General features: G+C 60.6%; 58 protein-coding genes and 1 pseudogene (2 of these 59 cut by a window edge). 28 read left to right on the top strand and 31 right to left on the bottom strand.

Annotation, left to right across the window (positions count from 1 at the left end; all coding sequences use genetic code 11):
- From choV to ade, 6 genes are all read left to right on the top strand, one after another.
- On the top strand, positions 1-834 hold the 3' portion of the coding sequence (gene choV / locus FHT77_RS08000) for a choline ABC transporter ATP-binding protein (RefSeq protein WP_183754102.1). 219 nt of this gene lie to the left of the window's left edge; the window shows 834 of its 1,053 coding nt (coding positions 220-1,053); its start codon lies off the left edge, out of view; the stop codon is at positions 832-834.
- Positions 835-866: 32 nt separating this feature from the next.
- Positions 867-1,619: a HugZ family protein gene (locus FHT77_RS07995; RefSeq protein WP_183754100.1), complete on the top strand. Its 753-nt coding sequence runs from the start codon at positions 867-869 to the stop codon at positions 1,617-1,619.
- 96 nt (positions 1,620-1,715) lie between these two features.
- Positions 1,716-2,033, top strand: a complete 318-nt coding sequence (locus FHT77_RS07990; RefSeq protein WP_016554762.1) for an ArsR/SmtB family transcription factor — start codon at positions 1,716-1,718, stop codon at positions 2,031-2,033.
- 267 nt (positions 2,034-2,300) lie between these two features.
- On the top strand, positions 2,301-3,629 hold the full coding sequence (locus FHT77_RS07985) for an aspartate aminotransferase family protein (RefSeq protein ID WP_183754098.1): 1,329 nt from the start codon (positions 2,301-2,303) through the stop codon (positions 3,627-3,629).
- Positions 3,630-3,883: 254 nt separating this feature from the next.
- On the top strand, positions 3,884-4,987 hold the full coding sequence (locus tag FHT77_RS07980; RefSeq protein WP_183754096.1) for a branched-chain amino acid ABC transporter substrate-binding protein: 1,104 nt from the start codon (positions 3,884-3,886) through the stop codon (positions 4,985-4,987).
- A 137-nt stretch (positions 4,988-5,124) separates the two neighbouring features.
- Positions 5,125-6,822 (top strand): adenine deaminase, encoded by a 1,698-nt coding sequence (gene ade / locus FHT77_RS07975; RefSeq protein ID WP_183754094.1) that lies wholly within the window; start codon positions 5,125-5,127, stop codon positions 6,820-6,822.
- A 3-nt stretch (positions 6,823-6,825) separates the two neighbouring features.
- On the opposite strand, the gene FHT77_RS07970 is transcribed toward ade, so the two are convergent.
- A complete protein-coding gene (locus tag FHT77_RS07970) occupies positions 6,826-8,475 on the bottom strand; it encodes an alpha-glucosidase (protein ID WP_183754092.1) in 1,650 nt (549 codons plus the stop codon).
- 454 nt (positions 8,476-8,929) lie between these two features.
- On the opposite strand from FHT77_RS07970, the gene FHT77_RS07965 reads away from it, so the two are divergent.
- Together FHT77_RS07965 and FHT77_RS07960 are read left to right on the top strand one after the other, a co-directional pair.
- A complete protein-coding gene (locus FHT77_RS07965) occupies positions 8,930-9,850 on the top strand; it encodes a sugar kinase (RefSeq protein ID WP_183754090.1) in 921 nt (306 codons plus the stop codon).
- A gap of 156 nt (positions 9,851-10,006) precedes the next feature.
- Positions 10,007-11,173, top strand: coding sequence for a glycosyltransferase family 1 protein (locus FHT77_RS07960; RefSeq protein ID WP_183754759.1), 1,167 nt, complete (start codon positions 10,007-10,009; stop codon positions 11,171-11,173).
- Positions 11,174-11,178: 5 nt separating this feature from the next.
- On the opposite strand, the gene FHT77_RS07955 is transcribed toward FHT77_RS07960, so the two are convergent.
- Positions 11,179-12,192, bottom strand: a complete 1,014-nt coding sequence (locus FHT77_RS07955; RefSeq protein ID WP_183754088.1) for an alpha/beta hydrolase — start codon at positions 12,190-12,192, stop codon at positions 11,179-11,181.
- Between the two features lie 159 nt (positions 12,193-12,351).
- Here FHT77_RS07955 and FHT77_RS07950 point away from each other — a divergent pair, with 159 nt between their 5' ends.
- A complete protein-coding gene (locus FHT77_RS07950) occupies positions 12,352-12,789 on the top strand; it encodes a MarR family winged helix-turn-helix transcriptional regulator (protein WP_183754086.1) in 438 nt (145 codons plus the stop codon).
- A gap of 15 nt (positions 12,790-12,804) precedes the next feature.
- Here the strand turns inward: FHT77_RS07950 and der are convergent, their stop codons facing one another.
- From der to FHT77_RS32035, 4 genes are all read right to left on the bottom strand, one after another.
- A complete protein-coding gene (gene der, locus FHT77_RS07945) occupies positions 12,805-14,229 on the bottom strand; it encodes a ribosome biogenesis GTPase Der (protein WP_183754084.1) in 1,425 nt (474 codons plus the stop codon).
- A 15-nt stretch (positions 14,230-14,244) separates the two neighbouring features.
- Positions 14,245-14,928, bottom strand: coding sequence for a tetratricopeptide repeat protein (locus FHT77_RS07940; protein ID WP_183754082.1), 684 nt, complete (start codon positions 14,926-14,928; stop codon positions 14,245-14,247).
- Between the two features lie 104 nt (positions 14,929-15,032).
- On the bottom strand, positions 15,033-15,617 hold the full coding sequence (locus FHT77_RS07935) for an NnrU family protein (RefSeq protein WP_183754080.1): 585 nt from the start codon (positions 15,615-15,617) through the stop codon (positions 15,033-15,035).
- A gap of 27 nt (positions 15,618-15,644) precedes the next feature.
- Complete coding sequence (locus tag FHT77_RS32035) at positions 15,645-15,902, bottom strand: hypothetical protein (protein WP_312859738.1); 258 nt, start codon at positions 15,900-15,902, stop codon at positions 15,645-15,647.
- Here FHT77_RS32035 and FHT77_RS07930 point away from each other — a divergent pair.
- Together FHT77_RS07930 and FHT77_RS07925 are read left to right on the top strand one after the other, a co-directional pair.
- Positions 15,789-16,733 (top strand): polysaccharide deacetylase, encoded by a 945-nt coding sequence (locus FHT77_RS07930; protein ID WP_312859735.1) that lies wholly within the window; start codon positions 15,789-15,791, stop codon positions 16,731-16,733. The two genes, FHT77_RS32035 and FHT77_RS07930, sit on opposite strands and share 114 nt — an antisense overlap.
- A 227-nt stretch (positions 16,734-16,960) precedes the next feature.
- Positions 16,961-17,227, top strand: coding sequence for a DUF2277 domain-containing protein (locus FHT77_RS07925; RefSeq protein WP_114713413.1), 267 nt, complete (start codon positions 16,961-16,963; stop codon positions 17,225-17,227).
- A 132-nt stretch (positions 17,228-17,359) separates the two neighbouring features.
- On the opposite strand, the gene sbmA is transcribed toward FHT77_RS07925, so the two are convergent.
- Positions 17,360-18,625, bottom strand: coding sequence for a peptide antibiotic transporter SbmA (gene sbmA, locus FHT77_RS07920; RefSeq protein WP_183754076.1), 1,266 nt, complete (start codon positions 18,623-18,625; stop codon positions 17,360-17,362).
- Positions 18,626-18,749: 124 nt separating this feature from the next.
- On the bottom strand, positions 18,750-19,958 hold the full coding sequence (locus FHT77_RS07915) for a YbfB/YjiJ family MFS transporter (protein ID WP_183754074.1): 1,209 nt from the start codon (positions 19,956-19,958) through the stop codon (positions 18,750-18,752).
- 127 nt (positions 19,959-20,085) lie between these two features.
- Here FHT77_RS07915 and FHT77_RS07910 point away from each other — a divergent pair, with 127 nt between their 5' ends.
- Complete coding sequence (locus FHT77_RS07910; protein WP_183754072.1) at positions 20,086-20,655, top strand: PadR family transcriptional regulator; 570 nt, start codon at positions 20,086-20,088, stop codon at positions 20,653-20,655.
- Between the two features lie 4 nt (positions 20,656-20,659).
- On the opposite strand, the gene map is transcribed toward FHT77_RS07910, so the two are convergent.
- From map to FHT77_RS07870, 8 genes are all read right to left on the bottom strand, one after another.
- Positions 20,660-21,418 (bottom strand): type I methionyl aminopeptidase, encoded by a 759-nt coding sequence (gene map / locus FHT77_RS07905; RefSeq protein ID WP_183754070.1) that lies wholly within the window; start codon positions 21,416-21,418, stop codon positions 20,660-20,662.
- Positions 21,419-21,524: 106 nt separating this feature from the next.
- Entirely contained in the window at positions 21,525-22,586 is a 1,062-nt protein-coding gene (locus FHT77_RS07900) for an LLM class flavin-dependent oxidoreductase (protein ID WP_183754068.1), read from the bottom strand.
- Between the two features lie 151 nt (positions 22,587-22,737).
- The gene (locus FHT77_RS07895; RefSeq protein WP_183754066.1) at positions 22,738-23,154 is read right to left on the bottom strand and encodes a DoxX family protein; all 417 of its coding nucleotides are present in this window, start codon (positions 23,152-23,154) and stop codon (positions 22,738-22,740) included.
- A 29-nt stretch (positions 23,155-23,183) separates the two neighbouring features.
- Positions 23,184-23,651: an SRPBCC family protein gene (locus FHT77_RS07890; RefSeq protein WP_114713417.1), complete on the bottom strand. Its 468-nt coding sequence runs from the start codon at positions 23,649-23,651 to the stop codon at positions 23,184-23,186.
- Positions 23,652-23,752: 101 nt separating this feature from the next.
- On the bottom strand, positions 23,753-25,012 hold the full coding sequence (locus tag FHT77_RS07885; RefSeq protein WP_183754064.1) for an RNA polymerase sigma factor: 1,260 nt from the start codon (positions 25,010-25,012) through the stop codon (positions 23,753-23,755).
- Positions 25,009-25,383: a YciI family protein gene (locus FHT77_RS07880; protein WP_037132574.1), complete on the bottom strand. Its 375-nt coding sequence runs from the start codon at positions 25,381-25,383 to the stop codon at positions 25,009-25,011. The genes FHT77_RS07885 and FHT77_RS07880 overlap by 4 nt, the downstream gene beginning before the upstream one ends.
- 199 nt (positions 25,384-25,582) lie before the next feature.
- Positions 25,583-26,512: an MYG1 family protein gene (locus tag FHT77_RS07875; RefSeq protein WP_183754062.1), complete on the bottom strand. Its 930-nt coding sequence runs from the start codon at positions 26,510-26,512 to the stop codon at positions 25,583-25,585.
- A gap of 247 nt (positions 26,513-26,759) precedes the next feature.
- Positions 26,760-27,530: an SDR family NAD(P)-dependent oxidoreductase gene (locus tag FHT77_RS07870; RefSeq protein ID WP_183754060.1), complete on the bottom strand. Its 771-nt coding sequence runs from the start codon at positions 27,528-27,530 to the stop codon at positions 26,760-26,762.
- A gap of 219 nt (positions 27,531-27,749) precedes the next feature.
- Here FHT77_RS07870 and FHT77_RS07865 point away from each other — a divergent pair, with 219 nt between their 5' ends.
- Together FHT77_RS07865 and FHT77_RS07860 are read left to right on the top strand one after the other, a co-directional pair.
- Entirely contained in the window at positions 27,750-28,712 is a 963-nt protein-coding gene (locus FHT77_RS07865) for a hypothetical protein (RefSeq protein WP_183754058.1), read from the top strand.
- Between the two features lie 129 nt (positions 28,713-28,841).
- Positions 28,842-29,864 carry an acyltransferase family protein gene (locus tag FHT77_RS07860; protein ID WP_183754056.1) on the top strand — a complete coding sequence of 341 codons (1,023 nt, stop codon included), beginning with the start codon at positions 28,842-28,844 and terminating at the stop codon, positions 29,862-29,864.
- A 66-nt stretch (positions 29,865-29,930) separates the two neighbouring features.
- Here the strand turns inward: FHT77_RS07860 and FHT77_RS07855 are convergent.
- A pseudogene (locus FHT77_RS07855) lies at positions 29,931-30,077 on the bottom strand (OsmC family peroxiredoxin); the annotation flags it as partial.
- A 78-nt stretch (positions 30,078-30,155) separates the two neighbouring features.
- Here FHT77_RS07855 and FHT77_RS07850 point away from each other — a divergent pair.
- Complete coding sequence (locus FHT77_RS07850) at positions 30,156-31,238, top strand: hypothetical protein (protein WP_312859734.1); 1,083 nt, start codon at positions 30,156-30,158, stop codon at positions 31,236-31,238.
- Positions 31,239-31,274: 36 nt separating this feature from the next.
- On the opposite strand, the gene glpK is transcribed toward FHT77_RS07850, so the two are convergent.
- Positions 31,275-32,768, bottom strand: coding sequence for a glycerol kinase GlpK (gene glpK, locus FHT77_RS07845; RefSeq protein WP_183754054.1), 1,494 nt, complete (start codon positions 32,766-32,768; stop codon positions 31,275-31,277).
- Between the two features lie 179 nt (positions 32,769-32,947).
- On the opposite strand from glpK, the gene FHT77_RS07840 reads away from it, so the two are divergent.
- From FHT77_RS07840 to xdhB, 3 genes are read left to right on the top strand one after another with little or no spacing between them, the layout of a single operon-like run.
- Complete coding sequence (locus tag FHT77_RS07840) at positions 32,948-33,724, top strand: 3-hydroxybutyrate dehydrogenase (protein ID WP_183754052.1); 777 nt, start codon at positions 32,948-32,950, stop codon at positions 33,722-33,724.
- Between the two features lie 34 nt (positions 33,725-33,758).
- The gene (xdhA, locus tag FHT77_RS07835) at positions 33,759-35,225 is read left to right on the top strand and encodes a xanthine dehydrogenase small subunit (protein WP_183754050.1); all 1,467 of its coding nucleotides are present in this window, start codon (positions 33,759-33,761) and stop codon (positions 35,223-35,225) included.
- Positions 35,225-37,564 carry a xanthine dehydrogenase molybdopterin binding subunit gene (gene xdhB, locus FHT77_RS07830; protein WP_183754753.1) on the top strand — a complete coding sequence of 780 codons (2,340 nt, stop codon included), beginning with the start codon at positions 35,225-35,227 and terminating at the stop codon, positions 37,562-37,564. The genes xdhA and xdhB overlap by 1 nt, the downstream gene beginning before the upstream one ends.
- Positions 37,565-37,605: 41 nt before the next feature.
- Here xdhB and FHT77_RS07825 read toward each other — a convergent pair whose 3' ends face one another.
- On the bottom strand, positions 37,606-37,809 hold the full coding sequence (locus tag FHT77_RS07825; protein WP_183754048.1) for a hypothetical protein: 204 nt from the start codon (positions 37,807-37,809) through the stop codon (positions 37,606-37,608).
- 101 nt (positions 37,810-37,910) lie between these two features.
- Between FHT77_RS07825 and FHT77_RS07820 the strand changes: the two genes are divergently transcribed.
- Complete coding sequence (locus FHT77_RS07820) at positions 37,911-38,816, top strand: LysR substrate-binding domain-containing protein (RefSeq protein WP_183754046.1); 906 nt, start codon at positions 37,911-37,913, stop codon at positions 38,814-38,816.
- On the opposite strand, the gene FHT77_RS07815 is transcribed toward FHT77_RS07820, so the two are convergent.
- Complete coding sequence (locus FHT77_RS07815; RefSeq protein WP_016554797.1) at positions 38,813-39,145, bottom strand: hypothetical protein; 333 nt, start codon at positions 39,143-39,145, stop codon at positions 38,813-38,815. The two genes, FHT77_RS07820 and FHT77_RS07815, sit on opposite strands and share 4 nt — an antisense overlap.
- Before the next feature lie 748 nt (positions 39,146-39,893).
- On the opposite strand from FHT77_RS07815, the gene puuD reads away from it, so the two are divergent.
- Genes puuD through guaD form a run of 3 tightly spaced genes read left to right on the top strand, consistent with a single transcriptional unit; the run spans position 39,894 to position 42,890 of the window.
- The gene (gene puuD, locus FHT77_RS07810) at positions 39,894-41,132 is read left to right on the top strand and encodes a urate hydroxylase PuuD (protein WP_183754044.1); all 1,239 of its coding nucleotides are present in this window, start codon (positions 39,894-39,896) and stop codon (positions 41,130-41,132) included.
- Positions 41,129-41,560 (top strand): COG3650 family protein, encoded by a 432-nt coding sequence (locus FHT77_RS07805; RefSeq protein WP_183754037.1) that lies wholly within the window; start codon positions 41,129-41,131, stop codon positions 41,558-41,560. Before puuD ends, FHT77_RS07805 begins: the two co-directional genes overlap by 4 nt.
- 22 nt (positions 41,561-41,582) lie before the next feature.
- Positions 41,583-42,890, top strand: a complete 1,308-nt coding sequence (guaD, locus tag FHT77_RS07800; protein ID WP_183754036.1) for a guanine deaminase — start codon at positions 41,583-41,585, stop codon at positions 42,888-42,890.
- Positions 42,891-42,945: 55 nt separating this feature from the next.
- Here the strand turns inward: guaD and FHT77_RS07795 are convergent, their stop codons facing one another.
- Positions 42,946-43,839 carry a LysR family transcriptional regulator gene (locus tag FHT77_RS07795; RefSeq protein WP_183754035.1) on the bottom strand — a complete coding sequence of 298 codons (894 nt, stop codon included), beginning with the start codon at positions 43,837-43,839 and terminating at the stop codon, positions 42,946-42,948.
- Positions 43,840-43,962: 123 nt separating this feature from the next.
- Here FHT77_RS07795 and FHT77_RS07790 point away from each other — a divergent pair, with 123 nt between their 5' ends.
- The 3 genes from FHT77_RS07790 to FHT77_RS07780 are packed head-to-tail and all read left to right on the top strand — an operon-like array spanning position 43,963 to position 46,130.
- On the top strand, positions 43,963-44,358 hold the full coding sequence (locus tag FHT77_RS07790; RefSeq protein WP_183754034.1) for a cupin domain-containing protein: 396 nt from the start codon (positions 43,963-43,965) through the stop codon (positions 44,356-44,358).
- Between the two features lie 13 nt (positions 44,359-44,371).
- On the top strand, positions 44,372-45,361 hold the full coding sequence (locus FHT77_RS07785; protein ID WP_183754033.1) for an aldo/keto reductase: 990 nt from the start codon (positions 44,372-44,374) through the stop codon (positions 45,359-45,361).
- A gap of 31 nt (positions 45,362-45,392) precedes the next feature.
- Complete coding sequence (locus FHT77_RS07780) at positions 45,393-46,130, top strand: SDR family oxidoreductase (protein ID WP_183754032.1); 738 nt, start codon at positions 45,393-45,395, stop codon at positions 46,128-46,130.
- Positions 46,131-46,199: 69 nt separating this feature from the next.
- Here FHT77_RS07780 and FHT77_RS07775 read toward each other — a convergent pair whose 3' ends face one another.
- Positions 46,200-47,051, bottom strand: a complete 852-nt coding sequence (locus FHT77_RS07775; protein WP_183754031.1) for a LysR family transcriptional regulator — start codon at positions 47,049-47,051, stop codon at positions 46,200-46,202.
- Between the two features lie 94 nt (positions 47,052-47,145).
- Between FHT77_RS07775 and FHT77_RS07770 the strand changes: the two genes are divergently transcribed.
- The gene (locus FHT77_RS07770; protein ID WP_183754030.1) at positions 47,146-48,114 is read left to right on the top strand and encodes a quinone oxidoreductase; all 969 of its coding nucleotides are present in this window, start codon (positions 47,146-47,148) and stop codon (positions 48,112-48,114) included.
- Positions 48,115-48,190: 76 nt separating this feature from the next.
- A complete protein-coding gene (locus FHT77_RS07765) occupies positions 48,191-49,333 on the top strand; it encodes an alpha-hydroxy acid oxidase (RefSeq protein WP_183754029.1) in 1,143 nt (380 codons plus the stop codon).
- A 112-nt stretch (positions 49,334-49,445) separates the two neighbouring features.
- On the opposite strand, the gene uraH is transcribed toward FHT77_RS07765, so the two are convergent.
- From uraH to FHT77_RS07725, 8 genes are all read right to left on the bottom strand, one after another.
- On the bottom strand, positions 49,446-49,802 hold the full coding sequence (gene uraH, locus FHT77_RS07760) for a hydroxyisourate hydrolase (RefSeq protein ID WP_183754028.1): 357 nt from the start codon (positions 49,800-49,802) through the stop codon (positions 49,446-49,448).
- Positions 49,799-50,299 carry an ureidoglycolate lyase gene (locus FHT77_RS07755; RefSeq protein WP_183754024.1) on the bottom strand — a complete coding sequence of 167 codons (501 nt, stop codon included), beginning with the start codon at positions 50,297-50,299 and terminating at the stop codon, positions 49,799-49,801. Before FHT77_RS07755 ends, uraH begins: the two co-directional genes overlap by 4 nt.
- Positions 50,300-50,303: 4 nt before the next feature.
- Complete coding sequence (locus FHT77_RS07750) at positions 50,304-50,666, bottom strand: DUF86 domain-containing protein (protein WP_183754022.1); 363 nt, start codon at positions 50,664-50,666, stop codon at positions 50,304-50,306.
- The gene (locus FHT77_RS07745) at positions 50,663-50,956 is read right to left on the bottom strand and encodes a nucleotidyltransferase family protein (protein WP_183754020.1); all 294 of its coding nucleotides are present in this window, start codon (positions 50,954-50,956) and stop codon (positions 50,663-50,665) included. Before FHT77_RS07745 ends, FHT77_RS07750 begins: the two co-directional genes overlap by 4 nt.
- A gap of 52 nt (positions 50,957-51,008) precedes the next feature.
- The gene (uraD, locus tag FHT77_RS07740; protein WP_183754017.1) at positions 51,009-51,506 is read right to left on the bottom strand and encodes a 2-oxo-4-hydroxy-4-carboxy-5-ureidoimidazoline decarboxylase; all 498 of its coding nucleotides are present in this window, start codon (positions 51,504-51,506) and stop codon (positions 51,009-51,011) included.
- A complete protein-coding gene (gene puuE, locus FHT77_RS07735) occupies positions 51,506-52,429 on the bottom strand; it encodes an allantoinase PuuE (RefSeq protein ID WP_183754016.1) in 924 nt (307 codons plus the stop codon). The genes uraD and puuE overlap by 1 nt, the downstream gene beginning before the upstream one ends.
- A 99-nt stretch (positions 52,430-52,528) precedes the next feature.
- Complete coding sequence (locus FHT77_RS07730; RefSeq protein WP_183754014.1) at positions 52,529-53,251, bottom strand: DUF1045 domain-containing protein; 723 nt, start codon at positions 53,249-53,251, stop codon at positions 52,529-52,531.
- An 89-nt stretch (positions 53,252-53,340) separates the two neighbouring features.
- Positions 53,341-54,519, bottom strand: a complete 1,179-nt coding sequence (locus tag FHT77_RS07725; protein ID WP_183754012.1) for an FAD-binding oxidoreductase — start codon at positions 54,517-54,519, stop codon at positions 53,341-53,343.
- Here FHT77_RS07725 and mnmD point away from each other — a divergent pair.
- Complete coding sequence (mnmD, locus tag FHT77_RS07720) at positions 54,518-55,234, top strand: tRNA (5-methylaminomethyl-2-thiouridine)(34)-methyltransferase MnmD (protein ID WP_183754010.1); 717 nt, start codon at positions 54,518-54,520, stop codon at positions 55,232-55,234. The two genes, FHT77_RS07725 and mnmD, sit on opposite strands and share 2 nt — an antisense overlap.
- On the opposite strand, the gene FHT77_RS07715 is transcribed toward mnmD, so the two are convergent.
- Positions 55,224-55,241 carry the final stretch of a response regulator gene (locus FHT77_RS07715; RefSeq protein WP_183754008.1) on the bottom strand. The gene runs 2,838 nt beyond the window's last position, so the window shows 18 of its 2,856 coding nt (coding positions 2,839-2,856); its start codon lies off the right edge, out of view — the gene reads right to left on this strand; its stop codon occupies positions 55,224-55,226. The genes mnmD and FHT77_RS07715 overlap by 11 nt on opposite strands.

Genomic DNA, 55,241 nt, shown 5'->3' with positions numbered 1-55,241 from the left:
AACGGGTTGGCGCCCGTCGTGCGCGGCGAGGTGTCGGTCGCAACGCCGAATGGCCCCTGCAGCCCTTACAAAACGACGGCCAAAGGTCTGCGTGACCTGCGCATGCACACCGTTTCCATGGTCTTCCAGCAGTTCGCGCTGCTGCCATGGCGAACGGTCGCGGAAAACGTCGGCTTTGGCCTTGAACTCGCGGGTATGCCGGACGCCGAACGCAAGAAGCGCGTCGGCGAGCAACTCGAACTCGTCAACCTGACCAAATGGGCTGACCGCAAGGTCAATGAGCTGTCCGGCGGCATGCAACAGCGCGTCGGCCTTGCCCGCGCCTTTGCCACCGGTGCGCCTATCCTGCTGATGGATGAGCCGTTCTCGGCGCTCGATCCGCTGATCCGCACACGCCTGCAGGACGAGCTGCTCGAATTCCAGCGGCGGCTGAAGAAGACCATTCTGTTCGTGAGCCACGATCTCGACGAAGCATTCCGTATCGGCAACCGTATCGCCATCATGGAAGGCGGGCGCATCATCCAGTGCGGCACCCCGCAGGAGATCGTGAAGAACCCCGCGGACCAGTACGTCGCCGATTTCGTCCAGCACATGAACCCGATCAGCATGCTGACGGCGCAGGACGTGATGCAACGCGGTCTCGGCCACGCGGCCGCCGGTGCAAGCGTCAGCGGCACGGCGCGTGCGGAAACGCCGCTCATCGACATCCTTGATGCGCTGTCGCGCCAGCCCGGCAGTATTGGCGTCGTGGAAAACGGCGCGATCATTGGGACCATCTCGGCGCAGGATATCGTCGAAGGCCTCACGCAGCATCGGCGCAAAGAACAGGCTTGATCCGTGCGTCCGCTTCCGCCAAGAAAGTGGACATGAAAGATCAAGCTTCCGTTCTCAGGGAAACGGACGGAGAAGCCCGCAAGCTCGCTCGCGCGCTTCTCCGCTCCGCCCGTTATGCCGCAATTGCCGTTCTCGATCCCGGGACCGGCTTTCCCTTTGCCAGCCGGGTTCTCCTCGGCACGGACATTGAGGGCGTACCCGTCATTCTCGTCTCAGGCCTGTCGACGCATACTCGTGCGCTTGACGCCGACCGCCGCGCGTCGCTTCTGACAGGCGAGCCCGGCAAGGGCGATCCGCTCGCCTATGCCCGCCTGACGACCCAATGCCTAGCCGAACCGGTCGAGCGCGACAGCGAGATCCACGCGCGCATCCGCAGCCGCTTCCTCAATCGCCATGCCAAGGCCAAGCTCTACATCGATTTTCCGGATTTCCGTTTTTTCCGGCTCATGCCGCAGTCGGCCAGCCTCAATGGCGGCTTTGGTCGCGCCTATGTCTTGGAAGGCGAGGACCTGACGATTCGATCCCCCGGCAATGAAGCCGTGGCAGCTCAGTCAGACACGATAGTGCAAAAATTGCTAGCTGAGCGCCCAGATCTGGCAGCGACAGCCGCAGCGGGCCTCAAGGCTGGCAACGGCGATTGGCGCATTTGTGGAGTGGATTGCGCCGGTTTCGATCTCATTTCGGGTGATTTGCTTCTGCGCTGCGAGTTCGAGACCGTCGCACAGGGGGTCGATGATATTTATTCACATATATCTAACATGAAATACGCAATACCTGAAATTTAGCTATATACAATCTTGAAGCGGTATTGATAGTTTTCGCCGTCCGGCATTGAGCGGGAACACGCGTTTTTGAAATTAGTTTCACACCAGGAAGAAAATATGGACACAATCGATTTAACCGCCAATGCAAACGTTGCAGCTGCCCTTTTGTCGGCAATGGCAAACCCCAAGAGACTTCTGATTCTCTGCAACCTGGTCAAGGGCGAGATCCCCGTCGGCGCGCTAGCACAAGAAGTCGGTTTGAGCCAGTCCGCGCTGTCGCAGCACCTATCCAAGCTGCGCGCCCAGAAGCTGGTCAAGACGCGACGCGACGCACAGACGATCTACTATTCAAGCAATTCCGAGCCGGTCCTCAAGATCCTCGAAGCCCTCACCGACATCTATGCTGTTCAAAGCCGCGCAAAGTCTGCGGCGTAAGGACGCGCTGACATAACGTCAGCCTATAAGCCCCACTGCCGAGGGATGCATCCGGAATAGTGCGGCACCTTATTTCAGTACGTGTTCATACTCTTAGACCGGCAGCAATGCCGGTCTATTTTTTTGCACCGCGCCAGCCGGCGCGAGCGCCCGCCGGCAACGGCAGCCGCTTGACGCCCGGACAAGCGCTGATAATTTGACCGGGCAGTAAAAAAACCGCCTCAGCCAATAACGGGAACGGCCTCCGAAACGGCCATGGAGAACAGCATGTCCAACCGCCTCAATACCACGCCAAACGACCTCCGGGCCTTTTGGATGCCCTTCACCGCGAACCGACAGTTCAAGAAGGAGCCGCGTCTCTTTGTCGGCGCGAAGGACATGTACTACCAGACCCACGACGGCCGCCAGGTGCTCGACGGCACCGCAGGCCTCTGGTGCGTCAATGCCGGCCACTGCCGGCCGAAGATCACCGAGGCGATCCGCGAACAGGCTGGCGAACTCGATTACGCGCCGGCCTTCCAGCTCGGTCATCCGAAGGCCTTCGAGCTGGCGAACCGCCTCGTCGACATTGCGCCCGAAGGGATGGATCACGTTCTCTACACCAATTCGGGATCTGAATCAGTCGAAACGGCTCTTAAGGTCGCCCTCGCCTACCATCGGGTGAAGGGTAACGGTTCCCGGTTCCGTCTCATCGGCCGCGAGCGCGGCTATCACGGCGTCAACTTCGGCGGCATCTCCGTCGGCGGCATCGTTTCCAACCGCAAGATGTTCGGTACCCTGCTGACCGGTGTCGATCACCTGCCCCACACGCATCAGCCGGGCAAGAACGCCTTTACCCGCGGCCAGCCGGAGCATGGCGGCGACCTCGCGACGGAACTCGAGCGCATCGTCACCCTGCACGATGCGTCGACGATCGCTGCCGTCATCGTCGAACCGATCGCCGGCTCGACCGGCGTCCTGATCCCGCCGAAGGGCTACCTGCAGAAGCTTCGCGAAATCTGCACCAAGCACGGCATCCTGTTGATCTTCGACGAAGTCATCACCGGCTTCGGCCGCCTCGGTGCCCCGTTCGCCGCCCAATACTACGACGTCAAGCCTGACATGATCACCACCGCAAAGGGCCTGACTAACGGCGTCATCCCGATGGGCGCGGTTTTCGTGACGTCGGAGATCCATGACGCGTTCATGAGTGGTCCAGAACACATGATCGAGTTCTTCCACGGCTACACTTATTCCGGCAACCCGATCGCCTGCGCGGCAGCTCTCGGCACGCTCGACACCTACAAGGAAGAAGGGCTGCTGACCCGCGCCGCGGAGCTCGCGGACTACTGGGCCGACGGACTGCACTCCTTGAAGGATTGCCCGAATGTCATCGACATCCGGAACACCGGCCTGATCGGCGCCATCGAACTTGATCCGATCGCCGGCGAGCCCACCAAGCGCGCCTTCACCGCCTTCCTGAAGGCCTATGAGAAGGGCCTGTTGATCCGCACCACCGGTGACATCATCGCGCTCTCGCCGCCACTGATCATCGAAAAGCACCACATCGACGAACTCTTCGGAAAGCTCCGCGAAATTCTTCAAAACAACATCTGATCGATGCGCTTTGGGGCCCGTTTTTGCCAGATCAGGCAAAAACGGGCCCCATTTCTTTATCTTCTTGCGAAATCCGCGGTAAATTCCTAAGAAACTTGCTGTGCACTCGCCGAAGCCAAACATGGCAGGCGGATGCTTCGGCCGTGCGGCTGCTCATCGTCTCTTGGCGCAACCCGCAAGGGCTGTTGTACGATCTGGGCACACTGCTGCGGTACTTAATCGCGGGTTTGAAAACCCACCCAAGGAGAAAGAAAATGAGTCTGAAGACTTTGTCGGCGGCCCTTGTCGCCTCGCTTGCCTTTGCGCCGCTCGCCCATGCAGATATCACCATTGGCCTCATCGCGCCGCTGACCGGTCCGGTTGCCGCCTATGGCGACCAGGTGAAGAATGGCGCGCAGGCTGCTGTTGACGAGATCAACAAGAAGGGCGGCATCCTCGGCGAAAAAGTCATCCTCAAATACGCCGACGATGCCGGCGAACCGAAGCAGGGCGTTTCCGCCGCAAACCAGCTCGTCGGCGACGGCATCCGCTTCGTCGTTGGCCCGGTCACCTCGGGCGTCGCCATCCCGGCTTCTGACGTTCTCGCCGAAAACGGCGTGCTGATGGTGACCCCGACGGCAACGGCTCCCGATCTCACCAAGCGTGGTCTCGCCAACGTTCTGCGCACCTGCGGTCGCGACGACCAGCAGGCTGAAGTCGCCGCCAATTACGTTCTGAAGAACTTCAAGGACAAGCGCGTCGCGATCATCAACGACAAGGGCGCTTACGGTAAGGGTCTGGCAGACTCGTTCAAGGCAACCCTGAACGCCGGTGGTATCAAGGAAGTGCTCGACGACTCGCTGAGCCCTGGCGACAAGGACTTCAGCGCTCTGACCACCCGTCTGAAGGCCGAGAACGTCGATGTTGTCTATTTCGGCGGCTATCACCCGGAAGGCGGCCTGCTGGCCCGTCAGCTGCATGACCTCTCCGTCAAGGCCGTCATCATCGGCGGCGACGGCCTCTCGAACAGCGAGTTCTGGAACATCGGCACCGAAGCAGCCGGCGGCACGGTCTTCACCAATGCCATGGACGCAACGAAGAGCCCGGACTCGCAGGCAGCTGCGGACGCACTTAAGGCCAAGGGCATCCCGGCCGAAGCCTTCACGCTCAACGCCTACGCCGCAGTCGAAGTCCTGAAGGCGGGTATCGAGAAGGCCGGTAGCGCTGAAGATTCGGAAGCAGTCGCCAAGGCGCTGAAGGGCGGCGAAGCGATCCCGACGGCAATCGGCAAGCTGACCTACGGCGAAACCGGCGACCTGACCTCGCAGAGCTTCGCGCTCTACAAGTGGGAAGCTGGCAAGATCGTTCCGGCCGAATAAGCCTTCGATCTCCCGATTTCGGTCGCCGGGCGTCCCTCTGGGGCGCCCGGTTTTCGTTTGTGGACCGGCCGCCAAAGCCGATCTCGCTTTGTTAGACACATGGGCTATAACTGGTGAAACGCCAGCACGAGGATGCCATGACTGCCAAGCTTGAACGCCTTATCGACCAGGGAACGGGCCGCCTGCCCGCCGACATCGTTCTGAAAGGCGGACGCTTCTTCGACCTCGTGACCGGCGAACTGGTGACATCGGATGTCGCGATCGCCCAGGATCGTATCGTCGGCACGTGTGGCAACTACGATGGCGAAACTGAGATCGATATCTCGGGCAAGATCGTGGTGCCGGGCTTCATCGATACGCATCTCCACATCGAGTCGTCGCTGGTGACGCCACACGAATTCGACCGCTGCGTCCTGCCCTATGGCGTAACGACAGTCATCTGCGACCCGCACGAGATCGCCAATGTTCTCGGCACCGAAGGCATTCAGTATTTCCTCGATTCATCCCTCGAAACGATCATGGACATCCGTGTCCAGCTCTCCTCCTGCGTGCCTGCGACGCATCTGGAGACATCGGGCGCTGACCTTCCGATCGAGCGCCTCCTTCCCTTCCGTCACCACCCGAAGGCGATCGGTCTCGCCGAGTTCATGAATTTCCCCGGCGTGATCCACAAGGATCCGATCTGCATGGCGAAGCTCGATGCCTTTCAGGGCCAGCACATCGATGGTCACGCGCCCCTGCTCTCGGGCAACGACCTCAACGGCTACCTCGCCGCCGGTATCCGCACCGAGCACGAATGTACGACCGCTGCCGAAGCGCTGGAAAAGATTCGCAAGGGCATGCACATCCTCGTGCGCGAGGGCTCCGTGTCGAAAGATCTCGCAGCCCTGATGCCCATCATCACGGAACGCCTGTCACCCTACCTCGCGCTTTGCACCGATGATCGCAACCCACTCGATATCGCCGAACAAGGGCATCTCGATTACATGATCCGTACCGCGATCAAGAGCGGCGTGGAGCCGCTTGCCGTCTACCGCGCCGCGTCCATCTCGGCCGCCCGCGCCTTCGGCCTGCGCGATCGCGGCCTCGTCGCCCCCGGCTGGCGCGCAGACCTCGTTGTCATAGACAGCCTCGAAAACTGCCGCGCCGATCTCGTCTTTGCTGCCGGTCGTCAGGTGACCACAGAGCTCTTCGGCACGCGCAAGCCGGTGGAGCCGGTCGGCCTCGACAGCGTCAAGGCCCGGCCCGTGAACGCCGCCCACTTCGGCGTTCCTGTGGCCGATGGCGAAACGCCTGTCATCGGTGTCACTCCCGGCAAGATCATCACCGAACACCGCCGCTACCGGCTACCGGTGAAAGGCAACCAGACCGACGTCGATCTCGGCAACGACATCATCAAGGTCGCCGTGATCGAAAGGCACGGCAAGAACGGCAACCATGCCAACGGCTTCGTCCAGGGCTTCGGCCTGAAGAAGGGTGCGATTGCCTCCACCGTCGGCCATGACAGCCACAACATCTGCGTCGTCGGCGTCAGCGAGGACGACATGGCGCTCGCCGCCAATCGCCTCGGCGAAATCAACGGCGGCTTCGTGGTTGTGGAGGATGGCAAGGTCACCGGCGAGATCGCCCTGCCCATTGCCGGCCTGATGAGCCTCGAGCCCTACGAGACGGTGCGCGACACGCTCCACCATCTACGCAAGGCCGCCTACGCGCTCGGCACGACGCTTGAGGAACCCTTCCTGCAGGTGGCCTTCCTGCCGCTCCCGGTCATTCCGCACCTGAAGATCTCGGATCGCGGAATGGTCGATGTCGACAAGTTTGCACTGATCGGCTGACGTCTAGCCAGCCACCCGCGCACAGAACGCGTCGAGCGCGACAAGCTTGATTGGGCCGGTTGCCGCTCCCGCCGCAAAGCCCGGCATAGCCAACCGTTCTCCTATCACCATTCCCGCCGGCGGAATGAACTGTGCTGGCTTGCGCGTCAGGTTGAAGACAAAGAGCAGCGTCTCGCTTCCCTTGGTGCGCGTGAAGGCGAGAAGATCCTGATTGGTTCCAATGAATTCCATTGCGCCATCAAGCAATGCCGGATGGCCTTTCCGGAATTCGAGCGTCTGCCGGTAGTGGTTCAGAACGGAATGCGGATCGCTCTCCTGGGTATCGACGGACAGTGCCGCCTGCTCATAAGGCACCGGCAGCCAGGACTTTTCGGCTGTGGTAAAGGCTGCGTGCGCCTTCGCAGCCTCCCAGGGCATCGGCGTGCGGCATCCGTCGCGTCCCTTGAAGGCCGGCCAGAAGCGGATACCGTAGGGATCACGTAAATCCTCGAAGGCCAACTCGGCCTCCGGAAGACCAAGTTCCTCGCCTTGATAGAGGCAGATCGAGCCGCGCAGCGTCGCCAGCACCGACATGGCGAGCTTGGCAACGACTGGCCGCTCCTCCGGGGTCTTTGCGAAGCGGCTCACATGACGGTTGACGTCATGGTTCGAGAAGGCCCAGCAGACCCAGCCATCGGCAACCGACTTCTGGAAGGCATCGACGCAACTGCGGATATGGGTAGCGGTAAACTCCGGTCCGAGCAGGTCGAAGGTGTAGCACATGTTCAGCTTGTCGCCGCCGGCGGTATAGGCAGCCACCGTCTTCAACGAGCGCGCACCGTCGCCGACCTCGCCAACTGTCGCGCGCGCCTCGTAGCGGTCGAGCAAGGCTCGGAAACGCTGGAGGAAGCCGATATTCTCCGGCTGCGTCTTGTCATAGAGGTGGTTCTGCATGCCGTAGGGGTTTGTGTCAGGCGCATCAAGGCCGGCATCGCTCTCGTCGGGCGCATGCGGGGGATTGTCGCGAAGAAGCTTATCGCAGAAGTAGTAGTTCACTGTATCAAGGCGGAAGCCATCGACGCCACGGTCGAGCCAGAACTTCACGGTGGCGAGCACGGCATCCTGAACCTGTGGATTGTGGAAGTTCAGATCCGGCTGCGAGGTCAGGAAGTTGTGCTGGTAATATTGCCGGCGTACGCCATCCCATTCCCATCCAGGCCCGCCGAAGATCGAGAGCCAGTTGTTGGGTGCCGTGCCATCTGGCTTCGGATCTGCCCAGACATACCAGTCGGCCTTGGGATTGCTTCGGCTTGAGCGGCTTTCGACGAACCAGGGATGAACATCGGACGTGTGCGATATCACTTGGTCGATGATGATCTTGATGCCGAGCCGGTGAGCCGCCGCCATCATCTCGTCGAAATCATCGAGCGTTCCGAAGATCGGATCGACATCGCAATAGTCGGAAACGTCATAGCCCATATCGGCCATCGGTGACTTGAAGAATGGCGACAGCCAGATGGCGTCTACGCCGAGGCTGGCGATATGGGGCAATCTCCGGGTAATGCCCTTCAGGTCTCCGAGGCCATCTCCGTTCGTATCCTGAAAGGATCGTGGATAGACCTGATAGATAACCGCACCTCGCCACCAGTCCGCTGTTTTGCCCGCAACCGACATCAGCCGTCTATCTCCTACCTTCGTTCGATGATGCCAACACTAAAGCGGGCGGGACAAAAAACAACCTTCAGCCGAAATCAGTCGAACATCCCAGCTTCTGCATTTTGCGCTTTAGCTTTTCGCGGTGCTTGATGTCCTTGCTAGGCAGCTTACCGCCCACCGTGTTTCGTTCCTGCAAGGCGAGTGTCTGACAATCCCACTTTCGCTTGCCTCCGCCTCCGTGTGCGGAAGCGAGACCGGTTGAAAGCGATAGCGCCGCAACCAGCGAAATACCAATCAGAGGGCCTGAGATCGTCTGCAAGCGTGTGTCCCCGTAACTGCGCGAGTGCCACTATGCGCGCTGCAGATAGGGTCAACAATCCGGCCTAGAGTCGCAGCCACATGCCGCTCGTGGCTTGTCAGGAACAGCCTCTACGCGTATCAGCGAAAGCGGGAAAATTCAGGGAGGCTTTCTGTGAGCGGGCGTTTTCTATCGATCGGTGAATGCATGGTAGAGCTTTCGCATGCAGGCGCCGGCTTGCTGCGCAAGGGCTTTGCCGGCGACACGCTGAATACAGCCTGGTACGCCCGCGCCTGCCTGCCGGCGGATTGGTCGGTCGAGTATTTTACCGCGCTCGGCGACGAAGCCATGTCCGATGAGATGATCGCCTTCTACAAGCAGGCTGGCATCGGCACGGAATTTATCAGGCGCATCAAGGGCAAGGCGCCGGGTCTCTACATGATCAGCCTCAAGGATGGCGAGCGCTCCTTTAGTTACTGGCGCGACAACTCCGCCGCCCGCCAGCTCGCAGCCGACGCGGAACTCCTTCGCGAGGCGATCGAGGCCAGCGACGTTGTCTACTTCTCCGGCATCACACTTGCGATCCTGTCTCGCAACGACGCCGACACCCTGCTCGCCGAACTCCGCCGCGCCAAGGCCGCCGGCAAGATCGTGGCCTTCGATCCCAATATCCGCCCGCGGCTCTGGTCGGGCTATGACGTGATGCATGCGACGATTAGCGAAGGTGCGCGTGCCTCTTCCCTGGTGCTGCCGAGTTTTGATGACGAGGCAACGCACTTCGGCGACGTTTCGATTGCAGCAACGATCCAGCGCTATCGCACCCTCGGCGCGACGGACGTGGTGGTCAAGAACGGCGCAGAAGGAGCAACGTTGAGCTTCGACGGCGTGGAGAGATTCGTCCCGGCTGAGAAGGTCGAGCAGGTCGTCGACACGACCAGCGCTGGCGACAGCTTCAACGGCGCATTTCTCGCCCGCTACCTCGAGACCAAGGACGCGCCCGTCGCCGCCGCATTTGCTGCAAAGGTTGCCGCACGCGTCGTCAGCGAACATGGGGCCCTCGTTGCCTGGGAAAAACTTGGTATCAACCACGCCTGAGCAACACCGGACGATCGGTGTAGCGCAACTGTAATATTTCCATCATCGACGGTCGCCAGAATGTGAAGCGCGGGAATCGAGTCCCCGGGTCTGCCGGGAGTTTGGTCGGCGCCCCCGCGGGCGCGGCTTGGATGGAATTGGGGCGTGCTGCAACATATGTCGGATGTTGGGGGCAACGAAGGCCGGGACGCATCTCGGCTGGGGGTGGCGGAACGGCTGGTCATTGTCAGCGATGCCTGGCATCCGCAGGTCAACGGCGTCGTCCGTTCGATCGAGAACACCAATCGCGAACTGGCGAAAATGGGCATTGATGTGGCAATGGTGACGCCGCAGGGCTTTCACAGCGTGCCCTGCCCCACCTACCCCGAAATTCGTCTTTCGATCGCCAGCTACCGCCGCGTCGCGCGCGAGATCAGAAAACACATGCCCTCCTACGTTCATATCGCAACGGAGGGTCCTTTGGGGCTGACGGCGCGGCGCTGGTGCCTGAAGAACCGCATGCCCTTTTCGACCAGTTACCACACCCGCTTTCCGGAATATGTTTCAGCCCGTCTGCCCATACCGAAGAGCTGGCTTTATGCGTTCGTCCGTTGGTTCCACAATTCCGGCGCCGGTTGCATGGTCGCAACCCCAAGCCTCGCGCGCGAGCTCTCCGACAAGGGCATTCGAAACCTCATGCCATGGAGCCGCGGCATCGATGCGGATCATTTCCGCCCCATGCCGCTGGACGACGCGCCGTTTGGCCTTGCCCGCCCGATCTTCATGACAGTCGGCCGCGTTGCCTTGGAAAAGAACCTGCCGGCCTTCCTCGACCTCGCCCTGCCCGGATCGAAAGTCGTTGTCGGTGACGGACCGGCTCGCGCCGAACTCGAGAAGCGCTATCCGGATGTCCACTTCACCGGTCTGAAGGTCGGCGAGGACCTGGCAAAGGCCTACGCCCAGGCGGATGTCTTCGTCTTCCCCTCGCTGACGGATACGTTCGGAAATACGATCCTCGAGGCCCTCGCGTCAGGCGTTCCCGTCGCCGCCTACCCTGTCACCGGCCCGCTCGACATCATCGCGGACGACAACGACGTCGGAGCACTCGACGACGACCTGAAAACGGCATGCCTAACGGCGCTTTCTGCGTCGCGCGAGAAGGCACGCGAACTCGCGCTTCAATATTCCTGGGAAGCGGCGACGACACAGTTCATCAACAACATCCGCGCCGCCAACGGCGTCATTACGCCGAAGTGGAAGAAGGCCTGGCAATTTGCTGCCAAGTCGCTGCCAAGAACGAAAAAGCCCGGCGATGCCGCCGGGCCCGTCTCGTCAGGAACCTGAACCGGTTATTTGCTGAGCGCGTCGCGGAGCGTCTGGCTGGCAACGGAGATTGCGCTGCGCACAGCGGGCGTCTCGGCAATGGCGTTCAGAAGCACGAAGTCGTGGATCGTGCCGTTGTAGCGGATCGAGGTCACCTTCACGCCCGCCTGACTTAATTTGCGGCCATAGGCTTCGCCTTCGTCTCGCAGCACGTCATTCTCGTCAGTGATGATCAATGCCGGAGGCAACCCGTTCAGCTGATCGAGTGAAGCCTGGAGTGGGGAAGCAGTCGGCTCCCTGCGCTTGGCTTCATCGGGGAGATACGCATTCCAGAACCACTTCATCGCTTCCTTCGTTAGCCAAGGACCGTTGGCGAACTGATTGTAGGAGCCGGTCTCGAAGTTAGCATCGGTCACGGGATAGAACATGACCTGCTGAGCGATTGCAGGACCGCCGCGCTCCTTGGCAAGCAGGGTGACCACCGCGGTCATGTTGCCGCCGACGCTGTCGCCGGCCACCGCCAGGCGGGTGGCGTCGACATTGAATTCCTTCTGGTGTTCGGTGACGTATTTCGTTGCGGCGTAGGCCTGCTCGATCGCGATCGGATAGCGAGCCTCCGGCGAGCGCTCATAGTCGACAAAGACAACAGTGGCCTTGGCGCCATTGGCGATCTCGCGAACGAGACGGTCATGCGTATCGGCATCTCCAAGCACCCAGCCGCCGCCGTGGAAATACATGACGACAGGAAGCTTGCCCTTCACGCCTTCTGGACGAACGACGCGCAGCTTGATGCTGCCGGTCGGTCCGGCCTTGATCGTCAGGTTCTCTTCCTTGGCGGCAAGCTTCTTGACGTCACCCTTCTGCGCCCCGGCAAGGACATTGCGGGCGTCGGAAGGAGACAGCGCATAGATCGGCTTGGAGCCAGCGAGCGCATCGATGAACTTCTGGGTTGTCGCTTCCAATACCGGATCGGCAGCGGCACCCAAAGTGGTTGCTGCGAGGATGGCTGCTGCGGAGAGTGCGGTCTTTGCGGTCGACATTGTCCTGTCCTTTTCGGTTGCGGTTCGTCGTTGGCACATCATCTATATATTGCACGATTATTTATCGCACGATATAAATAGGCATAGCTCTCATGCAGAAAGATTGGTTGCGATTGTTTATTGCGCGATATATGTTGTCGCGCTTTCGGAGAATTGGATATGAGCGACGATCTGAACCTAGATGATTTTATGTGCTTCGCCCTCTACACCGCAAATCACGCGATGAATCGGGTCTACAAGCCACTGCTTGATGCGCTGGACCTCACATACCCGCAGTACCTGGCAATGGTCACCCTATGGAAAGAAGACAACCAGACAGTCGGCGACATCAGCGAGAAGCTTCACCTTGAATCGAGCACCCTCACCCCTCTCCTGAAGCGTTTGGAAACGGCCGGCTACGTCAAACGCGAGCGCGGCAAGGACGACGAGCGTGTAGTCATCATCCGGTTGACGAAGGAGGGTCGCGAACTCAAAAGACGCGCAGCATCCATTCCCGGCTGCATCCTCGATGCATCGGGCCGGGAATTTGCTGACTTGAAACGGTTGGCGGCAGACGTGATCGTATTGCGCGACACGCTGACGCGTCACTCAAAATAAGGAGCAGCGGACCTATCAGGACCGCTTTTTCTTCGACTCGTACGGATTGTCCGGAGAACGATAGTGAATCCGGATCGGCACGCTCGGCATGTCGAAATCGTTGCGCAGACCGTTGATCAAATAGCGGGTGTACGATTCCGGCAGCGCGTCGGAGCGTGTGCAGGAGATCATGAACGCCGGCGGACGGGCCTTCACCTGCGTCATATACTTGAGCTTGATTCGGCGACCGGAGACTGCTGGTGGCGGATGCTGAACCTGCTGCTGCTCCAGCCAGCGATTGAGGCGGGCAGTCGAGATGCGCTTGTTCCAGACCTTATCCGTATCGATGATAGACTGCATCAGCTTGTCGAGACCACGGCCGGTCTGGCCGGAGATCGGCACGGCACGAATCCCGCGCGCCTGCGGCAGCAAGCGGTCGGTCTTCTCGCGCAGGTCCGCGAGAACAGCCTGCGGCTCCTCGATCATGTCCCACTTGTTGAAGGCGAGCACGGCAGCACGGCCCTCACGGAGCACGAGATCGACGATGTGCAGATCCTGCTTCTCGAACGGGATCGTCGCATCGAAGACGATGACGACGAGCTCAGCAAAACGGATGGCACGTAGCGTATCGGCCACCGAGAGCTTTTCGAGCTTCTCGATCACCTTCGCCTTGCGGCGCATGCCTGCCGTATCGAACATCTTGATGGTGCGGCCGCGCCAGTCCCATTCAACGGAGATGGAATCGCGCGTGATGCCGGCTTCCGGCCCCGTCAGCAGTCGGTCTTCACCGAGGAAGCGATTGATCAGCGTCGACTTACCGGCGTTCGGGCGACCGACGATCGCCACGCGCAGCGGCTTCGTGTCGTCATATACCGGTTCTTCCTCTTCCTCGCCTTCCTCATCGGTCGGCTGAGGGATATCGACGTCGGTGACGGCGACATCTTCCTTAGGCGGAAATGCGCGGTCTTCACCAAGGGCGGCAACGATCGCATCCCTAAGGTCGAGCATGCCCTGCCCGTGTTCGGCCGAGATCGGAGTCGGTTCACCAAGACCGAGCGAATAGGCGTCGTAAAACCCGGCGTCCGAGCCACGGGCTTCCGACTTGTTGGCCACGAGAACCACGGGCTTGCCACGGCGGCGCAACATTTCGGCAAGCGCCGTGTCGACAGGCGTCAGCCCGGTCTTGGCATCGACCACGAACAAAGAAAGGTCCGCCTCGTCGATCGCAGCTTCCGTCTGGGCGCGCATGCGACCCTGCAGGCTCTCTTCATGGGCCTCTTCAAGACCAGCCGTATCAACGATGGTGAAACGCAGGTCGACGAGCCGTGCTTCGCCCGGGCGGCGGTCGCGGGTAACGCCCGGCGTGTCATCGACAAGCGCCAGCTTCTTTCCAACCAACCGGTTGAAAAGCGTCGACTTGCCGACATTCGGGCGACCGACAATGGCGACCGTGAAGCTCATTGAAATTCCTTACATTCAGCCCTGTGCGGCGGGCGCCTTGCCGGATGCGGTGATGTTATCAAGCATCATCTGGGCACGATTGGCAACATTGCGCGGGCTCTGCGCATCGTCGGCAATTGCCTGGTACCATTGGCGAGCCTGCGCCATGTTGCCAGCCTTGTAGGCGGCAAGGCCGAGCGCTTCGCGGGCGGAGTGACGGAAGGCATTACCGGGAACAGCCATTTCCTCGACATGTGCGGAAACCTGGTCGTAGGTGCCGCTTTCAATCAGCAGCCATCCGGCGCGCATCTTGGCGGCATCGCGTACGGCTGCCGGAGCAGCGTTGTCCTTGCCGATCAAATCGAAGGCAGCAACGGCGCCAGCCGTGTCGCCCTTCTGGGCCAGAACGCTTGCGGCACGCAGGCGGGCAAGGATCGGATAGGCACCATGTCCTTCCTTTTCCAACGTCTCGAGCGCGGCCAGCGCCTCGTCGTTCTTGTTCTCGTCGGCAAGCTTCATCGCGGCGATGAACTTGTCACCCGTGCCGGAGGACTGGTTATCGTCCCAGTATTCGTAGACCTTGTAGCCGATGGTACCGAGCACGATCAGGACGGCGAGCGCAATCAGGTAACGACCAAACCGGCGCCATGCGCCCTTCACCTGGTCGGAACGCAGTTCCTCATTGACTTCACGAATGAAGCTGTCGTCGTTGAATGCCATTCTCGTCTCCGGCCGCGGATATGCTTCGGCATGCGGGTTGCACGCACATTGTGGGGCCTTCTACCCCATTTTTCAGCAGTTGTAAGGGGGATTGAAAAGATTCGTCACATAGCGATCGGGGCTACACCGATCAACAGCTCGTGCAGCTTGAACGTGATGAGCGCCCAGACAACCACACCGATGATCGCAGCATAGAGATCGTACTTCCCCGAGACGAAGGGACGAAGGGTGAGTTCGCCAGCGCGTTCGCGCCTTTTCAGCGCAATGCGCAGGATGACGCCCCATGCAAGAAAGGCCGCAAACAGCAACACTGATGAGGTCTCACCGTTGGCCAGGAGATGCGCGAAGGCCCAGATCTTCACCGACAGGACCATCGGATGCTTCGTCTTCACCGCGATACGCCCCGCCGGCAGCAGCGAGGCAACTAGACAGATAAGGGCGATCAGCATCAGCGTAACGGCGATATGCGCCATCCAGACCGGTGGGGTGTAGAGCACGCCGGTCACCTGACGGGCGTGACCGAAGCCGTAGATCAACAGGATGAGCGATAGGATACTGAGGACTGAATAGACGCCCTTCCAACCGTTCTCGCCGAGCCTGTCGATCATGGACTGACGAAGGCCGGGGGCGATCACACGGATAAGATGAAGCCCGAGGAAAATAATGATGCCGACGATGAGCAATGCCATGACGATCTCCTGTGCGTTTTCCGAGACTTAGCTGGGCTGACAGAAAAACGCCAGCACCACCGCAGCTTCGCCGCATTTCTGTAACAGGAAAGCCGCAAACAAATTGTCGCGGTGCCCATGTTTCGCTCCCTTTTTAAAGCCTCCCTCGCCCTTTCCTTGTTTGTCCCAAGCGTGGCGAGTGCCGGCGATCAGCCAAAGCAGCTGGTGATCATCTCGTTTGACGGCGCGCACGATAACGCCCTCTGGCAGAAGAGCCGTGAAATGGCGGCAAAGAACGGTGCGCATTTCACCTATTTCCTCTCCTGCACCTTCCTGATGAACCAGGCCGCTAAGAAAGCCTATCAGGCGCCGCATCAGAAAATGGGCAAATCCAACGTCGGCTTTGCCCAGAGCGACGACGAGATCCGCGAGCGGCTGGGCAATATCTGGCATGCCCATCTTGAGGGCCACGATATTTCGAGCCATGCCTGTGGCCATTTCGACGGGCGGCAGTGGAGCGAAGCCGACTGGCGTAAGGAGTTCGCAACTTTCCACGCCACGCTGCGGAACGCCTGGAAAAGCGTCGACCTCGAAGAGCCGAAAGGCTGGCAAGATCTGGTCGATCATGGCATCCACGGCTTCCGCGCCCCTTACCTCTCGGCAACGCCGGGCGCCGACATGATCGCTGCGGAGAAGAAGGCCGGCTTCACCTATGACGCAAGCCTCGTGACCAAGGGTCCCGCCATGCCGGTCGAAGAAGCCGGCATCGTCCGCTTCGGCCTACCTCTCATTCCTGAGGGCCCCCGCGAGAAGCCGATCATCGGCATGGACTACAATCTCTTCGTCCGCCACTCCAATGGCACCGAGGACAAGGCCGACTCGAAGGCATTCGAAGACCGCTCCTACGCCGCCTTCAAGGAAGCCTTCGACAAACAATACACCGGCAACCGCATTCCGCTGCAGCTCGGTTTCCATTTCGTCGAGATGAACGGCGGCGCCTACTGGCGCGCGCTCGACCGACTTGTCAGCGATGTCTGCCACCGTCCGGACGTCTCCTGTGTCAGCTATTCCGAGGCGATCCCGATCATCGAGGCGCGCGGCAAGCTGAAGGAGCAGACGCAAACCTCGGGTCTTTAGGCGAGCGTTGCCGTTCGCTCGCCTTTGCCCAGGGTGGGCAACATCGCGCCAATTGAACGCGTGTTTTCGCTGGGTCGTATCCACCAGTACCGAAGTGCGACCTGCTCCTGCTGCCCTGCGGTGCACGGTTGCTCGTCTCTGGTGCGTTTGCAATTAGCGCCGGCGCGACTACTTTTTAGCGACGCCACTCTTCTCAGTGGCAGCGAGAAGCAGACCAGGAGCAGATCATGTGCCGGAACATCAAACCCCTGTTCAATTTCGATCCGCCTGCCACAGATGAAGAGATCCATGATGCGGCGCTTCAGTTTGTGCGGAAATTGAGCGGAACGACCAAGCCATCGAAACGCAACGAGGCCGCGTTCGAGCGCGCAGTCAATTCGATCACGAAATGCGCCCAAGAACTGCTCAATTCACTGGAAACGTCCCAACCTCCTCGTGATCGCGAGGAAGTCGCCGCAAAAGCCCGGGCCAGAACCGCGATGCGGTTCGCGTAGGCGAAACCCATCGCACGCAGAAGGTCTCAGTTCGACTCGTCGGGCAAGTGACTAACCGCCGCTCAAAGTCGCCGTGAAAGCCATCGCCAGAACATGGCGATGGCCAAGGGTCGGCCTCTCCAGCCGGCGGCACTAGCCGTCGGCGTGGATGATGCCCGCCTCGCGCTCCAGATAGCGCTGGTCGATATCAGGCAACGGCTCGCCTTCGATCGCCGACTCGAAGGTGCGCAAGCGCTTGTAGATCGACAACAGTTCGACGATCGTCGTCCACGAATTGACCAGATACTGGAAGGATCCGCGAACCTGATCAAAGACATTGTTGATCTGCGTCATCAGGCCGAGCGTCAGCTTGCCGGCGACGATCGATGGCACCAGCACGATCAGGCTGAACAGATTGTCGGCCTGCAGGTAGAAAATGCGGGCGACGTTGAAATACATGTAGTGGAAATAGAGCCGGAAATAGTTGCGGCGGACGTTGGCGAAAAGCTCAGCCACGGTCGGCGGCGTCGCGCGGTCAGCATGGTCTTCGCCGTAGACAAGCTCCTTGCGGTAGGACGCTTCCACGCGCTGATTTCGGAACTCCAGGCCAGGCAGCTTGATACCGACCAGACCAAGGAAAACCGTCCCGAAGATCGACCAGAACAGTGCGGCCCAGACCAGCGCGTGCGGCACTTCGCCGATCAGCGGCAGTTCCGTGATGTTGGTGCCAATCTTGAACAGCACCGGCAGGAAGGCAATCAGCGTCATGACCGAGCTGACCAGGCTGACGCCAAGGCTTTCCACCGTTGAGGAGAAGCGCATCGTGTCTTCCTGAACGCGCTGCGAAGCGCCTTCGATGTGCCGGAGCTTCGGCCAATGCGCCATGTAGTATTCGTTCATCGCCGTGCGCCAGCGGAAGATCCAGTGGCTGACAAAGAACAGATTGAGCACGCCAACGGTGATCGCCACGAAGGCAATGCCGGCAAAGCCAAGCATGCCGAGATAGAGCTGCGACGCGGTGACAGGTGCCGTCTTCGCGAGCGCCTGCTGGATCAGGTCATAGAACGGCCCGTACCATGCGTTGATCGCGACGCTGACCTGAACCGAAAAATACGTGTTGAAGATGATCAGCGCCGAACCCAGCACCGACCACATCTGCCAGCGATGCGGGCTGTAGGTAAACCAGAAAGCGGCAAAGAGCGCGACGGCCACCGTGTAGTAGATGTAGAACCAAAGGAACGGCGCCGACCAGAAGACCGAGACACCGATCGGAGATTCCTCGCCCGCCGCCAGCGGCGGCAAGCCAACGATGGCGCCGAGGCCGGATCCCACGAAATACCAAAAGAGAACGGCAAGAAGCGCCCAAGCAACAGCTGAGATAAAGAAGAGCCTGGGCTTGGGGAAATACGATACGAACACGGGAGAGCTTGCTTTCCTGAACTGGAGTCTTCGGAGTCTCTAAACAGACCAATTGCGGCGAAAACTACGGCAGTTCGCGAAGAGCGGCAATGGCCTCTCCCCATTGTTACGCACTTGTAACGCGCTATGACAGCTTCTTGACGACCGGTATCACCAGCATTGCGCACACCAGCAAAGCCCCCGCGGCGGCATATGTCGGCGTCGTGAAACTTCCGGTCCGCTCCGCCATCCAGCCTGCGACAATGGGGCCGACAATCTGCCCGACGCCAAATGCGGCTGTCATCGTCGCAAGGATCCTGCGCGGGCTCGCCGGGGATAGCTTGCGGCCGATCTGCAGGCCATAAGCAGTGATCGCGAGGAAAGTTGCACCAAACAGCGCACCACCGATCAGCGGCGCCACCGAATGCGGCAAGAGAACGGTCGCGAGCACACCAACTGCCTCGATGAGGAGCGCAGCCACGTAGACCCACCCCAACCCGAGCGGGCGGACGAAGGGCTTCCAGGCGAAAAGCGCCGCCGAAGCAGTCAGTCCGGCGATGAACCAGCAAAGAAATTCAATGATCGGTCCGGCAGCATCCATGCGGGCGATCGTAACCAGAAACGTGCCGGTGATCACATATCCGAACCCAAAGAGCCCATAAGACGCCGTCACGAGTATCATCGGCAGGCTCCAGGCGATCTTCGGCTCCTTGCCGGTCTGCGCGGCCGCCGCCGGGCCTGTCGGCAATAGCCACCAGACTGCCACCAGGCTGACCGCCGAATAGATCGCGCCGCCGATCCAGGATGCCCGCCAAGCGTCTGCGCTTCCGCTAAACAGCAGTCCGACCAGCAACACCATCACCGACGAGAGCGCGATGCCGGCGCCCGGACCGCCGAAATGCGCCGCCTGGACATGGTCGTTTCCGGCCATTGCTCCGTGGCTGAGCACGATCTGCGAGCTAAAGACAAGAGCAAAGGCACTCGCAACACCGGCGAGGAAGCGAATGACTGCAAAACCCATGACCGATGTCGTCATCGCCATGGCGGCAAGCAGCAACGCCGTTGCCACAAGCGCAAGAAGCGCGACCTTGCGCTCGCGTCCTGTCGCCCAGCCATAGGCGGCGAGAACCGCGCCGACGAGATAGCCGACGAAATTCGCCGAAGCGATGAAGCCGGCATCGGCAGCGGACAGCGGCACGCCGCTGATCATGCTCGGCAGGATCGGGGTGTAGGAAAAACGGCCGAAGCCCATCGCGGCAGCCATGGCGATCGCCCCTGCCAGTCCGGTTCGAAAGAGGTTTTCGGGAAGGTTTTCATTGCGTGCCAACATGGCATGCTTATCGCGCCGCAGCATGGCGCCGACAATCAAGAATTTCTGATCAAACGATCAATCGTACGAAATCATCTCCGAGCTCTTGAAAGCAATTATCGTAAGATATATGTTTTACGACATAGTGAACGATACATCAAAGGAGTGACCTATGAGAGGTTTTAGAGGCGGAATGATGGGTGGCGGCGGTTTTCGCATGGGAAGGAAGTTTGCGTCAGGCGATCTGCAACTGGTGATCCTGGCACTGCTGGTGGAGCAGCCCCGCCACGGCTACGAGTTGATCAAGCTCCTGGAAGAGCGCTCGGGCGGCTTCTATGTTCCAAGCCCCGGCGTGATCTATCCTGCGTTGACCTACCTGGAAGAAACCGGCCTTGCCGACGTGGAGAGCGAAGGCACCAAGAAGCTCTACCGCATCACGGAAAGCGGCCGCAGGCTTGTCGAAGAAAACCAGTCGATGATCGACATGACGCTTGGAAAGCTCGAGAAGATCGGCGCGAAGATGGCGCATGTGCGCAAGATCTTCGACCCGGAAAGCCGCAACGGCGATCGGGACGATGACGCCTTCCCTGAAGACAAGAGCGAGGTCGCAGCAGCCCGTATGCTGCTCAAATCGGCGCTCCGGCTGCGCTATCCCTGGTCGAAGGACGAGGCCAAACGCATTGCCGGCATTCTGGAGCGCGCTGCCGGCGAAATTCTTACCGGCGGACGTTCGGGCGAATGAAGCCTCAGGCGCCGCCCTCCGGCAGCGTCAGGATCAGTGGACCATTTCGCGTGGCGACGACCGTGTGCTCGTATTGCACGGTCGGAGCCTCCGGGTCAGCGTAGAGTGTCCAGGCGTCGTCGCCTCCCTCCGCCCATGTCGCGCCAAGCGAGAGGAACGGCTCGACCGTGAAGACAAGGCCTTCCGTAATCATCCGCTTCTCGGACGGATCCGGCCAGGTCGAGAGCTCAGCCGGCTCTTCGTGCAGCGAACGGCCGATCCCGTGGCTCGCCAGATTGGCGACGAGCGTATAGCGATTTTTCAGCGCAAAGGCACCGACCGCCTGGCCGATCTTGGCGAGCGGTTCGCCCGGTTTCACCTGATTGAGGCCAACCCACAGCGCCCTCTTGCCGTCACGGCAGAGCTTTTCGATCTTCGACTTGTGTGGCAGCAGGCTGAACGACGCGCCGGTGTCGGAAAAGAACCCGTCCTTCTCGGCAGATACGTCGATGTTGACCAAGTCTCCCGGTCGAATAACGCGCGGACCCGGAATGCCGTGGGCGATTTCCTCGTTGACGCTGATGCAGGTTGCACCGGGAAACTGGTAGCAAAGTTCGGGCGCCGAACGCGCGCCGGCGTCCTCAAGCACCTTGCGGCCGATCTGATCAAGCTCCAGCGTCGTAATGCCCGGTTCGAGCGAAGTGCTCATCACCTGCAAGGCATTGGCGCAGATCCGGCCGATTTCCTTCAGCTTGAGGAGTTCGTCTTCGCTTTCGATGATCATGAATGACTATCCGGCCTTCTGCGGCCGGTCGACCGGCACTCGATCAGGATGAGAGCACGACGACGCTCGGAATCCAACTCATCCTTTACGGCATCATGCTCCAATTTCAGGCCGTGGCTTTCGCCTCTTCGTCGCTTTCAGTCAATGCCTTTCTGACGATCGGCGCGACTTTCGTGCCGTACAGTTCGATGCCGCGCATGATCTGATCGTGAGGCATCAGGCCGATCGCCATCTGCAGCAGAAAGCGGTCGTTGTTGAACAGCCGATGATGCGCGATGATCTTCTCGGCCACCAGTTCCGGCTCGCCCACGAAGAGCGCGCCGTTCGGCCCGCGCGACATGTCGAAGTGCGCCCGGTTCGTTGGCCCCCACCCGCGCTCGCGGCCGATCCGGTTCATGACCTCGGCCTGCGGACCATAGAACTGATCGGCGGCGGCATCCGTTGTGTCCGCGATGAAGCCATGGACGTTGATGCTGGTCTTGAGCTTCGATGCCTCCTGCCCTGCCCGTCGAGCGGCCTCGCGGTAGAGATCGAACAACGGCGCGAAACGGCGTGGCTCGCCTCCGATGATCGCCAACGCTACCGGCAAGCCCATGGCGCCGGCGCGAGCAACCGATTGCGGCGTGCCGCCGACCGCGACCCACAAAGGCAGCGGGTCCTGCAGTGGGCGAGGATAGACACCACGCCCATTGATCGGCGCACGCAGTTCGCCTGACCAGGTGACGGCTTCCTGATCGCGGAGCGCCATCAGCAAGTCGAGCTTTTCCTCGAACAGCTGATCGTAATCCTCCAGATTGTAGCCAAAGAGCGGGAAGGACTCGATGAACGAACCTCGCCCGGCCATGATCTCGGCGCGACCGTTCGACAGCAGATCGAGTGTCGCAAACTGCTGGAAGACCCGAACCGGATCGTCCGAGCTCAACACGGTCACGGCGCTGGTCAGCCGAATGCGCTTGGTTTTCACGGCAGCGGCAGCCAAAGCGACTGCGGGCGCCGAAGCCGCATAGTCCGGCCGGTGATGCTCGCCCAAGCCGAAGACATCGAGCCCGACCTGATCGGCGAGCTCGATCTCCTCGAGCAGATGCTTCAGTCGTTCTGCGCCTTCCTCACCCTTGCTTCGGCTCGGAGTCGGGTTCACGTCGGCAAAGGTGTAGAGGCCTAGTTCCATGGCTCGCATCCCGTTGAATCTACAGATGGAGATAAGGATGGAGCAGCCTCAGCGCAAATACAAATTCTGGAACCGATCGTTCGAGAATATCGATAAGCAGCATCGCCGCAACTTGGCATCGCGGCGAAATTCTATCCTGAAATCAATGACTTCAGAGCTTGAACGGAATCATTTTTCGAACGGCCTCGCACCTGAGATACAGGCCGCCCCAGGCAATCAGCCCGAGATAGACGCCGAACAGCAGGTGCGAGAAGATCGGGCTCCCAACACGCAGATGTGTGGCGATTGCGCCGCCGAGCAAACCGGTGAGCAGGATCGCGCCTAGCACCGACGTTCGTGGAATGGCGTAAAGCAGCGCGCATAGAAGCGTCACGATCCCGAGGCCGCGGGCAAGCATCGGATCTCCCGAATAGCCAAGCGCAGTCATCGTCTCCGTGACCGGCGCGATCGGCACCAGCTTGATCGCGCCGTCCAAAACCAGGAAGGCAACGATCAGGCCGCTCATGACTGTGCCGGTGACGGTCTGCCAGCGCGGAAGCTGGGTGCTTGAATCAACAATTGCAGACATACCTCGATCCCCCTGTTTCGATTCCGATTTCAGATTCTCGGAAGCAGCTCAGCAAGCTGATCGGCGCATTTGCCCCAGCCCTCATGGAAGCCCATCTGCTCGTGCTGCTCCTTGTCGGCTGCAGTCCAGTGTCTCGCCTTGGCGGTGTATTTCGTCCGCCCGTTGCCCAGGTCCTCCAACAGGATGATGCCGACGAAGAACGGCTTTTCGGACGGTACCCAGGAACTGGTAAAGGCGTCGGTAAAGACGATTTTCTCGTTTTCGACGATTTCGAGATAGACGCCGCGGTTGGGGAACTCCTGGCCCTCGGGGCTGCGCATGACGATGAGGTTCGAGCCGCCCGGTCGTGCATCGATCTGCGCGTCAGCAATGCTCCAGGGACGTGGCACAAACCATTCCTTCATCAGAACAGGATCGGTCCAGGCTTTGAAAATTTTCTCGCGCGGGGCATCGAATTCACGCACGAGAACCAGTTCGTGTTGAGCTTCCTCGGTCATTTCAGCATTCTCCTGTTGAACGAAACCTGTTTTCGATCAGGTTGTTACAAGGACGTGGGAGGTTTTCTGGTTCCGACAACCGGACAGGATCTTTTTGAAAATTATTTCGCGATCGGCTGAGCGGCGGAATGAACGAGGCTGTCTATCTGCTGGCGGATGTGGGCGGCCTCGGCTGCCGAGTGAGCCAGCGCGATGGCGCGATCAAATGCCTCGTGCGCCTCACGGGCGCGGCCGAGTTGCTTCAGCAGGCCGCCACGCAAACCGTGATAGTAGAAATAACCATCGAGCTTTTCGCCAAGCGTTTCGACAAGGGCCAACGCCTCCTCTGGCCCTTTAAGCTTGGAGACGGCAACGGCGCGGTTGAGCGTAATCACGGGCGACGGCTGAACACGCTCAAGCGCCCGGTAGAGCAGCTCGATTTCCTCCCAATCCGTATCTTCGGCACGCTTGGCGCGCGAATGCAGCGCGGCAATGGCCGCTTGCAGCTGGTAGGGCCCGGGCTGGCGATGACGGATCGCCTTGTCGAGCAACGCCAGGGCTTCGTTGATGAGCTCGCGGTTCCATAGCGAACGATCCTGATCCTCGAGCAACACGATGTCGTTTTCACCGTTGAAGCGGGCCTGGCGCCGTGAGATCTGCAGCAGCATCAGCGCCAACAGACCCATCAGCTCCGGCTCGCTGGGGAAAATGCGCAGCAGAAGCCGTGCAAGCCGGATCGCCTCGTCGCTGAAGGCGCAGGCCTCGTGCTTCGGATCGGCTTGGCTGTAGCCCTCGTTGAAGATGAGGTAGATCATCGTGCTGACGATCGAGAGTCGCTCGGCGCGCTCTTGCGCATCCGGCGTCTCGAAGGGCACACCGGCCTTGGCAACGCGCGCCTTGGCCCGCGTGATCCGTTGCTCCATGGCGCTTTCGCCAACGAGGAAGGCACGGGCGATCTGCTGCACGGTAAGTCCGGAGACGATGCGGAGCGCCAGTGCGATCTGTTGCGTAGCCGGCAGATCCGGATGGCAGCAGATGAACAGCAGTCGCAGGATATCGTCACGATAGTTGGAATCATCAAGCCGTTCGGCGATATCGCTTTCAGCGTCACTGGTGTCCGAGATCAGTTCCTCATCCGGAAGCGCCTGCGTCTTCGAGCGCTTGCGCACCGCGTCGATACCGCTGTTGCGGCCGACGAAGATCAGCCATGCCGTCGGATCGCGCGGCGGCCCCTTGTCCGGCCAGGTGCGGATGGCGCGCAGGCAGGCCTCCTGAAAGGCCTCCTCCGCAATATCGAGGTCGCGGAAGTATCTGAGCAGCGCGCCAAGCGCCTTCGGCCGGGCCGAAGCAAGCGTCACGTCGATCCAGGCAATGTCTGTCATGTCGAAGAATCTCCCGGCCGGAACACGTAGAACGGCCGAATTTCGTAAGAGGTCGAACCCGGATTGACTGCGGAAAGCTCCTTGGAGAAGGCGACGGCCTCCTCGAGAGTGTCGAAATCAACCACGTAAAAGCCGAGGAGCGCTTCCTTCGTTTCCGCGAAGGGACCGTCGAGAACGAGCGGTTCCTCTTTGCCCTTGCGCACGGTGGTCGCCGCCGTCGTCGGCATCAGCCGGCCGACCGGACCAAGCTTGCCGCGTTCGGCAAGGGGTGCCTGGACGGCGTAGAGCTTCGCCATCACGGCGTCCTCTTCCTCCTTGGTCCAGGAGAACACGGTTTCTTCATTGGCATAACAAAGGATTGCATAAAGCATCTCTTACTCCTCTTCCCGAATGACGAAGGAGTAGCGCGACATCCGACAGGACGCAGCAAAAAAATACAGCTTGGAGAAGGAGATGGCTAAACGTGCGGCGACTGAAGGAGGCCAGCGCAGCACAAGAGAAACAACCGGCCACGCGCTGCGCGGCCGTTGTGGCAGACATCTGTCAGAGCGAGCCCTTTTCAGGCCTGTCTCAGCTAGCGGCTCCGACGGCAAGGGCCTCTTGCACGGCCAACTCGGCCATCGCCAATGCGGCCTCGCGAGTCCGGGCAGCCGCCACGAAGCGGCCGTTGTGACAGAAGGTTGCGCCCTCGACGCCGCAGACAGCTTCGAGGTCGTGATTGGTCAGGCCGGCCCAGGCGGCCGGCAGATCCGCGCGAAGCTCGAACCCCTCGTCCCCACGACGAATCCCGGTAACGCACCAGTCCTTTTCTCGCGGGTGAACGACAAGCAGAAGATGATCGGCGCCCGCCTTGACGATCGCAGGGCGGAAAGGCATTCCCATCGGAAGCTCGAGAACGCGCCCCCGCCCCGCGCGCTCGATGGCCTCAAGGACAAGTGTCTCCGCCCGCAATTTGGCACCGCTTTGGGCGATCCTTGCCTCGACGAAACTGCGGGCAATCGCGACGGCGTCCTGAAATCTCCGATCATCGGCATTCGGATCAGTGTCGTCGAACACCGGCTTCAAAGTTTCGAGCAAAGCCGGCAGCGTCAGCCCGGCCAACGGCCCCGACGGGCTGAGGGCGCCGTTGTCCGTCAGGTCGATCGGCAGCACGAAGGCGAGATCGAACGAGGCATGCAATGCCTCGACGTGAGCTTCGGGAATGTCCGTGGCAACAAGGTAGTCGCGACCGTAATGCTTCCAAATCAGGCCGAACGAGCTATAGGGCTGCCCATCGTCGCGCAAAGGTGCGCCACGCTGATGGTGGTCGAAGATGCCCTGCGAGGCATCATACGCGCCGCCGACGTCATAGATGATCCGATCGGGGGCCGGTTTGATCCACTCCGGGGCTCTGCTCCGGATCACACGGGCCTGCGGGAAGAGCCGGGTCAGGATGACGCTCGACAGCACTTCATCGGCATGGAAGCCACCGGAATGAGTGACGAGGAAATCTGGAGTCATGCCAGGATGCACCTTGTTGTTTGCGAAAGCCGCTTGCGGTCGGCAGCACATACCTCTTGCTGATGGCTATCTCAACCCGTCACCGGTCCGGTTCTTGCTTTGATCCGGCGAGCAGCCAGCCTCTAGGTGCCTTACTTGCTGGGGATTGCCCCAAGGTTCAGGTTCCTGTCCTTGTCAAAGGCTACTCGCTATTGGGATGGCGACCTGCGTCGGCTGTTGGGGCATGGTCAGCGGGAGCGCCTCGATCTCAGGCGACGGACCATCCACCATCCACCAGCAGGTTCGCCCCGGTGATCAGGCTTGCCGCCGGTGATGCAAGGAAGACGACGGCGCCCACCACATCATCGGTTTCACCGATCCGGCCGAGCGGAATGTGATCGAGCGTCGCCTTGCGATTGTCGGTGTCGGACAAGAACGGTGCTGTACCGTCCGTGTGTATGAACGTCGGCGACACGGTATTTACGGTGACGTTATAGCGTGCCCATTCGGCTGCAAGGCAGCGCGTGAGGTGATTGATGGCCGCCTTGCTCATGCAATAGATTGCCTCGCCGCGCAGCGCCACGGTACCCGCCTGTGAGCTGATATTGATGATGCGCCCCCCATTGCGCTCGATCATGTGACGACCAACGGCCTGCGTCATCAGAAAGGTGCCCTTGATGTTGACGTCAAGTATCTCGTCAAGGTCTTTCTCTTCAACGAGTTCCGCGAGATTGCCCGGAGCCACGCCGACGTTGTTGACGAGGACGTCGATCCGGCCGAACGTAGCAAGTGCTGCGTCGACGGCTTCTCCGATATGGGCCTTGTTGGGAATCTCCAGTCTAACGGGGAGAACCTTTCGTCCCACACTTTCCAGTTCGGCAACAAGGGCCGCCGAGGCTGCGACATCCCGCACCCCCAAAACAATATCGGAGCCTGCTGCAGCACATGCAGCGGCACAAGCTCGACCGATGCCGCGGCTTGCTCCCGTCACCAAAGTCACCTTACCCGCAAGGCTGAAGTCCGGCGCATTCCTCTGCATGACGATACCTCCCTCGATGAACCTCATTTATGGCAGTGTCGGCGCGCGGATTCCAGACGTCCGCTCATGCTGGCATGGGCCAATATAAGCGATCCAGCTGTGGACATGAGCCTCCCGCCAAGTATCGCCACGCCTGCGCCATCAAGCCGCCCATTTTGCTCGGGATTGCTGAACCTCTCACGGCCATCCAGCGACCCCCAGAGAAATGTCGAGACTAGAATGAAGACCCCCCTCAGCCTGCTTGCCGCCTGCGCCCTTCTGTTTTGCATGCACAACACGACAAGTGCGGCATCTGCGCCGGAAAATTTCATCTACACCAGCTCTGGCGATCTTGAAGGGGCGAGCAAATTCATCAGCCGGCCGGACATCGGCGGCGTGCAGATCGTCTACAACTGGCGCCAGCTCGAGACGGCGAAGGGGCAATATGATTTTTCTGCCATCGAGGCCGATCTTGCCATCATCAAGCGTCTGAACAAGAAGCTCTTCATCCAAATCCAGGATCGCTTCTTCGAACCGAAAGCGAGAAACGTCCCTGACTACCTGATGGTCGACAAGGCGTATGGCGGCGGCATAACCGCGCAGTTCGACAATCCCGGCGATAGCAAGCCCGTTGGATCGGGCTGGGTGGCACAGCAATGGAACCCCGCTGTGCGCGAACGCTATCACGAGCTGCTGGCCGCCCTTGCCGCAAGGTTCGACGGCGAGGTCTACGGCGTCAATCTGCCGGAGACGGCAATCGATCTCGATCCGAAGCACGAACCGGATGGCTACAGCTGCGACGCCTACTTCCAGGCCGAGATGGAAAATCTCGCCTTCGCCCGTAAGGCCTTCAACAAGAGCAAAGTCGTCCAGTACGTCAATTTCTGGCCCTGCGAATGGGAAAACGACCACAACTATATGGGACGGCTTTTCGAGTTCGCGGCAAGGAATGACGTCGGTCTCGGCGGTCCGGATATCGTTCCGTACCGCAAGGGCCAGATGAAGAACTCTTATCCGTTCTTCAACAAATACAAGGGCAAGCTAGCCTTCGTCGGCCTCGCTGTGCAGGAACCGACTTTGACCTACAAGAATCCGAAGACGAAGAAGCCGTTCACCAAAGAGGAGTTCACCGCCTTCGCCGACGATTATCTAGGTGCCGACGTGATCTTCTGGAGTACCGCCACGCCGTGGCTGCGTCGCTGATGCGGGCGAAAGGCGGCGGCACTTAAAGCCGTACAATACACGCTCGCAGTGCAATTTTTTTCCCACCCCTCGTTTTTGACGCATTTGACCTATCTATCTCGCTGCATTGCACAAATCGGAGAGCGGCTATTGCAGCAGAAACCCCGCATCGATTGGCTGGATATCGCCAAGGGTATGTCCATCATTCTCGTGGTGATCTACCATACCCTCCTCTATCACGACTTCCACAACATCGCGCCCGACCTTTATGCCCGCCTGAGCAGCATCATGACGCCCATCCGGATGCCGTTGTTTTTCACGGTCTCCGGCTTTCTGGCAGCCTCCGCCATGCGCGCGCCATGGGGCGATTTCCTGCGTCGGAAGATCTGGCTGCTCGTCTATCTCTTCGCGATCTGGAGTACCGCCCGCTGGCTGTTCTTCCGTTACATCCAGACCAATGTCCTGGTGCCGACGGAAGGAAGCGATCCCTATCAATTGCTTGAAATGTGGTGGGCACCGAACACCGGCATATGGTTCATCTGGGCGCTCGCTATCTTCATGATCGCGACGAAGCTTCTCTCCTCTGTCCACCGCCCGACCGCAATGGCTCTCGCGGCGTCGCTATCGATCCTGACCTTCGGCGAGCACCTGCCGATCGATCTCTTCACCCATCGCAACGTGCTGCAGTATTTCGTCTTCTTTCTCTTCGGCTGCTGGTACGGAAAATCCGTGGTCGACGCGATCACGGAGCGGCCACTGCTGACCGCTTGCGCGGGTTTACTCATCTTCACCGCGCTCTACGGGCTGCGCTGGCGCCTGCAGGCCATTGAGAAAGGCAGTTGGGCGTTGGCCTCCTCCATCGCCGGCCTGGCATGGCTGTGCGGAACAGCTGCGCTGATGTCGCGCCTGCAGCCAGTGCGCCACGCCTTCTCCTACTTCGGACGGAACACGCTTCCCGTTTACGTGACCCACGTCATGATCGTCTCGCTTGTAGTCGCGATGGTCGCCACGATCGTTGGAAGCAGTGCTGCAAGTGGCTACATCACCGCGCCGCTAGTGGTCGTCTTTGCGATTGGTCTCTCCCTTGCGATCCGGGCAATCGCCGATCGCAGCGGCGCCGCCTGGCTCTATACGCCACCCACGCGGCGGCAGCGGCAGGCTGTTCCCGCTTGATCGTGGCTAGACAGCACGTTCGATCGAAACCGCCACGCCGCAGCGCAGGGAATTGGTCACCAGGGAGATCTCCTTTGCCAAAAGCTGCGCACCGTTGAAGCCGAGTCCCTGCCCCGCCGGCTTTCCCGTCAGGCGATCGACGACACTGGTATGCGACCCGGCCCATCCCAGCGCCGCCTGCGTGCCCTCGACATTCCGTAGCCCCACAGTCACCTAATCTTACCAACTCCTCAGTGGCTGAACAGCGGGTCCGAACGCGCCACAGTTTAGGGCGACGCGGCGGGAAACTCGGTGCATATTGTGCGCATCGACCCGACGGGAGACAAGGACATGGTGCCCTCACCGTATTTGAATGACCCCAAGGTCTACATCGATACCGACACCTTTATCGATCTCGTCAGCGAAAGGACACGGTGCCTGATCTGCTGTGAACCTCTCAACGGCAAAGTGGCCAATCGGGAACACGTCCTGCCCAAATGGATCCTGCGGAAGTACGACCTTTATGACAAGGAAATCACTCTCCCGCATGATTACAAGGCCAGACAGTACGGCGGCCATACGATGCCCTGCTGCAAGGATTGCAATTCGTTGCTTGGAAAGAAGCTCGAGCAGCCAGTGCGACAACTGACACAAGGGGGCTATGCGAAGCTCCAGCGGCGTCTCGACGAGAACGGCCAACGCCTGCTGTTTACCTGGCTTTCCTGGGTCTTCCTGAAGTTCCTGATCAAGGACGGCGCCATCCCAATCAACCCGGATCAGCGGGTACAGGCCGTCATGCAGGACAAGGATACCGACTGGACGACGCTCCATCACATCCATTGCCTCGCCCGCTCTCCCTACACCGGAGCACACCTCTCGCCGGAGGTCCTCGGTTCGGTCGTCATTCTGGCGATTGACGACGACCGCTATCGCGAGGACTTCGACCTGATAACCGTTCACGAGACGCAGACAATCATGGTTCGCCTGGGCGATCTCGCCATCATCGCCAACTTGAGCGACAGCGGCCGGTCGATGGATATCGTGCATCGCTTCGTCCTGCCCGCAAGGCAGGAGAGGTTCACCGTCCTGCAGGCTCTGGAAATCTGCGCCGACATGGCGGTAACGACCACGCGGATCGAGAACAAGCCGGTCTACTTCACGCGTATCGACCGGGCCACTGGCCACCCTTCAATCCACGCAGACCTACCTGTCTACGAGGCGAACCCCGTCGATCCGGACACGCGCGCCGCAATATTCGAGCTCGTCTACAGAGAGCATTTGCCTCACCTGAAAATAGCGGGCAGCGACATGTCGGCTCTGCAGGCCATCAGGGAAAACCGTCTGACATTTCTGGAACATCGCATCAGCCGAGCGACCGGAGAAATACGGGAATAGACGCCCGCCTGCCTGCTCCGGAAACGATCGCGCTCGTCACACATCGGCGATCGTGCGCTTGACCGCACTACGCCAGCCCTTGAGCTTTGCCGCGCGCGTCTTCTCGTCCATAGCCGGCTCGAAGCGGTGGTTGCGTTGCCAACTCTTGGCAAAGCCTCCGCGATCCGGCCAGACGCCTGCCTTGCTGCCGGCAAGCCAGGCGGCGCCGAGCGCCGTGGTTTCGAGGATAACGGGCCGGTCGACCGGCGCGTCGAGAATGTCGGCGAGCCGTTGCATCGTCCAGTCGGACGCGACCATGCCGCCATCGACGCGAAGAACGGTGTTGTCCACACCGCCCTTCCAATCCTTGTGCATGGCATCGAGCAGGTCGCGCGACTGGTAGCAAACCGCTTCGAGTGCGGCGCGTGCGAACTCCTTCGGGCCGCTGTTGCGCGTTAGACCAAACATCGCGCCGCGGGCGTTTGCATCCCAATGCGGTGCACCGAGACCGGTGAACGCGGGAACCAGATAGACGTCCTGCGTCGGATCCGCGGCGTCGGCGAGCTCGCCAGTGCGCGAGGCCGTATCGATGATGCCAAGCCCGTCACGAAGCCACTGCACGGCCGCGCCCGCAATAAAGATCGAGCCTTCGAGCGCGTAGGTCGTCTCGCCGTTCAGCCGGTAGGCGATCGTCGTCAGCAACCGGTTCTTCGAGCGAACAATGTCGCTGCCAGTGTTGAGCAGCGCAAAGCAACCGGTGCCGTAGGTCGACTTCATCATGCCGGGCTCGAAGCAGGCCTGCCCGATGGTCGCGGCATGCTGGTCGCCGGCGACACCAAGGATCGGGATCTCCGCTCCAAGTATCCGCTTCTCGGTTGTACCGAAATCGTCTGCACAGTCCTTCACCTCGGGTAGCATCGCCGCCGGAACCCGCAGGATATCAAGGAGATCCTTGTCCCAGCTGTTGTCGGCAATGTTGTACATCAGTGTGCGGGAGGCGTTCGTCGCATCGGTCGCGAACACCTTGCCGCCCGTCAGCCGCCAGATCAGAAAGGTATCGACCGTGCCGAAGCACAATTCTCCCTTGGCGGCACGTGCCCGCGCACCCTTGACGTTGGCGAGCAGCCACGAAAGCTTGGTGCCGGAGAAATATGGATCAAGGAGAAGGCCGGTCTTCCTGGTGAAGGTCCTTTCAAGATCTTGCCGCTTCAGCTTGTCGCAATAGCTTGCCGTGCGGCGATCCTGCCAGACGATCGCGTTGTGGATCGGCTTGCCGCTCTCACGCTCCCAGACAACGACCGTTTCGCGCTGGTTTGTAATACCGAGCGCCTGGATGTCCGTTGCCTCGATCCTAGCTTCGCGGATTGCCATCTTGATCGTCGAGACGACAGAATCCCAGATTTCCTCCGGATCGTGCTCCACCCAGCCGGACTGAGGATAGATCTGGCGGAACTCTTTCTGGCCCGCACCGGCGATCTGCATGTCGCCGTCGAAGACGATCGCCCGGGTCGATGTCGTCCCCTGATCGATTGCCAGAACATATCCGCTCATGCTTGTCCCCCCCGCTGATCGCGATTGTCGGGAGAAATCAATAGGACAGGAGGGCGGGCGAGGAAAGAACCCCGCCTCTCTTCGACACAAGAGATTTGGCATCAGCGCAATTGCCAGCAACGATGCTTTGCGCATAACCTCATCTCTATTGCGTCGCAAAATGGCTTGAGGAGAAGAGAATGGCCAGAACAGTCGTCGTCACCGGATCCACCAGCGGCATCGGCCTTGCGATCGCGACAGCCTTCGCTAGCAAGGGCGACAATATCGTCATCAACGGCTTCGGAAAGCCTGAGGAAATCAAGGCGATAATCGAGAAACTTGAATCGACCTCGGAGGCGAAGGTTATCCACCATCCGGCAGACATGACGAAGCCGGTTGAAATCACGGATCTGATCGAAACAGGCGCCAAGACCTTCGGCAGCGTCGATGTGCTGGTTAACAATGCCGGGATTCAGCATGTCGAGAAGATCGAGGATTTCCCGATCGAAAAGTGGGACCAGATTATTGCGATCAACCTGTCGAGTTCGTTTCATACAATGCGGGCCGCTATTCCGCTGATGAAGACAAAAAAGCAGGGCCGCATCATCAACATCGCCTCTGCGCATGGCCTGGTCGCGTCGCCATTCAAATCCGCCTATGTCGCGGCAAAGCATGGTATATTGGGCCTGACGAAGACGGCGGCGCTGGAGCTTGCCGAGTTTGGCGTGACCGTGAACGCAATCTGCCCGGGCTACGTGCTGACGCCTCTCGTCGAGAAGCAGATACCGGATACGGCGAAGGCACGCGGCATCACCGAGGAGCAGGTCAAGACTGACGTGATCCTCAAGGCCCAGCCGACGCATGAATTCGTCAAGGCGGAAGAGATTGGCGCGCTGGCTCTCTATCTCGCAAGCGACGAAGCCCGGCAGGTAACCGGCACCCACATCTCGATTGACGGTGGCTGGACCGCGGCATAACCATTCAAAATAAAGATAAAAACCAGGGAACGACATGAACGACAGCATCCGCTTCATCCTGAATGGCGAGGACGTCTCGCTCAGCGCTGTCCGACCGACCGAGACTCTTCTTGACTATCTTCGGTTGAAGCGCCGGCTGATGGGCACGAAAGAAGGATGCGCGGAAGGCGATTGTGGCGCCTGCACCGTCCTCGTCGGACGGCTGATCGACGGCAAGCTGCACTACGAGTCCGTCAATGCCTGCATCCGCTTCATGGGATCGCTGAACGCCACCCATGTCGTCACGGTCGAGCATCTGGCCGCCAAGGATGGCACGCTTCATCCGGTACAGCAGGCAATGGTCGATTGCCACGGTTCGCAGTGCGGGTTCTGCACGCCAGGCTTCATCATGTCGATGTATGGTCTCTGGCTTTCCAACGACAAGCCGAGCCGGGCCGACATCGAAAAGGCACTGCAAGGCAATCTCTGTCGTTGCACCGGTTACGAGCCGATCGTGAAAGCCGCCGAGCAGGTGAGCCACACCCGCCCGAGCGCGCTCTTCGACCCGCTCGAGAAGACCCGCTCCGAGATCATTTCGCGCCTCTGGGCGATGCGGACCAGCCAGACCATTTCGATCACCACGGCAGAGGGCCGGCTGGTCGTCCCGGCCTCGCTGGACGCGCTGGCGCGCGTTCTGGCCGAGGAACCAAACGCCACCATTGTTGCCGGCTCTACCGATGTCGGGCTCTGGGTGACCAAGCAGATGCGTGCCTTGGATCCGGTTGTCTTCATCAACCATCTGACCGATCTGCAGTCGATCACCGCGGGCGATGGCGGTTTTACCATCGGCGCAGGCGTCACCTACAGCCGCGCCTTCGAGATCATTGCCAAGAAGGTGCCCACACTTGGCCGTCTCATCGACCGTATCGGCGGCGATCAGGTCCGCAACATGGGCACGATCGGCGGCAATATCGCGAACGGTTCGCCGATCGGCGATACGCCGCCACCCTTGATCGCCCTAGGCGCCACGGTGACGCTGCGCTCTGTTGCGGGTCCGCGGATGCTGCGGCTCGAGGACTTCTTCATCGCTTACGGCAAGCAGGATCGGCGTCCCGGCGAATTCGTCGAGAGCATCTTCGTACCCTATCCCGCCGAGGACACGCGATTTGCCGTCTACAAGATCACCAAGCGCCGCGATGAGGACATCACCGCGGTTCTCGGCGCATTCTATCTGACGCTGGACGGCGAAGGCGACGTCAACGACATCCGGATTGCCTTTGGTGGCATGGCGGCAACGCCGAAGCGCGCGCGCCACGTCGAGAACGCGCTGATGGGCAAACCTTGGAACGAACAGACGATCGAGGCGGTGCGGGCCGAGTTCGATGCCGACTTCCAGCCACTGACCGACTGGCGCGCAACGGCCGAATATCGCCAACTGACGGCGAAGAACCTGCTGATGCGCTTTTTCCTGGAAACATCAGGAACGCCGGCTGAACTCCACCGCTTCGAAGAGGTGGCATGATGGACAAGTCGACCTTCGGCGACCCCAAATTCATCATCAACGGCGCCATGCACGACGCGCAGCGCCACGATTCCGCACACAAGCATGTCACCGGCTCTGCCGATTACATCGATGACCTGCCTGAGCCTGTCGACCTGCTGCACGGCGCCTTGGGCCTGTCAGACCGAGCCCACGCCGAGATCGTCAGCATGGACCTCTCTGAGGTCGAGGCCACACGAGGCGTCATCTGGGTGTTCACCGGCAAGGACGTCCCGGGCGTCAACGACGTCAGTTCAAACGGTAGCCACGATGAACCGTTACTCGCGGAACAAAAGGTCGAATTCCACAACCAACCGATTTTTGCCGTCATTGCCGAGACGCGCGAGATTGCCCGGCGAGCCGCCCGCAAGGCGAAGATCGAATACCGCGAGCTGCCGCATTGGAGCGATATCGACGGCGCGCTTGCCAACGGCAGCCCGCTCGTCATCACACCGATGACCCTGCAGCGCGGCGATGCGAAAACGGAAATGGAAAACGCGGCGCGGCGCCTGAAGGGCCAAATGCGGATCGGCGGCCAGGAGCATTTCTATCTCGAAAGCCATGTCGCCATGGCGATTCCCGGCGAGGACGACGAGGTTACGGTCTGGTCGTCAACCCAGCATCCGAGTGAGATCCAACACATCGTCGGCCACGTCCTCGATATCCCATCGAATGCGGTGACGGTGAACGTTCGCCGCATGGGTGGCGGCTTCGGCGGCAAGGAAACGCAGGGCAACCAGTTTGCAGCCCTTGCTGCAATCGCCGCCAAGAAGCTGAAGCGTGCCATCAAGTTCCGGCCCGACCGCGACGAGGATATGGCTGCTACCGGCAAGCGCCACGATTTTCTCGTCGATTATGAACTGGGCTTCGACGACGATGGGCGGATCCACGCCGTCGATGCCACCTACGCCGCCCGCTGCGGCTTCTCGTCCGACCTCTCCGGGCCGGTGACCGACCGCGCGCTGTTTCATGCGGATTCCAGCTACTTCTACCCGCATGTTCACCTGGCATCGAAGCCGCTGAAAACGCACACCGTCTCGAACACCGCCTTCCGCGGCTTCGGCGGCCCCCAAGGCATGCTCGGTGCTGAACGCTTCATCGAAGAAATTGCCTACGCCGTCGGCAAGGATCCGCTCGAAATCCGCAAACTCAACTTCTACGGACAGCCCGGTTCGGGTCGCACGCTCACCCCCTATCACCAGGAGGTCGAAGACAACATCATCGGCCGCATCGTCGATGAGCTGGAGGAAAGCGCCGACTATCAGGCGCGCCGCAACGCAATCATCGAGTTCAACCGCAACAGCCGCTTCATCCGCAAGGGCATCGCGCTGACGCCAGTGAAGTTCGGCATTTCCTTCACCTTGACGGCCTTCAACCAGGCCGGCGCTCTTGTGCATGTCTATCAGGATGGCTCGATCCACCTGAACCATGGCGGCACGGAGATGGGCCAGGGTCTCTACACGAAGGTGGCGCAGGTGCTGGCCGACAGCTTCCAGGTCGACATCGAGCGGGTGAAGATCACAGCCACGACCACAGGCAAGGTGCCGAATACCTCGGCCACGGCGGCGTCGTCCGGATCGGATCTGAACGGCATGGCGGCTTACGATGCCGCCCGCCAGATCAAGGAACGGCTGGTCGCCTTTGCCGCCGAGAAATGGGCGGTGCCGCCAAAGGATGTCGTCTTCCTGCCGAACCGTGTACGAGTCGGCGACAAGGAATTCGCCTTCCCTGACCTCATCAAGCAGGCATATTTTGCTCGCGTCCAGCTTTCCGCCGCGGGCTTCTACAAGACGCCCAAGATCCATTGGGATCGCGCGGCCGGCCGAGGCACTCCGTTCTACTACTACTCCTACGGCGCCGCCTGCTCGGAAGTGTCGATCGATACGCTGACCGGCGAATACATGATTGAACGCACCGATATCCTGCACGATGTCGGGCGCTCGCTGAACCCGGCGATCGATATCGGCCAGGTCGAAGGTGCTTTCGTGCAGGGCATGGGCTGGCTGACGACCGAAGAATTGTGGTGGGACGAAAAAGGCAGGCTGCGGACACATGCGCCCTCGACTTACAAGATTCCTCTCGCCTCCGATCGCCCGAAGAGCTTCAACGTCCGGCTGGCGGAATGGTCGGAAAATACGGAAGCCACCATCGGCCGCTCAAAGGCAGTCGGCGAACCACCGTTCATGCTGGCGATTTCGGTGCTGGAAGCACTCTCGATGGCTGTCGCCAGTGTTGCGAACTATAAGGTTTGCCCTCGGCTCGACGCGCCAGCAACACCCGAGCGCGTGCTGATGGCCGTCGAGCGAATGAAGCAGGCCTGAGAAAAGGAAGCACTCAAGCGCTGCCTTTTCTCAGTTGACGCCTACTGCCAGAACTCCCTGTCGAAACGCGGCTCCCGCCCGTCCAGGAAACCGAGGTCGCGCTTGACGCGATCAGGCATGCCTTCGAGGTCCTGCCGGTCCCATTCCGAAAACCGCCGCAGCAGTCTGCGGCCAAGGCCTGAGAGCCAATTGGAAGTCTCGGAAACCCTCGCATGACTCTTGTGCTCGATAACGACGCAATCCATAACATCACCTCAACAATCTGATCCGTTGGGTTGCAGATTGCGCCAATAAATGCTGCAATTCCAATCGAACAATCGTTGGAACGCATAAAGAGAACTTATCCATGAAGCTGTCAAAGCAGTTTCCTTTGAACGCCCTGCGGGTCTTCGAGGCCGTGGCGCGGCTCGGCAGCTTTACGCGTGCAGGCGAAGAACTCGGCATGACGCAGACCGCCGTTAGCTACCAGGTAAAACTACTGGAGGAGAATGTCGGCGAGCCGCTGTTCCTGCGTCGTCCACGCCACATCAGCCTGACCGAGACCGGAGAACGGCTGGCCCCGCAGGTGACCGAAGCTTTCGAAATGCTGCAACTCGCCATGGCCGAGGCGCGTGGGGAAACAGAGGTAACCCTACAGATCACCTGCCTGGCGACGTTCGCGTCCCAATGGCTTGCGCGCAAGCTTGGCAATTTTCAGCTCGCCAATCCGAATATCGCCGTGCGGCTCAGCACCACGGATTCGCTGGTCGATTTCGGCCGCGAAGCAGTCGATGTCGGCATCCGCTCAGGCAGGGGAGAATGGCCGGGGCTGCGGGCGGACAAACTGATGGACGTCTATTTCACCCCTATGCTGAGTCCGGCACTTGCGGAAAGTATCGGCGGGATTCACGAGCCCGCCGACCTCTTAAAGCTTCGGATTTTCGATCCCACCGATCCTTGGTGGCACCAATGGCTCGAAGCTGCGGGCGTACCGATTCCCAGCTTCGAGAAGAGAAGCACGAGCTTTTATGGCGCCCAGGCCTATGAGGCCGCGGCCGCGGTGGCCGGCCAGGGCGTTGCGATCCTTACACCTGACTTCTATCCGGAGGAACTTGCGAGCGGGAAGCTGATCCGTCCATTCGAGCTTCAATGCACCGATGGCCGCGGCTACTGGCTGGCTTATCCGGAGAACCGCCGCAACGTCCCTAAGATCAAGGCCTTCCGAAACTGGATTCTTGCTGAAATGAACGTCGTCGGGACCAGCGGCAGCTAATAACCCATCTGAGGCGCGTAGAAGCAGCGTGGCGTGTCCTCGTTCGGGAACAGACAAAGGTGATAGTCGCCATCACCGGAACGCATTGCCTTGCCCATGGGAAGAAGGAAGACATGTGCGTGTGTAACAAGCCTATGATCACCCGGTAGCAGCGTGACCCGATATCCGTGCGGTGTGATCGCGACGCTCTTGGGAGGAATCATCTGACAGTCCCCGTTCTCGCTGTCGCCATTGCAACAAAAGGGCTCATAGCTCCAACCCGACGGCGCATCGTGCGCGTAGGCACAGGATGCAAATGCAATCATCACACACACAAGAATGCTGCGCATTGGCATCATCTCCGTCGATGAATGCGCCGTCGGAATGGCGTGATTCTCACCTCATTCCGACGGCCTCAAAACTGAAATTGTAATCGAACCGTGACATTTCAAGCCACTTTCCATGCTGCAAAGCGGCGTCGACACACGCACTTTGAACCGCGCTTTACCATTCCGCGTGCTTGCGAACGGCGGCCCGCAAGCACGCTTCGTGATCGACCCGATCACGACCATCAGGAGAGCATCCGATGCAAAAGCGTCGACATCTTGGCTTGCCACCTATTCTTTTTGACGCGCTCCTGCTCGGAGCGCGGGAACACCTGTTCCCGAAAAAGGCTTTGGGGGCGAAAGAGCCCGATCGGCTTGCCATCTCAGCGGCCAATCCAAGGGCCTTGATATGGTTTGCATATTACAATGCCGATCAAGCTTGGCCCTTCGCCCCGATCCGGGAGCAGGACAGCGGCCCGATGCCTGCCTCAAGCCGCTGAAAGCGACGGGTGCCGAGTGCTGTTTGGGTCTCTAGGCGCAACCGAGCACGGCGAGAATGGCGGGAGACCCCCTGAACGCCGAGCAAGCAGTCGGAGCTTCGAACGCCGCGAGCTTTGCGTGTGTACCTGGTCCGAACGGGGCATTTTCACAAGTTCGTTACTGCGAGGGATGCTGGCCCGCTTACTGTTGATGCTCAACCGACGCTTATCCCCTTTCCTCGGGACGCCACTTTCTGCAATGTGATGAGTCGAGGGAAGTACAGGGGAACTCAATGTATGAATATGCCATCGCGTGGGAATGGCTGGCCTTTGCGGCCCGCTGGTTCCACGTCATTACCGCGATTGCCTGGATCGGCTCGTCCTTTTATTTTATTGCGCTCGACCTCGGGTTGGTAAAACGGCCGCACCTTCCGCCCGGAGCCTATGGCGAGGAGTGGCAGGTGCACGGTGGCGGCTTCTACCACATCCAGAAGTATCTCGTGGCCCCGGCGCAGATGCCGGAACACCTGACCTGGTTCAAGTACGAGAGCTATTTCACCTGGCTCTCCGGCTTCCTGATGCTCTGCATCGTCTACTATGGCGGTGCCGACCTCTTCCTCATCGACCGCCATGTGCTCGACATCAGCGCGCCTGTGGCGATCCTGATCTCGCTTGCCTCGCTCGCCGTCGGCTGGATCGTCTACGATCTCTTGTGCAAATCGCCGCTCGGCAAGAACACCTGGGGCCTGATGGCGGTGCTCTACGCCGTGATCGTCTTCATGGGCTGGGGCTATACGCAGCTCTTCACCGGCCGCGCCGCCTTCCTGCATCTCGGCGCCTTCACGGCGACGATCATGTCGGCCAACGTCTTCATGATCATCATCCCGAACCAGAAGATCGTCGTCGCCGACCTGATCGCGGGGCGCACGCCCGATGCGAAGTATGGCGCGATCGCCAAGCAGCGTTCGCTTCATAACAACTATCTGACGCTGCCTGTCATCTTCTTCATGCTGTCGAACCATTATCCGCTGGCTTTCGGCACCGCCTATAACTGGGTAATAGCAGCTCTTGTTTTCCTGATGGGCGTGACCATCCGCCACTGGTTCAACACGACGCATGCCCGCAAGGGCCGTCCGACCTGGACCTGGATCGTGACCGTCATCCTTTTCATCCTGATCATGTGGCTGTCGACGGTGCCGAAGGTGCTGACAGGCGAGAAAGACGCCCAGGCCGTCGCTTCCGCGTTCCAGCAATTCGCCGGCGACGCGCATTTCCCCGCAGTCAAGCAGCTTGTCGGCACGCGCTGTTCCATGTGCCATGCCGCCGAGCCTGTCTATGAGGGGCTGGCGCGACCGCCGAAGGATGTCGTTCTGGAAACCGATGCGGAAATTGCCGCTCATGCGCGCGAGATCTATATACAGGCAGGCCGCAGCCACGCCATGCCACCCGGCAACGTGACCGACATCACCCCGGACGAACGCAAGCTGTTGGTCGCCTGGTTTGAAAGCGCAGTCGAAGGCAAGCAGGAATGATGTCAGCCGCCCTTCGCGTCATGCTCCTCGCCTCCACCCTGACCGCTTGCGGCCAGAGCGGCGCAGACGCGACTACGGCGAAGGGCAGTCCGGCAGCAGCCACAGGGGATTTTGACGGCGACCTCAACGCCCTCGGCACTGAGCCCTTCTGGGCGATCAAGATACGCGCCGACGGCATCACCGTCAGCCGCCCGGGTGTGGAGGACATCAAGAGCGCCAACTCCGGCCCGGCAATCGAGAAGGATAGCGCCACCTGGACAATCGCCGGCGGACCTGCTCCCCTCAGGCTGACACTAACCAAGGGGGCTTGCTCGGACGGGATGTCTGACCGTCACTACCCACTCAACGCAGTTCTGGCATTCGGAGACAAGACCATGTACGGCTGCGCCGCCACACCGGCGGCCATCGCCGCCCAGCCGGCGCCCTGATGCATTCGAGAGGTAGAAAGCCATGACACACACCCTTCTTCGCGGCCGCCTCCTCTCCTTCCTGCGCGCACCTCAAGATCTTGGCGATAGCGGTAGCTATCTCTACGAAAGCGATGGCGCCCTGCTGATCAAGGATGGCCTGATCGTTGCCTGCGGCACCTATGACCAGGTCAGCGCGCAAGCCCCGGCCGACGTGGCGACCATCGATCATCGCCCCCACCTGATCACGCCCGGCTTCATCGACATGCACCTGCATTTCCCGCAGATGCAGGTGATCGCCTCCTACGCGGCAAACCTGCTGGAATGGCTAAACACCTACACCTTCCCTGAAGAATGCCGCTTCGTCGAAAGCACGCATGCTCGGCGGATCGCCGGGCATTTCTACGACGAACTCGTGCGCCACGGCACGACGACAGCCGTTGCCTACTGCTCGGTCCACAAGACCTCCGCCGACGCCTTCTTCGCCGAAGCGCTGAAGCGTAACATGCGCATGGTCGGCGGCAAGGTGATGATGGATCGCAATGCCCCGCAGGGTCTGCTCGACACCCCACAGATGGGCTACGACGAGACCCGCCAGATCATCGCCGAATGGCACGGCAAAGGCCGCAACCACGTCGCCATCACCCCGCGCTTCGCCATCACGTCGACGCGGGCGCAGATGGAAGCCACCCAGGCGCTCGCCCGCGAGTTTCCTGACCTGCACATCCAGACGCATCTCTCCGAGAACCACGACGAGATCAAGTTCACCTGCGAGCTCTATCCCGAGGCCATAGACTACACCGATATCTATGCCCGCTACGGCTTGCTCGGCGACAAGACGCTCTTCGGCCACTGCATTCACCTCTCGGATCGCGAGGCCGATGCGATGAGCGAAGCAGGGTCGGTCGCGGTGCACTGCCCGACATCGAACCTCTTCCTCGGCTCCGGTCTCTTCCCGTTGAAGGCGCTCGCACGCCGCGACAAGCCGGTGCGCATCGGCGTCGCCACCGATATCGGCGGCGGCTCCAGCTATTCGATGCTGCGCACCATGGACGAGGCCTACAAGATCCAGCAGCTGCTCGGCGAACGCCTCAACCCGCTGGAAAGTTACTACCACATGACGCTTGGCAACGCCCGGTCGCTGTCGCTTGCCGACCGGATCGGCACGCTCGATGTTGGCTCCGACGCCGATATCGTCGTCCTCAACGCCGCCGCGACGCCCGCCATGGCGCTGAAGATGGAAGTCGTGAAGACGCTGCCGGAGGAACTCTTCCTGCTGCAAACCATGGGCGACGACCGCGCGATCGTGGAAACGTACGTGGCTGGTGTTGCGGCCAAGAGCGCGATCTGAGATTTGCCCGTCGGGGTTGGCATCTGGCCGTACCAGGGGGCGGATTCCGCGCGTCTCACCCTCGATAGCGAAGCGCATTGACCAGCAGGGCGAAGGCTGGAGACGTCTGCCGGCGGCTCGGATAATAGAGATGATATCCGGGGAAAGGCGTGCACCAGTCATCAAGCACGCGAATGAGCCGCCTATCGGACAGAGGCTGTTGCACCAGCGCCTCAGGCACGTACGCCAGACCAAGCCCCGAAAGCGCTGCATTCAGCCGTAGCTGCGCGTTGTTGAACACCAATTGCCCTTCAACGCGCACCTTCACTTCGCGTTCGTCCTTCTCGAACTCCCAGGCGTATACCCCGCCATAGGTCGGCAGGCGAAGGTTGATGCAGTTATGGTCGGTGAGATCGGCAGGCGTCTGCGGCTTCGGCCGCCGCTCGAAATAGGCAGGCGCTCCGACAACAGCCATCCGCATATCAGGCCCGATGCGCACGGCGATCATGTCCTTCGCGACCTGCTCGCCCAGCCGAACGCCAGCATCGTAACGCTCGGCGACAATATCGGTCAGCCCATAGTCGACGATGATCTCGACATTGACATCTGGATAATCAGGCAGCAGCTTCTCCAGCGCCGGCCAGAGCACGGAGTCGGCGGCGTGCTCGCCCGCCGTGATGCGGATCGTACCCGCCGGCTTCTCGCGAAATTCGCTGAGTGCCGCCAGTTCACTCTCGATCTCGTCGAAACGCGGCCCGATCGATCCCAGCAGTCGCTCACCTGCCTCGGTCGGCGACACGCTGCGCGTCGTGCGCGTCAGCAGCCGAAGACCGAGGCGTGTTTCGAGGCCACGGATCGTATGGCTGAGCGCCGATTGCGACACCCCGAGCTTGGCCGCGGCCTTCGTGAAGCTTCTCTCCCGGGCCACGGCCAGAAAGGCGATGAGGTCATTGATCGATTGTCGCGTCATTCATGAATCTCACTCATAAGCTTATGCCGTTTATACCATCTAATCGCAGGAAAGCATCCGCACTAGATCTTCTTCCGAACGTCAGCCGAGCGGCACGCTCCTGAGCTCACGAAAGGACGAAAGATGAAAATCAAGCGAAACGGCTCCGATCCATCCGCCAAGGGACCGGCGGATTATTTCACCGGAACGGTCCGCATCGATGCACGATTCGAGGGGACGGCACCGGCGCGCGTCAGCGGCGCAACAGTGACCTTCGAGCCCGGCGCGCGCACTGCCTGGCACACCCATCCGCTCGGCCAGACGCTGATCGTCCTCTCCGGCGCCGGTCGCGCACAGCGTGACGGCGGACCTGTCGAAGACATCCGTGCAGGCGACATCATCTGGTTCGAACCGGGCGAGAAGCACTGGCACGGTGCATCCGCAACAACTGCCGTGACCCACATCGCGATCGCCGAAGCCCTCGACGGCAAGGTGGTCGACTGGATGGAAAAGGTCAGCGATGAACAATACCAGGGCTAGGAAAGGAAACTCCATGCAAAAGCGCACACTCGGAAAAAGCGGCCTCGAAGTATCCGCCCTCGGCCTCGGATGCATGGGCTTGAGCTACGGCTACGGCCCGGCAACCGACACCGCAGACGCGATCAAATTGATCCGCGCCGCCTTCGAACGCGGCGTTACCTTCTTCGACACCGCGGAAGCCTACGGCCCCTACAAGAACGAAACCCTGCTTGGCGAGGCGCTTGCGCCGTTCCGCGACAAGGTCGTGATCGCCACCAAGTTCGGCTTCAACTTCGGGCCCGATGGCGGCCAGAGCGGCATGAACAGCCGTCCCGCCCATATCAGGGAGGTTGCCGACGCGGCACTGAAGCGCCTCAATACCGACGTGATCGACCTCTTCTACCAGCACCGCGTCGATCCTGACGTGCCGATCGAGGACGTCGCCGGCACGGTCAAGGATCTCATCAGCGAAGGCAAGGTCAAGCATTTCGGCCTTTCCGAAGCGGGCGCCAGAACGATCCGCCGCGCGCATGCGGTGCAGCCGGTCGCCGCCCTGCAGAGCGAATATTCGCTGTGGTGGCGCGAGCCGGAACAGGACATCCTCCCGACGCTCGAGGAGCTAGGCATCGGCTTCGTTCCTTTCAGCCCGCTCGGCAAGGGCTTCCTGACCGGCGCGATCAACGAGGCGACCACCTTCGACAGCAAGGACTTCCGCAACGTCGTTCCGCGCTTTTCCGCCGAAGCTCGCAAGGCCAATCAGGCGCTCGTCGATCGCCTCGGCGAGATCGCCCGCGACAAGGGCGCGACGTCGGCACAGATCGCGCTTGCCTGGCTGCTGGCTCGCAAGCCCTGGATCGTTCCGATCCCGGGCACGACAAAGATGCACCGTCTGGAAGAGAACATCGGCGCCGCAGCCGTGCAGCTGACGGGTGACGATCTTGCAGCCATCGAAACCGCGCTCGCCGACATCAAGGTCGAGGGCGACCGCTATCCGGCACATCTCCAGGCAAGGGTCGACCGCTGAGCGGCGTCGAAGCGAAGGGAAAGGATCTGCCATGACTGACGGTATCAAGAACAAGGTCGTCGTGATCACCGGCGCAAGCAGTGGCCTTGGCGAAGCTGCGGCCCGGCGCCTGGCAAGGGACGGTGCCAAACTCGTTCTCGGCGCCCGGCGTCTCGACCGGCTGAATGCGATCGCTGGTGAACTCGGCCTCGCCTCGGATGCCGTGGTCGAGACCGACGTAACCAAGGTCGACCAGGTCAGACGCTTGGTCGACCACGCCGTTCGGCTGCATGGCCGCATCGATGTCATCATCAACAATGCCGGCCTGATGCCGCACTCTCCGCTGGAGCGCGGCAAGGTCGAGGATTGGGATCGGATGATCGACGTCAACCTCAAGGGCGTGCTCTACGGCATTGCTGCGGCGCTGCCCTATATGAAGGAGCAGAGGAGCGGTCAAATCATCAACGTCTCGTCCGTCGCCGGCCACAAGGTCAATCCGGGTGGCGCCGTTTATGCCGCGACCAAGCATGGCGTGCGTGTGATTTCGGAGGGATTGCGGCAGGAGGTAAAGCCCTACAACATCCGCACGACGATCATCTCGCCGGGCGCCGTTGCCACCGAACTGCCCGACAGCATCACCGAACCTGACGTCGCCGAGCGCGTCCGCAAGGTCTACGAAATGGCGATCCCGGCCGATTTTTTCGCGAGCATGGTGGCATTCGCCATGAGCCAACCGGAGGATGTCGACGTCAACGAGATCCTGTTCAGGCCGACCAGGCAGGAATATTGACATTGAAGGCGGCCGCATCTGGCCGCCTCTCACCACTGACCACCTTTACCCGCGACATGCGCGCAGCTGCTAACTTGACCACGCGATCGATTTCAAGGCGTCCATCACAACCCGGATGACCGGCACGTTGCGGATATCCGCGTGCACGACCAGCCACAGCTCCCGCGTCAGAGGCTGCGGCTGCGGGATCGCCTCGATGAGACCATCGACACCAGCGAGCATGAAATTCGGCAGCATGGCGATGCCACCGCCGGCGCACGCCGCCGCCAGCTGAAATTCCAGCGTCGTGGCCCTTAGCGCCACCTTCCTCCCGTCGGTTGCCTCGGCAAGCCGGATCGACTGCGGTGCGCTCGCCATCGTTTCGTCATAGGCAATGAAGGTTCTCTGCGCCTCCGACGTGGCGGCCAGATAATCAGCGGTGGCATAGAAGCCGAAGCCGATATCTCCGAGCTTGTTGATGACGAAATTGCCTTGCTCCGGCTTCGTCATGCGAACCGCAATATCCGCCTCCCGCCTGTCGAGCGAGGCGTAGCGCGTCTCGCCGACGATGGTGATGCCGATGTCCGGATGCCGGACCCGCAAGGCGACCAGCCCTGCCGGCAGCATTGCCGCCGCAAGGGTCGGTGGCGCGCTGATCCGGACCTCCCCAGCTAGCGTCGCACCTGCGGCAAGCCCCAGCCGCTCGACGGCCTGCGCCTCCAGCCCCATTCGCTCTGCCATCCCGGCGACCCGCTCGCCCTCCGGCGTCAGCACGATGCGGCGACCTCGGCGGTCGACCAGCTTCACACCCATCTGCTCCTCAAGCCCGGCAACCCGACGGGCGACGGTTGCATGCTCCACGCCAAGGTCACGAGCCGCCCCGAGCAACGTCCCGGCGCGAGCGAGCGCCCCAAAATAGCGAAGGCTTTCCCAATCGATCATTGTTCAATTTTTCCCAATCAATGAGAGGTAATAGGGAATTTTCGATCACAACACCATGCGCGATAATGCCGACAACAGCAATCGGAGAGTACCCATGGACAAGGTCGTTACGCTTCTCGCCCCTGGCGGCATCGAACAACTGCAGGTTTCGGAACAGGCGCCCCAGACGCCCGCTGCAGACGAGATCTGCATCCGCCACGACGCAATCGGCATGAACTTCCTAGATATCTACCACCGGCGTGGGCTCTACGCCTTGCCGGCCTATCCCGCTATCCTCGGCGTCGAAGGCGCCGGCACGATCGAAGCGGTGGGCAGCGCAGTCACCGACCTGAAGCCCGGCGACCGCGTTGCCTATGCCGGTGCACCCGTCGGCGCCTATGCCGCAACACGCCTCCTGCCGGCGGCACGCGCCGTCCGCCTGCCCGATAACCTGCCTTCAAAGGTCGTGGCCGCGTCCATGCTGAAGGGGTTGACCGCCTACATGCTGCTGACGAAGACCTATCGCGTCGGGCCGGGAACCACCATCCTCATCCACGCCGCCGCCGGCGGGCTTGGAAGTATTCTCGTGCGTTGGGCAAAACATCTCGGCGCCACCGTCATCGGAACCGTAAGCTCGGAGGAGAAGGCCGATCTCGCCCGCGGCTACGGCACGGACCATCTGATCGTCGGTCGCGATGCCGATCTCGTCGCCGCGGTCGAGGCGCTCACCGACAATGGCGGCGCCGATGTCGCCTATGACGGCATCGGCGCCGGCATGCTTGCAAAATCCATAGCATCCGTCCGTCCGTTCGGCGTCGTGGCGACGATCGGACAGGCGGGTGGGCCGATCCCGCCTGTCGCCGTCGACGCGCTTCGCCCCGGAAAATCGCTGACGCATCCAAGCATCATGGCTTACATCACGGACACTTCGGCTTACCTGACGGCGGCCGAGATCGTGGTCAAAATGCTGGCATCAGGCATCACCGCAACGATCGCCCGCGAATACGCGCTGGAGGAGGCAGCAGAAGCCCAGCAATTCCTCGAAGCGGGGCGTGCCGCAGGCAGCTTGATTCTTGTTCCATAGACGAGGAAAGAGATACACAAAGCCGCGGAAATCATGTTAAGGGCCATGGCGTTATTCAGATGTGAAAGTCTTATCCATGGCCACGCCTCTCACGATCGCCGACCTGAAAACCCTCGCCCAGCGCCGCGTCCCGAAGATGTTTTTCGACTATGCGGATTCCGGCGCTTGGACGGAGTCGACGTACCAGGCGAACGAGAGCGATTTTGCCAAGATCAAGCTGCGCCAACGCGTACTTGTCGACATGACGAACCGCACGCTGGAGACGACGATGATCGGCCAGAAGGTGTCGATGCCCGTCGCCCTTGCGCCCACAGGTTTGACAGGCATGCAACATGCTGACGGCGAGATGTTGGCCGCTCGTGCAGCGGAAGACGCGGGCGTTCCGTTCACCCTGTCGACGATGAGCATTTGCTCGATCGAGGATGTCGCGTCCGTCACGACCAGACCCTTCTGGTTCCAGCTCTACGTGATGCGCGACAAGGATTTCGTGCTCAACCTGATCAACCGCGCCAAGGCGGCGAAGTGCTCGGCCCTCGTGCTGACCGCCGACCTGCAGATCCTCGGCCAGCGCCACAAGGACCTGCGAAACGGCCTCTCCGCGCCGCCGAAGTTTACGCCAAAGCATATTTGGCAGATGGCAACACGCCCCTTCTGGTGCCTGGACATGCTGCAGACGAAGCGCCGCACCTTCGGCAACATCGTCGGCCACGCGAAGAACGTCTCCGATCTTTCCTCGCTCGCCTCGTGGACGGCCGAGCAGTTCGATCCGCAGCTCTCCTGGGCCGACGTTGCCTGGATCAAGGAACAATGGGGCGGTCCGCTGATCATCAAGGGCATCTGTGACGTCGAGGACGCCAAGGCTGCAGCCGAGACCGGTGCCGACGCGATCATCGTCTCCAACCACGGTGGTCGCCAGCTCGACGGCGCCCCCTCTTCGATCAGCATGCTGGAGCCGATCGTCGATGCCGTCGGCCACAAGATCGAGGTCCACTTGGACGGCGGCATCCGCTCCGGCCAGGACGTGCTGAAGGCAATCGCCCTCGGCGCCAAGGGCACCTATATCGGCCGCCCCTTCCTCTATGGCCTCGGCGCCATGGGCAAGGAAGGCGTGACGCTGGCGCTTGGCATCCTCCGCAAGGAGATGGACATCACCATGGCACTCTGCGGCAAGCGCGACATCAACGAGGTCAACTCGTCCATCCTGCTCGGCCGTCAGTAAGAACGAGCTACTACGGCAACCAGCCCGTCACAAGCGCGCCTGGCCAACCCGGGCGGGCGTTCGCCTCCAGAGCGAGGTGGTGCCGCGTCCGCGATCGCCGCAAACCGCATGGTCAGCTGCCGCGATAGGTGGAATAGCCGTAGGGCGAGATTAGCAGTGGCACATGATAATGCGCGCTGAGGTCGGCGATGCCGAAGCGGATGGGCACGAGATCCAGAAACGCCGGGTGCGGCAACGCGACGCCCATCCCGCGCAAATAGTCGCCGGCGTGGAAGTGCAATTCGTAGGTTCCGACCTTGAAGCCATCGCCAACCAGGATCGGGCCGCCGTCGACGCGGCCGTCGGAATTGGTCCGCACGGTCTTGATGTGGTGGCGAAAATCGCCATCCATCTGGAAGAGATCGATCCGTAATCCCTCTGCTGGCTTGCCGGACGCAGTATCGAGAACATGGGTTGTCAGTCCGGTCATAGGCTCGGCTCGCTGATGATGTAAGGGGCTTCGAAAGCGTACTCTTCCAGATTATTGCCGGGGCCGTCGCGGTCGACAACGAGGAAATCGCTGGCAGCACCAAGCGACATCAACGGATGGTGCCAGACGTTGCGGCGATAGTTCACGCCCTGATCGCCACGCGCGAGGAATACGCGGGGACGACCGGGCCTTCCGCCCTCGTCCTCAGAGGCGACGACGAGATAGGGCCGACCCGAGATCGGCGAAAAGCTCTGACTGCCGAACGGATGCCGCTCCATCATGCCGATCTCATACGGAAACGCCCGCGGCTGACCACGAAAGAGATTGATGATGACGCGCGCGCCCTCGCCGACTGCTTCGGCGGCCGCGAGCGCATGGAAACGTTCCGTCGTGCCGTTGTTGATATAACGCATCGTCGCCGGATCGGCTTCGATCACATCACCGAACGGCGCAAAGGCGGATTTGGTCAGGGGAAGGATGTCGAGGAATTGAGGCATGTCGTTATTCGCCTTCGGCGCGCCAATTGCGCACGAGGTCAAGCCTATTGAGCAGATCTGGAACGTCGTCTTTCGCCGTAGCCCAAACCTTGTCGAGGTCGATGTCGAAATAGCCGTGTGCAATACGACTGCGCATCCCGCGCATCGCACCCCAAGGAAACTCCGGGTGTTCCAGCGTAAACTCGGGATGGATCTTTATCAGTTGCGAAGCGATCTCCGAAGCCATCAGGAGGCTCATTCCAACTGCCCGCTGAAGGATAACACTCGCTAGGAACTCTTCCTTGTTGACACCATCGATCATGAGCTGGGCATCGGTCGCGGCTTGCCGCATGCGCTCCAGCAGATAGGGAATTCGCTCCACGCTCATATCGGCTTCGCTTCAGAAAGGACACGCATCCGCACGGCTTCGGGAAAGTCGCCGGGCGTCAACAGATGGATGGATTTGCCGAGCATCATCTGTTCCAAGGCATCCTGTAAGCCGCCTAACGTTAACAATGTACTGCCGGGTAGCGCGTCCACCAGAATATCCAGATCGCTATCAGCCCGATCTTCGCCGCGCGCGACCGAACCGAAGACACGCGGGTTCGCCGCGTTGAAGCGCTTCGTGGCTTCGCGGATCGCCTGCCTGTTCTTCTCCAGCACTTCCGAAGGTTTCATGACGCGACTATAAGTCACGGATGCAAAAGAGAAAAGCACCAGGAATCTTGCGTCAGCGTCCCGGTAGCATAGTTTCCAGCCGCAGGAACGCGATACGCTCGACTTGAGCGGTGGCCGTTTCAAATTCCTCGTCGCTCGTATTGCCGATGCGCTTTTCGAACGCCGCCAGAATATCGTCCTTGTTCAAGCCCTTCACCGCAATGATGAACGGAAAGCCGAACTTCTCAACATACGCGGCATTGAGCTCGGTGAAACGGTCGTGCTCCTGCGCATTCAGCCGGTCGAGCCCGGCGCCCGCCTGCTCCTTCTTGCTGTCCTCGGTCAATTCACCTGCGATTGCGAGGCGTCCTGCAAGATCGGGATGGGCACGCAGCACTCCCAGCCGCTCCTCTGGGCTGGCCGCCCGGAAGATGGCAACGAGCGCCGTGTGGACACGATCAACCGTCAATTCGTCACCGACGAAGCCATCATCATAGGCACGCTCGGCAATGAATGGCGAATGTTCAAAAACACCGCCGTAACGCGATACGAACTCGTCACGCGAAAGCATCAGATCGTCTCCGGCTTGTGGTGGGCATGCCAATGTTGCGCGATCTCGAGACGCCGGGGGATCCACACCTTATCGTGCTTCAGCACATACTCCATGAAGCGCTTCAGCGCCGCAGCGCGGCCAGGACGACCAACGAGGCGGCAATGCAGGCCGACGGACATCATCTTCGGGCTGCCGGCCTTGCCTTCTTCATAGAGCGTATCGAAGGCATCCTTGAGGTAGGTGAAGAACTGATCGCCCGAGTTGAAGCCCTGGGGCGTGGCGAAACGCATGTCATTGGTCTCGAGCGTATAAGGGATGATCAGGAACGGCTCGTCATCGGCACCTTTCACCCAGAACGGCAGGTCGTCGGCATAAGAGTCGGAGGAGTAAAGAAAACCGCCCTCCTCCATGACGAGGCGCAGCGTGTTGTCGGAGGGCTTGCCTTGATACATGCCGTAGGGGCGCTCGCCGGTCAGCTCCGTGTGCAGGCGCACGGCTTCCTGGATATGCTTGCGCTCGACGTCTTCCTGGAAATCCTTGTATTCCAGCCAGCGGTACCCGTGGCTGGCGATTTCCCAGCCAGCCTCCTTCATGGCCGCGACCGCCTCCGGGTTGCGGGCCATGGCAAGTGTTACGCCATAGACGGTTGCCTGAATCTTGAGTTCCGTGAACATCCGCCACAGGCGCCAAAAACCGGCGCGCGAGCCATACTCATAGATCGATTCCATGTTCAGGTTGCGCTGGCTCGGCCAAGCGGCGGCGCCGACGATTTCCGACAACAAATTTTCAGAGGCCGGATCGCCATCGAGAATGCAGCTTTCACCGCCCTCCTCGTAGTTGATGACAAACTGGACTGCCACACGCGCATCGCCCGGCCACTTCGGATCGGGCGTATTGCGTCCATAGCCGACGAGATTGCGCGGATAAGTCTCGGATACCATGAAATCACCTTCCTGAACGTCGGCGAAACGGTAGCATCCGGAGACGGAATGTCGAGACGGAAAGTACGCAACAGAGTTTTGCCTTTGCGGCACAAAGCCTTAGGCAAGCGCCGGAACACGATCCCTCCGGGCGCTGACTTTGCCCATCGGGTGCAACGAATGCACCCGAAACGGTCCGCCATTCCCCTCTTCGATCATCAAGGCAACGTTGGCGACCTTGACGGGATCGACAAGCACTGGCTCGAAAACGTTGCGAAGCGCGTGCTCGACCCGTGGGATATCGCAATGACTGACAGGGCCGGTCAGCGGCATGTGAAACCGAAACTCGTCCATCACATAGGGGCTTCCCCAGCGGTGCAGATTGGTGAACTGCGCCGCCGACAGACCGCCCGGATCCGTCCGCTCGATCTCCGCTTCACTCAGCGGCGCGCGGAAGCGGTCAAACTGCTGGACAACGGAAGAGGCAAGATAGTGGACGTGCTCGCAGGGCAGCGATGGAGCGAGACTGTAGAATGAACCGAGCCGCGCCACCTCCAGCCTATTGATATGAAACGGCGTCAGCGTGCCGCAGAAGCGCATAAGATCACGCAGAAGTTGCGCCTCTGTCACATCTGCTGCCAGGCGGAAGGGGGCCTTCAGAACACCTTGAAAGCCATAGCGGCGCGGCATCGCCGTATGGAAGGCGATTTCGTGAATGCTCAGGCCGCGAATCGCGGTTGGCTCAACCATCTCGCCGGAAAACACGTTCCGACCCAACCAATTTGCAGCCACATGCGAGAGCGGGTCGCTCGCAGCGGGCGTAAAGCAAATGGCATAGCGCATCAAATCTCCTCCGTCGGCGCGGCGATTGCGCTAGCTGATAGGTGATTTGCGTGACAGATTAACGAAAGGCAGGAAATGCTAATTCACGTTTAGCGTGAAGCCACATGAATGTGATGGGCAAGCAGGAAGCTTTCAGGCAGCGCAAAGGGCGGCTGCATGCCGGCCGCGAAATGGACGGCAGCCGCCGCAAGACGGTGCGCCAGGCCGAAGCTGACCTTGAAGCCGCCAGTTAGTGCGATCAGACTACCGTGGTCGGGGTGTACGCCGATCATCGGATCGCGATCGATCGCCTTGGGCCGCAAGCCGGCCCACCGTTCAAGCACAGGCGCTCCTTGCAATGCCGGCACCAGTTGTCCAGCTGCTTCAAGCAACCCATCAAGCTGTCCATCGGTCGAGAACGGCTCGTCGAAGCGATTCTCGCTCGTGCTGCCGACCGCGACGTGACCGCCCTCGTGCGCAACGACATACAATCCATCACGAAAAATCGTCGGCATGGAGGGATCCACATCGACTTTGAACAACGCCGCCTGCCCTTTGACTGGCTGGCCAAGTGGCTTCGCAAGACCGTGGGAATGGCGCTCCAGCACCGGAAAGGAGTGATGGCCGGCTGCGACAATGCAATGGCCGAAAGCAATCTCACCTCTGGTAGTCATCGCAACGTTGCGGTCAAGATCGAGATCATCAAGCGCAAGCTGTTCGACGATCCGCACATGCCGCGCATCGCGCAACGCGGCCGCCAGGACCGCGATGAGCGAGCGTGGGGCAACTCTGGCGGCAAGCGTGTCATAGACAAATCCGCTTTCGCCAGCCGCTGCATCGACCCAGGTCTCCTGGGGAGGCCTGTCGAGCACATGCCAGTGGAAATGCCGCTCCCCAGCTATCCAGCGCGCTTCCGCGTCCCGGGAATGGCCAAGCGCGATTTCGCGCAGATGCGGCTTCGGCAGCGGAATGAGGCGCCCCGAGCGCCGGTAGCCGGCGGAAAGGCCGGTCTGCTGTTCTAGCGCCGCGATCTCTGCTTCCAATGAAACAAGGGAATCGAACTGAAACTGCTTCTTGGCATTCCATTTGTCCGGCATATGCGGCATCAGCGCCCCGAGCAGGCCGCCACTGGCGCCTTGGCCAAGCCGACCAGTTTCGACGAGCATGGCATCAATGCCCAAGCGTTCCGCATGAATCGCAGCCCATAGCCCGATAATCCCGCCGCCGACGATCAGCAGCGCAGTCGATGATTGACCGGAAGACGATGCCGGACTATCGGCTTGTGGCATGACAGATACGGATCCCGAACTAAGTGCTGGCGCCCATCAACCGCTTGAGTGGCGCGACGGCGATATGCCCTATTCACCGGCCTTTGGCGACCACTTTTATTGCCAGACAGACGGCCGGCTGGAGTGTGGACACGTCTTCCTCGCCGGCAACGGCCTGCCGCAACGTTGGCAGGACCAAAGCCATTTCCTGATCGGCGAACTCGGTTTTGGCACGGGTCTGAACTTTGCCGAGACATGGCGGCAGTGGAAACTCCACCGGCTCACTGGGCAGCAGCTCCACTTCATGTCGTTCGAGCTCTACCCAATGCGGCGGGTGGAAATCGACCGTGCGCTTTCGCATTGGGCCGAAATAGATGCCGAACGGCTGGCCTTGGCCGCGGCTTGGCCGGAAACACCAACGGCAACGATCTCCTTGCGGCTGGATGACCAAACATCACTCAGCGTCGTCTGCGGTCGCGCTCTCGAAGGGGTTGGAACTGCCCAGGCAGGCTTTGATGCCTGGTACCTCGACGGCTTCGCCCCCTCGCGCAATGCCGACATGTGGTCCGTGGAATTGATGAACCTCGTCTGTGAAAAGACAAAGACCAACGGAACCTTTGCGACCTATGCCGCCGCCGGCTTTGTCCGGCGCAACCTGATCGCGGCGGGCTTCACGGTGGAACGCCGCAGCGGCTTCGCCGGAAAGCGCGAGATGCTCTGCGGCGTCAAATCCTAGAGTAGCC

This window comes from Rhizobium sp. BK181 (assembly GCF_014193305.1).
Lineage (GTDB): Bacteria > Pseudomonadota > Alphaproteobacteria > Rhizobiales > Rhizobiaceae > Rhizobium.
The sequence above is the reverse complement of the archived record's forward strand: the minus strand, read 5'-3'. Positions and strand labels throughout refer to the sequence as shown.

Bases quoted from the DNA above. Each gene is read 5' to 3' on its own strand.
- FHT77_RS07895 (WP_183754066.1), bottom strand. From the start codon at position 23,154: ATGTCTGCAATTGTTGATTCAAGCACCCAGCTTCCGCGCTGGCAGACC.
- FHT77_RS07940 (WP_183754082.1), bottom strand. From the start codon at position 14,928: ATGGCATTCAACGACGACAGCTTCATTCGTGAAGTCAATGAGGAACTG.
- guaD (WP_183754036.1), top strand. From the start codon at position 41,583: ATGACACACACCCTTCTTCGCGGCCGCCTCCTCTCCTTCCTGCGCGCA.
- FHT77_RS07935 (WP_183754080.1), bottom strand. From the start codon at position 15,617: ATGGCATTGCTCATCGTCGGCATCATTATTTTCCTCGGGCTTCATCTT.
- FHT77_RS07900 (WP_183754068.1), bottom strand. From the start codon at position 22,586: ATGGAACTAGGCCTCTACACCTTTGCCGACGTGAACCCGACTCCGAGC.
- FHT77_RS07815 (WP_016554797.1), bottom strand. From the start codon at position 39,145: ATGCGCAGCATTCTTGTGTGTGTGATGATTGCATTTGCATCCTGTGCC.
- FHT77_RS07780 (WP_183754032.1), top strand. From the start codon at position 45,393: ATGACTGACGGTATCAAGAACAAGGTCGTCGTGATCACCGGCGCAAGC.
- FHT77_RS07890 (WP_114713417.1), bottom strand. From the start codon at position 23,651: ATGACCGAGGAAGCTCAACACGAACTGGTTCTCGTGCGTGAATTCGAT.
- puuD (WP_183754044.1), top strand. From the start codon at position 39,894: ATGTATGAATATGCCATCGCGTGGGAATGGCTGGCCTTTGCGGCCCGC.
- uraD (WP_183754017.1), bottom strand. From the start codon at position 51,506: ATGCTTTCGCGTGACGAGTTCGTATCGCGTTACGGCGGTGTTTTTGAA.
- FHT77_RS07990 (WP_016554762.1), top strand. From the start codon at position 1,716: ATGGACACAATCGATTTAACCGCCAATGCAAACGTTGCAGCTGCCCTT.
- FHT77_RS07765 (WP_183754029.1), top strand. From the start codon at position 48,191: ATGGCCACGCCTCTCACGATCGCCGACCTGAAAACCCTCGCCCAGCGC.
- FHT77_RS07840 (WP_183754052.1), top strand. From the start codon at position 32,948: ATGGCCAGAACAGTCGTCGTCACCGGATCCACCAGCGGCATCGGCCTT.
- FHT77_RS07875 (WP_183754062.1), bottom strand. From the start codon at position 26,512: ATGACTCCAGATTTCCTCGTCACTCATTCCGGTGGCTTCCATGCCGAT.
- mnmD (WP_183754010.1), top strand. From the start codon at position 54,518: ATGACAGATACGGATCCCGAACTAAGTGCTGGCGCCCATCAACCGCTT.
- FHT77_RS07745 (WP_183754020.1), bottom strand. From the start codon at position 50,956: ATGAAACCTTCGGAAGTGCTGGAGAAGAACAGGCAGGCGATCCGCGAA.
- ade (WP_183754094.1), top strand. From the start codon at position 5,125: ATGACTGCCAAGCTTGAACGCCTTATCGACCAGGGAACGGGCCGCCTG.
- glpK (WP_183754054.1), bottom strand. From the start codon at position 32,768: ATGAGCGGATATGTTCTGGCAATCGATCAGGGGACGACATCGACCCGG.
- FHT77_RS07755 (WP_183754024.1), bottom strand. From the start codon at position 50,299: ATGCCTCAATTCCTCGACATCCTTCCCCTGACCAAATCCGCCTTTGCG.
- puuE (WP_183754016.1), bottom strand. From the start codon at position 52,429: ATGGTATCCGAGACTTATCCGCGCAATCTCGTCGGCTATGGACGCAAT.
- xdhA (WP_183754050.1), top strand. From the start codon at position 33,759: ATGAACGACAGCATCCGCTTCATCCTGAATGGCGAGGACGTCTCGCTC.
- uraH (WP_183754028.1), bottom strand. From the start codon at position 49,802: ATGACCGGACTGACAACCCATGTTCTCGATACTGCGTCCGGCAAGCCA.
- der (WP_183754084.1), bottom strand. From the start codon at position 14,229: ATGAGCTTCACGGTCGCCATTGTCGGTCGCCCGAATGTCGGCAAGTCG.
- FHT77_RS32035 (WP_312859738.1), bottom strand. From the start codon at position 15,902: ATGCGCACCGTTCTTTGCCGCCATTTCACGGCTCTTCTGCCAGAGGGC.
- xdhB (WP_183754753.1), top strand. From the start codon at position 35,225: ATGGACAAGTCGACCTTCGGCGACCCCAAATTCATCATCAACGGCGCC.
- map (WP_183754070.1), bottom strand. From the start codon at position 21,418: ATGATCATCGAAAGCGAAGACGAACTCCTCAAGCTGAAGGAAATCGGC.
- FHT77_RS07925 (WP_114713413.1), top strand. From the start codon at position 16,961: ATGTGCCGGAACATCAAACCCCTGTTCAATTTCGATCCGCCTGCCACA.
- FHT77_RS07985 (WP_183754098.1), top strand. From the start codon at position 2,301: ATGTCCAACCGCCTCAATACCACGCCAAACGACCTCCGGGCCTTTTGG.
- FHT77_RS07880 (WP_037132574.1), bottom strand. From the start codon at position 25,383: ATGCTTTATGCAATCCTTTGTTATGCCAATGAAGAAACCGTGTTCTCC.
- FHT77_RS07795 (WP_183754035.1), bottom strand. From the start codon at position 43,839: ATGACGCGACAATCGATCAATGACCTCATCGCCTTTCTGGCCGTGGCC.
- FHT77_RS07980 (WP_183754096.1), top strand. From the start codon at position 3,884: ATGAGTCTGAAGACTTTGTCGGCGGCCCTTGTCGCCTCGCTTGCCTTT.
- FHT77_RS07885 (WP_183754064.1), bottom strand. From the start codon at position 25,012: ATGACAGACATTGCCTGGATCGACGTGACGCTTGCTTCGGCCCGGCCG.
- FHT77_RS07950 (WP_183754086.1), top strand. From the start codon at position 12,352: ATGAGCGACGATCTGAACCTAGATGATTTTATGTGCTTCGCCCTCTAC.
- FHT77_RS07865 (WP_183754058.1), top strand. From the start codon at position 27,750: ATGAAGACCCCCCTCAGCCTGCTTGCCGCCTGCGCCCTTCTGTTTTGC.
- FHT77_RS07725 (WP_183754012.1), bottom strand. From the start codon at position 54,519: ATGCCACAAGCCGATAGTCCGGCATCGTCTTCCGGTCAATCATCGACT.
- FHT77_RS07770 (WP_183754030.1), top strand. From the start codon at position 47,146: ATGGACAAGGTCGTTACGCTTCTCGCCCCTGGCGGCATCGAACAACTG.
- FHT77_RS07785 (WP_183754033.1), top strand. From the start codon at position 44,372: ATGCAAAAGCGCACACTCGGAAAAAGCGGCCTCGAAGTATCCGCCCTC.
- FHT77_RS07995 (WP_183754100.1), top strand. From the start codon at position 867: ATGAAAGATCAAGCTTCCGTTCTCAGGGAAACGGACGGAGAAGCCCGC.
- FHT77_RS07870 (WP_183754060.1), bottom strand. From the start codon at position 27,530: ATGCAGAGGAATGCGCCGGACTTCAGCCTTGCGGGTAAGGTGACTTTG.
- FHT77_RS07790 (WP_183754034.1), top strand. From the start codon at position 43,963: ATGAAAATCAAGCGAAACGGCTCCGATCCATCCGCCAAGGGACCGGCG.
- FHT77_RS07960 (WP_183754759.1), top strand. From the start codon at position 10,007: ATGTCGGATGTTGGGGGCAACGAAGGCCGGGACGCATCTCGGCTGGGG.
- FHT77_RS07775 (WP_183754031.1), bottom strand. From the start codon at position 47,051: ATGATCGATTGGGAAAGCCTTCGCTATTTTGGGGCGCTCGCTCGCGCC.
- FHT77_RS07825 (WP_183754048.1), bottom strand. From the start codon at position 37,809: ATGGATTGCGTCGTTATCGAGCACAAGAGTCATGCGAGGGTTTCCGAG.
- FHT77_RS07805 (WP_183754037.1), top strand. From the start codon at position 41,129: ATGATGTCAGCCGCCCTTCGCGTCATGCTCCTCGCCTCCACCCTGACC.
- FHT77_RS07750 (WP_183754022.1), bottom strand. From the start codon at position 50,666: ATGAGCGTGGAGCGAATTCCCTATCTGCTGGAGCGCATGCGGCAAGCC.
- FHT77_RS07730 (WP_183754014.1), bottom strand. From the start codon at position 53,251: ATGCGCTATGCCATTTGCTTTACGCCCGCTGCGAGCGACCCGCTCTCG.
- FHT77_RS07970 (WP_183754092.1), bottom strand. From the start codon at position 8,475: ATGTCGGTTGCGGGCAAAACAGCGGACTGGTGGCGAGGTGCGGTTATC.
- FHT77_RS07955 (WP_183754088.1), bottom strand. From the start codon at position 12,192: ATGTCGACCGCAAAGACCGCACTCTCCGCAGCAGCCATCCTCGCAGCA.
- FHT77_RS07915 (WP_183754074.1), bottom strand. From the start codon at position 19,958: ATGCTGCGGCGCGATAAGCATGCCATGTTGGCACGCAATGAAAACCTT.
- FHT77_RS07820 (WP_183754046.1), top strand. From the start codon at position 37,911: ATGAAGCTGTCAAAGCAGTTTCCTTTGAACGCCCTGCGGGTCTTCGAG.
- FHT77_RS07910 (WP_183754072.1), top strand. From the start codon at position 20,086: ATGAGAGGTTTTAGAGGCGGAATGATGGGTGGCGGCGGTTTTCGCATG.